The organism is Jutongia sp. (assembly GCF_057878315.1).
This window is the reverse complement of sequence record NZ_DBLXSO010000001.1, coordinates 57,672-109,825: the sequence shown is the minus strand read 5'-3', so window position 1 is coordinate 109,825 and position 52,154 is coordinate 57,672. Positions and strand designations below refer to the sequence as shown.

General features: G+C 46.7%; 45 protein-coding genes and 1 tRNA gene (1 of these 46 only partly in view). 10 read left to right on the top strand and 36 right to left on the bottom strand.

Annotated features, from left to right (window positions below):
• Positions 1-119 precede the first annotated feature (119 nt).
• The 3 genes from lysS to ACZLMD_RS00490 all read right to left on the bottom strand — a co-directional run bounded on the left by lysS (position 120) and on the right by ACZLMD_RS00490 (position 4,227).
• Positions 120-2,060: a lysine--tRNA ligase gene (lysS, locus tag ACZLMD_RS00500; RefSeq protein ID WP_489494918.1), complete on the bottom strand. Its 1,941-nt coding sequence runs from the start codon at positions 2,058-2,060 to the stop codon at positions 120-122.
• A gap of 25 nt (positions 2,061-2,085) precedes the next feature.
• Complete coding sequence (greA, locus tag ACZLMD_RS00495) at positions 2,086-2,571, bottom strand: transcription elongation factor GreA (RefSeq protein WP_022305990.1); 486 nt, start codon at positions 2,569-2,571, stop codon at positions 2,086-2,088.
• 135 nt (positions 2,572-2,706) lie between these two features.
• Positions 2,707-4,227, bottom strand: a complete 1,521-nt coding sequence (locus ACZLMD_RS00490) for a sialate O-acetylesterase (RefSeq protein WP_022305989.1) — start codon at positions 4,225-4,227, stop codon at positions 2,707-2,709.
• 184 nt (positions 4,228-4,411) lie between these two features.
• Between ACZLMD_RS00490 and ACZLMD_RS00485 the strand changes: the two genes are divergently transcribed.
• Positions 4,412-5,449 carry a DUF5050 domain-containing protein gene (locus ACZLMD_RS00485; protein ID WP_489494917.1) on the top strand — a complete coding sequence of 346 codons (1,038 nt, stop codon included), beginning with the start codon at positions 4,412-4,414 and terminating at the stop codon, positions 5,447-5,449.
• A gap of 70 nt (positions 5,450-5,519) precedes the next feature.
• Here ACZLMD_RS00485 and folK read toward each other — a convergent pair whose 3' ends face one another.
• From folK to ACZLMD_RS00470, 3 genes are all read right to left on the bottom strand, one after another.
• Entirely contained in the window at positions 5,520-6,350 is an 831-nt protein-coding gene (folK, locus tag ACZLMD_RS00480; protein ID WP_489494916.1) for a 2-amino-4-hydroxy-6-hydroxymethyldihydropteridine diphosphokinase, read from the bottom strand.
• 72 nt (positions 6,351-6,422) lie between these two features.
• Positions 6,423-7,388: a glycosyltransferase family 2 protein gene (locus ACZLMD_RS00475; RefSeq protein ID WP_484108725.1), complete on the bottom strand. Its 966-nt coding sequence runs from the start codon at positions 7,386-7,388 to the stop codon at positions 6,423-6,425.
• A 27-nt stretch (positions 7,389-7,415) separates the two neighbouring features.
• Positions 7,416-9,917 carry a homocysteine S-methyltransferase family protein gene (locus tag ACZLMD_RS00470; RefSeq protein WP_489494915.1) on the bottom strand — a complete coding sequence of 834 codons (2,502 nt, stop codon included), beginning with the start codon at positions 9,915-9,917 and terminating at the stop codon, positions 7,416-7,418.
• Between the two features lie 192 nt (positions 9,918-10,109).
• On the opposite strand from ACZLMD_RS00470, the gene abc-f reads away from it, so the two are divergent.
• Positions 10,110-12,032 carry a ribosomal protection-like ABC-F family protein gene (gene abc-f, locus ACZLMD_RS00465; protein WP_489494914.1) on the top strand — a complete coding sequence of 641 codons (1,923 nt, stop codon included), beginning with the start codon at positions 10,110-10,112 and terminating at the stop codon, positions 12,030-12,032.
• Here the strand turns inward: abc-f and ACZLMD_RS00460 are convergent, their stop codons facing one another.
• Entirely contained in the window at positions 12,033-13,985 is a 1,953-nt protein-coding gene (locus ACZLMD_RS00460; RefSeq protein WP_489494913.1) for a diguanylate cyclase, read from the bottom strand.
• A 201-nt stretch (positions 13,986-14,186) separates the two neighbouring features.
• On the opposite strand from ACZLMD_RS00460, the gene ACZLMD_RS00455 reads away from it, so the two are divergent.
• Together ACZLMD_RS00455 and ACZLMD_RS00450 are read left to right on the top strand one after the other, a co-directional pair.
• A complete protein-coding gene (locus tag ACZLMD_RS00455; protein WP_022305982.1) occupies positions 14,187-15,032 on the top strand; it encodes a purine-nucleoside phosphorylase in 846 nt (281 codons plus the stop codon).
• A 15-nt stretch (positions 15,033-15,047) separates the two neighbouring features.
• The gene (locus ACZLMD_RS00450; RefSeq protein ID WP_022305981.1) at positions 15,048-16,376 is read left to right on the top strand and encodes an amidohydrolase family protein; all 1,329 of its coding nucleotides are present in this window, start codon (positions 15,048-15,050) and stop codon (positions 16,374-16,376) included.
• On the opposite strand, the gene ACZLMD_RS00445 is transcribed toward ACZLMD_RS00450, so the two are convergent.
• The 5 genes from ACZLMD_RS00445 to ACZLMD_RS00425 all read right to left on the bottom strand — a co-directional run bounded on the left by ACZLMD_RS00445 (position 16,371) and on the right by ACZLMD_RS00425 (position 22,724).
• Positions 16,371-17,303 (bottom strand): magnesium transporter CorA family protein, encoded by a 933-nt coding sequence (locus tag ACZLMD_RS00445; RefSeq protein ID WP_484107327.1) that lies wholly within the window; start codon positions 17,301-17,303, stop codon positions 16,371-16,373. The genes ACZLMD_RS00450 and ACZLMD_RS00445 overlap by 6 nt on opposite strands.
• A 133-nt stretch (positions 17,304-17,436) precedes the next feature.
• Entirely contained in the window at positions 17,437-18,354 is a 918-nt protein-coding gene (locus tag ACZLMD_RS00440) for a mechanosensitive ion channel family protein (protein WP_489494912.1), read from the bottom strand.
• A 124-nt stretch (positions 18,355-18,478) separates the two neighbouring features.
• Positions 18,479-20,761: a 1,4-alpha-glucan branching protein GlgB gene (glgB, locus tag ACZLMD_RS00435; RefSeq protein WP_489494911.1), complete on the bottom strand. Its 2,283-nt coding sequence runs from the start codon at positions 20,759-20,761 to the stop codon at positions 18,479-18,481.
• Positions 20,754-21,473: a YesL family protein gene (locus tag ACZLMD_RS00430; RefSeq protein WP_487601093.1), complete on the bottom strand. Its 720-nt coding sequence runs from the start codon at positions 21,471-21,473 to the stop codon at positions 20,754-20,756. Before ACZLMD_RS00430 ends, glgB begins: the two co-directional genes overlap by 8 nt.
• 9 nt (positions 21,474-21,482) lie before the next feature.
• Positions 21,483-22,724, bottom strand: a complete 1,242-nt coding sequence (locus ACZLMD_RS00425; RefSeq protein ID WP_455056396.1) for a DUF1015 domain-containing protein — start codon at positions 22,722-22,724, stop codon at positions 21,483-21,485.
• A gap of 141 nt (positions 22,725-22,865) precedes the next feature.
• On the opposite strand from ACZLMD_RS00425, the gene ACZLMD_RS00420 reads away from it, so the two are divergent.
• Positions 22,866-23,384, top strand: coding sequence for a GNAT family N-acetyltransferase (locus ACZLMD_RS00420; RefSeq protein ID WP_489494910.1), 519 nt, complete (start codon positions 22,866-22,868; stop codon positions 23,382-23,384).
• Between the two features lie 36 nt (positions 23,385-23,420).
• Here ACZLMD_RS00420 and ACZLMD_RS00415 read toward each other — a convergent pair whose 3' ends face one another.
• Positions 23,421-23,816 carry a hypothetical protein gene (locus ACZLMD_RS00415; RefSeq protein WP_178413753.1) on the bottom strand — a complete coding sequence of 132 codons (396 nt, stop codon included), beginning with the start codon at positions 23,814-23,816 and terminating at the stop codon, positions 23,421-23,423.
• 137 nt (positions 23,817-23,953) lie between these two features.
• Here ACZLMD_RS00415 and ACZLMD_RS00410 point away from each other — a divergent pair, with 137 nt between their 5' ends.
• Positions 23,954-24,706: an ATP-binding cassette domain-containing protein gene (locus ACZLMD_RS00410; RefSeq protein ID WP_178413754.1), complete on the top strand. Its 753-nt coding sequence runs from the start codon at positions 23,954-23,956 to the stop codon at positions 24,704-24,706.
• Complete coding sequence (locus ACZLMD_RS00405) at positions 24,696-25,493, top strand: ABC transporter permease (protein WP_330420532.1); 798 nt, start codon at positions 24,696-24,698, stop codon at positions 25,491-25,493. The genes ACZLMD_RS00410 and ACZLMD_RS00405 overlap by 11 nt, the downstream gene beginning before the upstream one ends.
• 18 nt (positions 25,494-25,511) lie before the next feature.
• Here ACZLMD_RS00405 and ACZLMD_RS00400 read toward each other — a convergent pair whose 3' ends face one another.
• From ACZLMD_RS00400 to ACZLMD_RS00390, 3 genes are all read right to left on the bottom strand, one after another.
• Positions 25,512-26,888, bottom strand: a complete 1,377-nt coding sequence (locus tag ACZLMD_RS00400; protein ID WP_022305971.1) for a citrate/2-methylcitrate synthase — start codon at positions 26,886-26,888, stop codon at positions 25,512-25,514.
• A 207-nt stretch (positions 26,889-27,095) separates the two neighbouring features.
• The gene (locus ACZLMD_RS00395; RefSeq protein ID WP_022305970.1) at positions 27,096-28,034 is read right to left on the bottom strand and encodes a sporulation initiation factor Spo0A C-terminal domain-containing protein; all 939 of its coding nucleotides are present in this window, start codon (positions 28,032-28,034) and stop codon (positions 27,096-27,098) included.
• A gap of 138 nt (positions 28,035-28,172) precedes the next feature.
• Positions 28,173-28,967 (bottom strand): response regulator, encoded by a 795-nt coding sequence (locus ACZLMD_RS00390; RefSeq protein WP_022305969.1) that lies wholly within the window; start codon positions 28,965-28,967, stop codon positions 28,173-28,175.
• Positions 28,968-29,136: 169 nt separating this feature from the next.
• On the opposite strand from ACZLMD_RS00390, the gene asnS reads away from it, so the two are divergent.
• On the top strand, positions 29,137-30,528 hold the full coding sequence (gene asnS, locus ACZLMD_RS00385; protein WP_484107323.1) for an asparagine--tRNA ligase: 1,392 nt from the start codon (positions 29,137-29,139) through the stop codon (positions 30,526-30,528).
• Between the two features lie 106 nt (positions 30,529-30,634).
• Here the strand turns inward: asnS and ACZLMD_RS00380 are convergent, their stop codons facing one another.
• From ACZLMD_RS00380 to ACZLMD_RS00360, 5 genes are all read right to left on the bottom strand, one after another.
• Positions 30,635-31,804: a hypothetical protein gene (locus tag ACZLMD_RS00380; protein WP_455056620.1), complete on the bottom strand. Its 1,170-nt coding sequence runs from the start codon at positions 31,802-31,804 to the stop codon at positions 30,635-30,637.
• Between the two features lie 272 nt (positions 31,805-32,076).
• Positions 32,077-32,148, bottom strand: a tRNA-Gln gene (locus ACZLMD_RS00375).
• Between the two features lie 135 nt (positions 32,149-32,283).
• Positions 32,284-33,111 (bottom strand): metal ABC transporter permease, encoded by an 828-nt coding sequence (locus ACZLMD_RS00370; RefSeq protein ID WP_022305965.1) that lies wholly within the window; start codon positions 33,109-33,111, stop codon positions 32,284-32,286.
• 33 nt (positions 33,112-33,144) lie between these two features.
• Positions 33,145-33,861, bottom strand: coding sequence for a metal ABC transporter ATP-binding protein (locus tag ACZLMD_RS00365; RefSeq protein ID WP_022305964.1), 717 nt, complete (start codon positions 33,859-33,861; stop codon positions 33,145-33,147).
• A gap of 225 nt (positions 33,862-34,086) precedes the next feature.
• The gene (locus ACZLMD_RS00360; protein WP_022305963.1) at positions 34,087-34,671 is read right to left on the bottom strand and encodes a zinc dependent phospholipase C family protein; all 585 of its coding nucleotides are present in this window, start codon (positions 34,669-34,671) and stop codon (positions 34,087-34,089) included.
• 852 nt (positions 34,672-35,523) lie between these two features.
• On the opposite strand from ACZLMD_RS00360, the gene ACZLMD_RS00355 reads away from it, so the two are divergent.
• Complete coding sequence (locus ACZLMD_RS00355; protein ID WP_118558892.1) at positions 35,524-36,861, top strand: hemolysin family protein; 1,338 nt, start codon at positions 35,524-35,526, stop codon at positions 36,859-36,861.
• 212 nt (positions 36,862-37,073) lie between these two features.
• On the opposite strand, the gene ACZLMD_RS00350 is transcribed toward ACZLMD_RS00355, so the two are convergent.
• The 15 genes from ACZLMD_RS00350 to asd form a co-directional block, all read right to left on the bottom strand.
• Positions 37,074-38,909, bottom strand: coding sequence for a right-handed parallel beta-helix repeat-containing protein (locus ACZLMD_RS00350; RefSeq protein WP_489494909.1), 1,836 nt, complete (start codon positions 38,907-38,909; stop codon positions 37,074-37,076).
• Between the two features lie 96 nt (positions 38,910-39,005).
• Positions 39,006-40,184 (bottom strand): hypothetical protein, encoded by a 1,179-nt coding sequence (locus ACZLMD_RS00345; protein ID WP_489494908.1) that lies wholly within the window; start codon positions 40,182-40,184, stop codon positions 39,006-39,008.
• Positions 40,141-41,034, bottom strand: a complete 894-nt coding sequence (locus tag ACZLMD_RS00340; RefSeq protein ID WP_022305802.1) for a hypothetical protein — start codon at positions 41,032-41,034, stop codon at positions 40,141-40,143. Before ACZLMD_RS00340 ends, ACZLMD_RS00345 begins: the two co-directional genes overlap by 44 nt.
• 160 nt (positions 41,035-41,194) lie before the next feature.
• The gene (gene fliB / locus ACZLMD_RS00335) at positions 41,195-42,244 is read right to left on the bottom strand and encodes a flagellin lysine-N-methylase (RefSeq protein WP_489494907.1); all 1,050 of its coding nucleotides are present in this window, start codon (positions 42,242-42,244) and stop codon (positions 41,195-41,197) included.
• A 4-nt stretch (positions 42,245-42,248) separates the two neighbouring features.
• On the bottom strand, positions 42,249-42,401 hold the full coding sequence (locus ACZLMD_RS00330) for a hypothetical protein (RefSeq protein ID WP_022305804.1): 153 nt from the start codon (positions 42,399-42,401) through the stop codon (positions 42,249-42,251).
• Between the two features lie 64 nt (positions 42,402-42,465).
• Positions 42,466-43,143, bottom strand: a complete 678-nt coding sequence (pyrE, locus tag ACZLMD_RS00325; protein WP_482521913.1) for an orotate phosphoribosyltransferase — start codon at positions 43,141-43,143, stop codon at positions 42,466-42,468.
• A gap of 31 nt (positions 43,144-43,174) precedes the next feature.
• Complete coding sequence (locus tag ACZLMD_RS00320) at positions 43,175-43,963, bottom strand: amino acid ABC transporter ATP-binding protein (RefSeq protein WP_118558887.1); 789 nt, start codon at positions 43,961-43,963, stop codon at positions 43,175-43,177.
• A gap of 12 nt (positions 43,964-43,975) precedes the next feature.
• Positions 43,976-44,662 carry an amino acid ABC transporter permease gene (locus ACZLMD_RS00315; RefSeq protein WP_022305807.1) on the bottom strand — a complete coding sequence of 229 codons (687 nt, stop codon included), beginning with the start codon at positions 44,660-44,662 and terminating at the stop codon, positions 43,976-43,978.
• An 85-nt stretch (positions 44,663-44,747) separates the two neighbouring features.
• The gene (locus ACZLMD_RS00310) at positions 44,748-45,593 is read right to left on the bottom strand and encodes a transporter substrate-binding domain-containing protein (protein WP_118558886.1); all 846 of its coding nucleotides are present in this window, start codon (positions 45,591-45,593) and stop codon (positions 44,748-44,750) included.
• A 160-nt stretch (positions 45,594-45,753) separates the two neighbouring features.
• The gene (locus ACZLMD_RS00305) at positions 45,754-46,659 is read right to left on the bottom strand and encodes a dihydroorotate dehydrogenase (RefSeq protein WP_022305809.1); all 906 of its coding nucleotides are present in this window, start codon (positions 46,657-46,659) and stop codon (positions 45,754-45,756) included.
• An 83-nt stretch (positions 46,660-46,742) separates the two neighbouring features.
• Positions 46,743-47,531, bottom strand: a complete 789-nt coding sequence (locus ACZLMD_RS00300; RefSeq protein ID WP_482521918.1) for a dihydroorotate dehydrogenase electron transfer subunit — start codon at positions 47,529-47,531, stop codon at positions 46,743-46,745.
• Positions 47,532-47,595: 64 nt separating this feature from the next.
• Positions 47,596-48,516, bottom strand: a complete 921-nt coding sequence (gene pyrF, locus ACZLMD_RS00295) for an orotidine-5'-phosphate decarboxylase (protein ID WP_118558955.1) — start codon at positions 48,514-48,516, stop codon at positions 47,596-47,598.
• Between the two features lie 25 nt (positions 48,517-48,541).
• Entirely contained in the window at positions 48,542-49,834 is a 1,293-nt protein-coding gene (locus ACZLMD_RS00290) for a dihydroorotase (RefSeq protein WP_482522923.1), read from the bottom strand.
• Between the two features lie 71 nt (positions 49,835-49,905).
• Positions 49,906-50,310: an NUDIX domain-containing protein gene (locus tag ACZLMD_RS00285; protein ID WP_022305813.1), complete on the bottom strand. Its 405-nt coding sequence runs from the start codon at positions 50,308-50,310 to the stop codon at positions 49,906-49,908.
• 67 nt (positions 50,311-50,377) lie between these two features.
• A complete protein-coding gene (gene asd, locus ACZLMD_RS00280) occupies positions 50,378-51,475 on the bottom strand; it encodes an aspartate-semialdehyde dehydrogenase (RefSeq protein ID WP_489494906.1) in 1,098 nt (365 codons plus the stop codon).
• Positions 51,476-51,671: 196 nt separating this feature from the next.
• Here asd and hisS point away from each other — a divergent pair, with 196 nt between their 5' ends.
• On the top strand, positions 51,672-52,154 hold the start of the coding sequence (gene hisS / locus ACZLMD_RS00275; protein WP_022305815.1) for a histidine--tRNA ligase. The gene runs 759 nt beyond the window's last position; 483 of the gene's 1,242 nt are visible here — the first part of the coding sequence; the start codon lies at positions 51,672-51,674; the stop codon falls past the right edge of the window.

Sequence of the window (52,154 nt, the reverse complement as noted above, 5' to 3'; positions counted from 1 at the left end):
ATTATATCATATCGCCACTTCCATAAGCATCAAATCTGCTCATTCTCTACATCGTTTGGCGTAAAATTGGCGTATTTTTGTAATTTTACAAATTTCCACCAATAAGGTACATCACGTTTTTAGTAAAGCTTTGCTCCTGCTGGAATATGGTTATCAACCATAAGAAGATGAAGTTCTTCCTCCTCGGAATCCTTCAGGTTATTTACTGCTGAAAGCAACATACCACAGGAATCAATCCCCATCATCTTTCTCGGTGGCAGGTTGGTGATTGCGATCAATGTCTTGCCAACAAGCTCCTCCGGCTCATAGTAAGCGTGGATACCACTGAGAATTGTACGGTCTGTCCCTGTTCCGTCATCCAGCGTAAACTGTAATAACTTCTTTGACTTTGGTACGGCAACACATTCCTTAACCTTAACTGCTCTGAAATCAGACTTGCTGAAGGTATCGAAATCTACCTCGTCCTCGAATAATGGTTCAATCTTTACATTAGAGAAATCAATCTTCTCTGCCGGCTTGTCTGTCTCTGCGGAAACTGCTTTGGAGGACTTGGAGGATTTCTTGTCAGAATCCAAGCTCTTCATTGTCGGGAAGAGCAGCACATCTCTGATCGCCGGTGAGTTGGTCATCATCATAACCATACGGTCAATACCGAAGCCGATACCACCGGTCGGAGGCATACCAATGCTGAGAGCGTTCAGGAAGTCCTCATCGGTATGCTCAGCCTCGTCATCACCTGCTGCCAGCGCTTTCTCCTGTGCCTCAAAACGTGCTCTCTGATCGATCGGATCATTTAACTCGGAGTAAGCATTTGCCATCTCCCAGCCGTTCATGAAGAACTCGAAACGCTCTACATAATCCGGATTATCCGGTTTCTTCTTGGTCAGAGGAGAGATCTCGATCGGATGATCCATGATAAATGTAGGCTGGATCAGATGATCCTCTACATACTCCTCGAAGAACAGATTCAGGATGTCACCCTTCTGATGACGCTCCTCGAACTCAATTCCCTTTTCCTTTGCGAGTGCCTTTGCAGCCTCAGTATCCGGAATCTCGTTGAAATCAACGCCGGCATACTTCTTAACGGCATCCACCATCGTCAGTCTCTCAAACGGCTTGGACAGATCCATCTCATGATCTCCGTACTTTAAGATCTCGGATCCGGTCACTTCCTTTGCAACGTGACGATACAGCTTCTCGGTCAGATCCATCATGCCATGATAGTCTGTATATGCCTGATAAAGCTCCATCAATGTAAATTCCGGATTGTGTCTGGTGTCCAGACCCTCATTACGGAATACACGACCGATTTCGTAAACACGCTCCATGCCGCCTACGATCAGTCTCTTCAGATAAAGCTCCAGAGAAATTCGAAGCTTTAAGTCCTCATTCAGAGAATTGAAATGGGTCTCAAACGGTCTTGCTGCAGCACCGCCTGCGTTGGACACAAGCATCGGCGTCTCAACCTCCATGAAGCCCTGCTCATCAAGGAAACGTCTGATGCAGCTGATCACCTTGGATCTCTTAATGAAGGTGTCTTTCACGTCCTCATTCATGATCAGATCCACATATCTCTGACGATATCTGGTATCGGTATCGGTCAGTCCATGATGCTTCTCCGGAAGGATCTGCAGACTCTTGGAAAGAAGAACGATCTCCTCTGCATGAACAGAGATTTCACCTGTCTTTGTCTTAAATACCTTACCCTTTACGCCAAGGATATCACCAATATCGTATTTCTTAAAGTCCGCATAGGACTCCTCACCGATCTCATCTCTTGCAACATAAAGCTGCATTTTTCCTTTCAGATCCTGTATATTACAGAAGGATGCTTTACCCATCACACGCTTAAACATCATACGGCCTGCCAGAGATACTTCCTGTCCCTCTAACTCCTCATAACGGTCTCTGATATCCTGTGAATGTACTGTCACATCATATTTCGTGATTCGGAACGGATCCCTTCCCGCTTCCTGTAAATTTGCAAGTTTCTCATGACGCACCTTCAGCAAAGCATTCACGTCCTGCTCTGCCTGCGGCTTCTTATTCTGCTGTGCCACTTTTCTATCACTCCGTTTCTATCTCTTATTTTGACTTCTGGATCTCAAGGATCTCGTATTTAACAACCTCACCGTTCGGTGTCTCTACCTCGATCTGATCTCCTACCTTGGAGCCGATCAGTGCAGCACCTACCGGAGACTCATTGGAGATCTTATTGCCAAGAACGTCTGCCTCTGTAGAACCTACGATCTTGTATGTCATTTCCTCATCAAACTCAATATCCTTCAGGCGAACCGTACAGCCGATATTGATCGCATTAACGTCAACATCCTCCTCAACAACGACCTCTGCATTCTTGAGGATCTTGTCGATCTCTTCAATACGAAGCTCGATATCTCTCTGCTCATCCTTTGCTGCATCATACTCTGCATTCTCGGACAGGTCACCCTGCTCACGTGCTTCTTTAATCTTTGCTGCTACCTCTTTACGTCTATTCAGCTTTAAATCCTGAAGCTCATCCTCCAGCGCTTTCAAACCTTCATAGGTTAATATGTTTTTCTTCTCTGCCATGTCAAGCCCTCCAACTATTGATATATTCGCTATCATGCGCTATCCATACATATAACGCTATCGTGTTATTCTAACACGAATCCCTTGCATCAGTCAACCACGCCTCCCGCGGCATCGACTGACTGCCTGATACTCTTATTGTTCATCGTTCATGCTGGTACGGAATGGTGCCATCGGCAGTCCGTTCTTACCAAACATGTTGACCTCTGCGTAGTTTCTCCAGTTATATCTTGCATATACCGGCTCCTTTACATTTGCAGAGAACAAACGAACACGGTTGCCCTGGATCTGTACGGAATCTGCCGGATAGAACACCTTATCCTGACCTGCCACCTCAAAGCCCAGAGGCTTCTCGCCGGTACATATGATACCGTCTCTTACGTGATTGAAGATCAGCCAGATATAGGACTGTAATGTATAGCAGGACTGATAGAACGGACCGAATGCACGAACCTCATTATCCAGTCCATATGCGTGATACATTGCCTGCAGAGCCAAACGCTCACCGACCGGCTGTTTATCGATCGGATGAATGTTGCTGTATTCGCCCTTGTCAAGCACTACCGCAAGACCGGTGTTCTTAACGGTACGGTATACTCTGTGCTGTGCCTCACGGATCAACGGCCAGTTTGTGAGATTCTCCTCACCAACATTAGAGAACATCGGAAGCTGAACGATCATAAACGGAAGCTTATCGTCATGCCAGTCCTCTCTCCACTGACGGATCAGGCGGCTCAAAAGATTGTAGTAGCTTCTTGGCTTCTTATCATCCTCTTCTCCCTGATAATACAGGAATCCTGCCAGTGTATACGGTGCAATTCTCTGGATCATTGTCTCATAAAGACCGGCCGGGCGGTACTCGGAACGTGGTCCCATCGGTCCCGGATACTTATTCTCACCGCAAACCTCCAAAGCACCCTCCCAGGTAGGGTTTGGAGTTGTCTCATAATAATGCTTGCAGTTCTTATCAAACTCTGCCTGATAAACAATGTACTCCTCGCGCTCCTTGCAGTATGCATCAAAATCCTGATTGGCAACGATCTCGTCATACTCCTCTACATAAGAAGAAATCACCTTATCACTCTCCAGGGCTTCTCTGCTCATCCAGCATGATGCGGAGGTGCCGCCCCAGTTACAGCCAATGATTCCAACCGGAACATCAAGCTGTGCAGCCAGCTTTCTTGCAAAGTAATAACCTACTGCAGACCAGCGTCCCACATTCTCCGGACAGCAAAGCTCCCAGCAGCTTTTCTCTTCCTGCTCGTAAAGCTCATCACACAGGTAGGATACCTTCGGTGTGTAATAGAAACGAAGCAGTTCATTGTGTGCTTCGGAAACAGCGACTGCGCCATCCTTGGAATTCTGAAGCTCTAACTCCATGTTGGACTGACCACCTGCAAGCCATATCTCTCCGTACATAACATCCTCATATGTCTTGACCTCGTCATTGTCCGTCTTGACCGTAAGAACATATGGACCACCTGCCTCCATCGGCGGCAGGAAAAGCTGCCATTTGCCATCCTGAACGTATGTCACCACTCGGGCATCCTGTATAGTCACTGTCACCTTTCTGGCATCGGACTCCCCCCAGATAACTACTGGTTTTCTTCTCTGTAAGATCATATGATCACTAAATATAGCTGGTAATTTAAGCATGATATCAGTCTCCTCCATTCCCGATTGGATAATCTATGAATTTTCTCAATTAGACCTATTATACAACTTTTCCCTTACTCATTGCAATTCCTTTTTGTAACCTTTATAATAATATCAAGAAGTTCACATTATGACAGCAGTGATAAATTTTCTCACGAACACAACAGAGAACAGGGGGAATCGTATGAATAAACCAGGCAGAACACACCATATCAGAAACCGGATCATCACAGTTATTTTGATCCTTGCAGCAGCATTCTGCTTTGGATTTGTCCAGTGGAATTCCCGCATACATTACTATTCCGATGAGCATACAACCGGCAATACTAGCACTAATCTGTTAAACGGTGGTCTGTTTGCCGAGTCCGGGGACACGATTTATTTCGCCAATCCCTATGATCAGAACTCGCTCTATTCCATGGATAAGAAGCTCTCCCATGTTAAGAAGCTTCACGATGACTATACCAGCTACATCAATGCAGCAGGCAGATATATCTTTTATACAAGACGTAATGACAAGAAGGGCACTGATTCACAGGCACTTTTTTCCTTCAGCACCACCGGCTTGTACCGGATCAACAGCAACGGGCAGGGCTTAAAGCAGCTTTACCGGGAACCATCCCAGTCATTAAGTCTGCTTGGCAATCATATCTTTTATCAGCATTATGACCGCAAGCTCGGTCTGCAGCTTTTCCGCATCGGCATCGACGGCAAGAAAGACACCATGATTCTGAAGGAGGGTGCATCACCGGTGATCGATGATGACACGATCTACTATACCGGGCTTGACAGCGATCACAGCATCCACAGCATTTCTACCGATGGCGGAAGCGCCCGGGTCATCTATGAGGGCAACTTTACCGGTCTGTCCTTTGTCAAAGGCTTTCTTTATTGTATGGATATGGACAATGATTACACGCTGTGCCGGCTGGATCTTTCCACCGGCGAAATGACACATCTGACACAGGTTCGCATCGCCACCTATAATATCAGCCGGGACGGTGCTACAGTATATTATCAGATTGACAACGGCAGTGATAATGGTTTATATGCCCTGGATACCAAATCAGGAGCGCAAACCCAGTTACGCTCCGGCAATTTTAATTATCTGCATATTATTGATCACTATCTGTTCTTTGAAAGCTTTGACGGCAGTACCGCCTATGTGATGAATCTTGCCAATGAACAGATCGAAGAATTTCATCCAAAGACTGCAAAGTAATGAAACATTATCGCAAAACAACCCACACCGGTAATTCGTGTGGGTTGTTTTGCTTCGTTTTATATTCTGTTTAAGAATCCATTTCCTTCCTCTGAAGCTGCTCCTTAAGTTCGAGCATGCAGCAGCCATTCAGGGGATTTTTCGCATATGGTGCGATCTCACACATCGGCTCGAGTACAAACATCCGGTTTACCATCTCCACATGCGGAATCATCAGATCCTTCGTCTGTATGATCTCCTGATCGTACAATATAATGTCCAGATCCACGGTTCTCGGTCCCCAGTGAACGATTCGCTCTCTTTTCTGCTCCTGCTCGATCCGCCCGATCAGCTCCAGCAGTTCCTCCGGTGTCCGCAGCGTCTCAAGCATAACCGCTCCGTTCAGGAAATCATCCTGCTCCACACCGCCAACCGGCTCCGTCACAATATAAGAAGAGACCTTCTTCACCCTCGTCCATGGATCTTTATTCAGGCTTTTCACCGCCATATCGAGATGTGCTTTCTTATCACCCATATTGGAACCGATGCTTAAATAAGCCGCATGCCACTGACGCTTCACAGTCACAGACACCGTCTCAAGCGGCAGATGCACCGGCGCCCACGGCTTTTTCACCTCTAAGGTGACGGCACGCACCGCATCATATTGAAGCAGTATCTCCTGTGCCAGATATTCAGCCAGCTTCTCAATCAACTGAAAGGTATTCTGGGTTGCCTTCTTCGTCACAAAGGAAGCAACCTCCGCATAGTTGACCGAGTAATTGAGGTCATCTGTCTGTCCCGCTTTACGGACATCACATTCTAGTTCGATCGAGATCACGAATTTCTGTCCGAGTGCATTTTCCTCCGGCATCACCCCGTGTTTCGCAAATATTTCCAAATTCTTTATCTTAATACAATCCAATCTGATTCCTCTTTTCTTATCTGACCCGTTTTCCGGACAGTGCTTCATGATGCGTCCTGATGAAACAAGACATTATGCTGCATCTTCATGAAATAACACGTAATCCGGTGACATCGTGCATGCAAGCACCAGTCCCTTCGGCAGTCTATCATAATTCTTCCCAAGCTTATAGCCCGCCAGCTTAAAACCACACTGCAGTGCGAAATAGAACGCCTTCCATATCCTGCCTCTCTTCAGCAGATATAAAAGCACGGTCTTTGCATAGCCCGCGCCCTCCTTCTCGGAGGAAATGCTTTCAAAGACCTCTCTGTACTGTTTCTGGGACACACCCAGATCAAAGTTGCGGTGAAACTGCTGCATACAGGTGTAACTGTGGGAATGGATCACCTCTGCCCCGGCACAATATGCAACCTGATATCCTGCCCGGATCACACTGGATGCCATGATCATATCCTCATTGAATATCGTAGGATGCACAAAGCCTCCCATCTCCTGATAACGGTCAAGACGATACATCGCACAGACATCCGAACAGAAATATGTCTTGATACCAAGGCGCTCCAGATCCTCCTTGCGCTTGATCTGATCCTGCGGCGGATAATTGTGGACTCTTGTCAGCTCCTCCACCACATCGGCACCCTCTCTCGCAAGCTGTCTGGCATAGGCGATCGCCGTTCTCTCATCCTCAAACGCTTTCGCCAGAGTCTCGATCAGATGTGTATTGGCCGGAACCGCATCCTGCGTCATAAATAATATATAATGCCGATCCGATGCTGCCTGATTTCCCTCTGCTGCCAGCCGGGCACCATAATCGCGCGTAGCACCATGATCAAAATCCTTTTTGGCAACCGAATGCACTGTCATATCGGAATTCATCGGCTGCATCAACTCATCGCCCTCTCCCATCGTCTGCAGCACATAAATATGATGCGGCTTCACCGTCTGCTCCTGCAAAAGCCCGATCAGCTTCTGAAAGGAGTCATCCGGCCGGTATGCCGGTATGATCACATCAATGACCGGTTTATTTTGATCTTCCATCGCTTACATTCCTCCCGTTCTGATCCGTTATTCGGATCTGCCAAGCAGTCTGCCAACAACACGCACGGTATCCTGTGCATCCTCTGCGTATCCGTCCGCACCGATCTCATCCGCAAAGCTCTGTGTGATCACAGCGCCACCGATCAGTACCTTGCAGGAAAGGTTTTGCTCATGCACCATATCGACTACTTTTTTCATTTCCATCATTGTGGTCGTCATAAGTGCCGATAATCCGATGATATCTGCGTTATGCTCGATCGCAGCCTCGATAATGGTCTCTGCCGGCACATCTTTTCCAAGATCCACCACATGATAGCCATAGTTCTTTAACATCAACGCAACCAGATTCTTTCCGATATCATGAATATCATGCTCTACCGTTGCGATCACGATCGTTCCAAGAGACTCACTCGAACGGTTCTGTGCCAGGATCGGCTCCAGATAATTGATGGATGCCTCCATGGTTTCTGCACTCGAGATCAGCTGTGGCAGATAATAAATCTGCTTGTCGTACAACTCACCCACATGAATAATACCCGGGATCAGACTCTCATCAATGATCTGCTGCGGATCTCTTCCATCCTTCACCGCCTGCTCCACAAGCTGTTTTGCTCTCTGCTTCTTCCCTTTAATGACTGCCTCGAAGATCACGTCTCCCTGCCTGTCCTCCGGAATCGCAGCAGACGCCTTTCCTCCGGTACTCACAGTCGCTTTCAGGCTCTGGCTGTCCACCTCTCCGCTGACCATCGTCAGCTTATGCTCATTCACACGTTCAATATAGCGCAGATCTGCATCCGGTTTGTTCATCAGCAGATCCGATGCATATACCGCATGCATCAATAAATCCTGTGATGGATTGGCGATTGCCATGGTAAGTCCGTTCATGATCGCCATCGCCATAAAGTTACTGTTGACAAATGCTCTCTCCGGCAGACCAAACGAAATATTGGACAGACCGCAGGCTGTTGCAACACCAAGTTCATACTTGCAGTAACGAATCGTCTCCAATGTTTCCACGGCAGCCATCTTATTGGCACCGATCGTTGCCACCAGACCATCCACGATCACATCCTCCGGCGTCAGCTCATATTCTGCTGCCGCCGCAAGAACCGTGTGAATGATCTGCTTTTTCTCCTCAATATCCTTTGGAAGTCCCTCATCCGACAGAGGAAGAAGGATAAACATCGCACCATATTTCTTTGCGATCGGAAGAAGACGTTTCATCTTCTCCTGCTCCATTGAAATGGAATTGATCAGTGCACGTCCCGGATAGATCCTGAGTGCGGCCTCGATCACATCCACATAGCTGGAATCAATGGAAAGTGGTATGTCCGTTAAAAGGGTCAGTTCGTTGACAACCTTCCACATCATTTCCTTCTCATCAATACCGTTCGTTCCCATGTTGACATCGAGAATGGCTGCACCGGCCTCAACCTGTGCCTCTGCCATCTCACCGACTAACTCCAGACTGCCCTCGCGAAGCTGTGCCTGCAGCGCTTTCTTGCCGGTTGGGTTGATCCTCTCTCCGATCACCTTAAATGCACCGTCCAGCTCGATCGGCAGGATATTTCTCTCTGTGGAAAGAGCACGGCGTACAACCTTTCCCTTTCTCTCAGGATAAGCTGCCTTTCCCCGCAGTTCCTTCTCCTCCAGAAGCTCCACAAGCTGACGGATATGCTCCGGTGTCGTTCCGCAGCAACCGCCCAGAATATCCGCACCTGCCTCTGCCAGCACACACATCTCCTCTGCAAATGTCTCAGGTCCCATATCATAAACCGTCTCACCGTCCACAAGCTGCGGCAGTCCCGCATTTGGCTTTGCCACGATCGGAAGCGCGGTATAACGGCACATTTTCTCGATCACGGACACCATCTTATCCGGACCGGTCGAACAGTTCACACCGATCGCATCAACGCCCATCGCCGTCATCACTAATGCGGCTGTCTCCGGGTTCGTTCCAAACAGGGTTCTTCCATCCTCCGCAAAGGTCAGTGTCACCATAACCGGAAGCTCTGAACTCTCCTTTACCGCCAGAACGGCAGCCCTGCACTCCTGCAGACTCATCATCGTCTCCACAACGACAAAATCCACGCCGGCTTCCTTTAAGAAACCAACCTGTTCCTTATAAATATCCACAAGTTCCTCAAACGGAAGTGATCCGACCGGATACAGCTGCTGCCCCGTCATTGTCAGATCACCGGCCACAAGCACTCTTCTGTCCGTATCTGCCTGTCTGATCGCTTCAAAAGACAGCTCTGCCAGTCTGTGATTCATCTCTCCGATCTGATCTGCCAGACCATACTCCTCCAGCTTGATTCTGTTACCGGAAAAGGTCGGTGCATAAAGCACATCCGAACCGGCCTCAATATATTCTCTCTGAAGTCCGATCAACACGTCCGGATGTTCAAGGATCCACTCCTCCGGACATACTCCGGTCGGCATCCCTCTCTTCTGCAGATTGGAGCCTGTCGCTCCGTCTAAGATCATTCTTCCCTTTTGAACAAACTCACGAAATTCCTGTCTTGTCATCTATTTTGTCCTTTCTCGCTCTGGTAATTCATTTTCAGCGTTTCCATAGTAACACATATCCCCTCTGCGATTCAAGAATAAGCATTTGGTATTTTCTTTTTTTTCATTTTCATATATACTAATCAATGATTCCAGCTTCCCTGCATGTCAAATGCAGCCGGAGGCATCGAAATTACAAGGGAGGATTTATTCATGATCTTACAATGCAGTCATATCAGTAAATCATTCGATGGCAACACCATTCTGAATGATATCTCTTTTCATATAAATGAACAGGAAAAAACAGCAATCGTCGGTGTCAACGGCTCTGGCAAATCAACACTCCTTAAGATCCTTATGGGAGAATATGAGGCCGATGACGGCGAGATCATTATCCAGAAGGATGCGGTGATCGGTTATCTCGCACAGAATCAGGACATTGATTCTGCCAAGTCCGTTCTGGAGGAAATGCAGGATGCCAAGAAGGATGTGATCGCTCTTGAGCAGGAGTTAAACGATATCACTGAGCAGATGAACCACGCCTCCGGTGAAGAGTTAGAACACCTGATTGCCAAAAGCGACACTCTCCGCCACCGCTTTGAGCTGGCGGGCGGCTACACCTACCACAGTGAGCTGATCGGTGTCTTAAAGGGGCTTGGCTTTACCGAGGAGGAGTTTAATAAACCGGTATCTGCCCTTTCCGGTGGCGAGCGTACGCGTGTTGCCCTCGGTAAAATGCTTTTAACCTCCCCGGATCTGATCATCCTCGATGAGCCGACCAACCACCTTGATATGAAGGCGATCCGCTGGTTGGAGGGATATCTCTCCGGCTACCGCGGTGCCGTGATCATCGTTGCACATGACCGCTATTTTCTGGATCGTATCGTAACAAAGGTTGTGGAGATCCGCCAGCATAAATCTACCGTTTATCAGGGAAATTACAGCCAGTTTTCCGAGAAAAAACAGGCTCTTCTTGATACACAGATGAAGCAATACCTGAACCAGCAGGCAGAGATCAAGCATCAGGAGGCTGTCATTGCCAAGCTTAAATCCTTTAACCGCGAGAAATCTGTCAAACGTGCGGAAAGCCGCGAGAAACAGCTCGACAAGATAGAACGTCTCGACAAACCGGTTGAGGAAAATACCCGCATGAACCTTTTGTTCTCCCCGCGTATCCAGAGCGGCAACGATGTCCTTTCTATCGAGCATCTCAGCAAAGCCTTTGACAGCGAGATTCTTTTCACCGATATCAGCTTTGAGCTCAAACGTGGCGAGCGTGTTGCCATCATCGGCGATAACGGCTCCGGCAAGACGACGATCCTTAAGATCATCAATGACCTTGTCAAGGCAGATGCCGGCACGATCCGTCTTGGAACGAATGTGGAGATCGGCTATTACGATCAGGCACATCAGGTACTGCATGCAGAGAAGACGATCTTTGAAGAATTACAGGATGATTACCCATCCATGACTAATACAGAGATCCGCAATATTCTTGCCGCATTTCTGTTTACGGACGATGATGTTTTCAAGCAGATCTCTAAGTTAAGCGGTGGCGAGCGCGGACGCGTCTCCCTTGCCAAGCTGATGCTGTCCGATGCGAATTTCCTGATTCTGGACGAGCCGACCAACCATCTGGATATCGACTCCAAGGAGATCCTCGAGCGTGCCGTCAATCACTTTGAGGGAACGGTTCTGTATGTATCACATGACCGTTACTTCATCAACCGCACCGCAACGCGTATCCTCGATCTGACACAGAAACAGCTTGTCAACTATATCGGTAACTATGATTACTATCTTGAGAAAAAAGAAGCAAATGAGCAGGCACAGCTTACGACTCCTGTAGAATCAGCGACCGATACCGCAGACAACGGTGCCTCCGATTCCAAGCTGACCTGGCAGCAGCAGAAGGAAGAGCAGGCACGTCTTCGCAAGAAACAGAATGCACTGAATAAAGTCGAGAAAGAAATTTCCGAATTAGAAGCAAAAAACGAGTCTCTGGATGAGCAGCTGTCCGATCCCAAAAACGGGACAGACATTGCTCTGCTCCAGCAACTCGCTTCTGAAAAGGAAGCCAATGATGAACGGCTTCTTACTCTCATGGAAGAATGGGAAAATCTGGCAGAGGACTGATCATCGTACCTCTACTCCCGGATGCGATTTCGCTTTTCGCATTTTCTTGTTTTCATACATGCGGTCATCGGCAATTTTCAAATAATTCTCGATGGTCCGCTTTCCATCCGGGACTCCCATATAATATCCCAGACTGGCACCGATCGTATACGGCTTGTTCAGCGAAGCATTGGCGCTGTCGATGTATTCCCGGAATAACCGGATATAGTTCTGCGTTTTCTCCTCCGAATAATTCTTACCCATGACAATATATTCATCACCTCCGGATCGAATACATATCTCTCCGTCTTTGGCAGCATACATCATCGCATTGGCAATCGTGGTAATGCAGACATCGCCCTCCTCATGACCATATCTGTCATTGACCTGCTTCAGTCCATCCATATCAATTTCCATGATCATGAACTGTCCGTTATTACGGATACACTCTTCACACATCCTCTCGCCGAACTTTTCCAGACCACGTCTGTTGTATAAACCGGTCAGAGTATCCTGAATATACAGAGACTCCAACTCCTTTGCCACCTGCTGTAATCTCTGCTTCATACGGAAATTCTCCAGGGCACTGTCCAGATGAATAAACCATGACTTGATATTGACATTGGACACCAGGTCATAGTCAATCTGAAGAACCGCATATCCCATATACTGCTGCAGATAATGAAGCGGGATCACATAAATCGGATCCGAATCTCTTGCAAATTCACTCGGAACCATCTGACAGATTGGGAACCGCTCCGGTTTCAGCACTTTCGACTTATGGATTCCCATAACCATATCCACCTTGCACATACTTGTGCCATAATTCTTCTCCGGCAGAGGAAGCTTCTGCTCCCAGTGCTCCGCCAGACAAAGTGCAAAGCTCTTAAAGCCTGTCTCCCGCAGCACATACTGTTTCAGGCAATCGGTATATTCATTCATATCCATGGCATTGGCAAGCATTGTAACCATGGCGGATGCGGCTGTCTCCAGATAAAGAACATTGTCTAACTCGGCGCTGAGCTTTGTCGCATACTGTCCATTCTCATCGCCACCCTCTGCGCCGCAGCCGCAGGACTGACGATACACGATCTCTTCTTTCAGGTAATTATCCTGTTCGACCTTCTCTCCTGCCCAGCATCGTTCCAGTATCTCAAAGGCTTTCCGACCCATTGCACGCATCGGCTGCCGGATCGTTGTAACTGACGGTTTGGAGAACCGGCTCTCCACAACATTGTCATATCCGGACACAAGCACCTGAGCCGGGACCTTGATTCCCCGAGCCTGTAATGCCTGTGTCACTGAGATCGCCATATAATCATTGGCACACACGATCGCCTCCGGGAAATCCACTCCCGAATTCTGAATCTCTTCGACAACGCCTTCCCCGCAGTTCTTCCAGAAATTCCCCCAGTGTATTCTCTCCGTCTGCACAGAAATACCGTTTTGCTCCAGAACCTCCTTATAAATATCCAGTCGGAACATAGAATGCATATTGTCCTGCGGACCTGTCACCAAGTCAATCTTAGAGCAGTGATGTTCATCAATAAAATGCTGTATCATATCCGCAAACGCCGCTTTATCATCCACATATACATTATAGATCCTGTCCGATTCAATCTCCATCGGCGTCCTGAAATTCACGATCGGACACCGGTATCTGTTCAAAACCAGATCGTAGATCTCCTCATACTGATTTTTAGCGAACGCATCGTAAAGCATCAGCACACCGTCTGCCACATCCGTGTTGGCGATACGGAATATGCTTCGCTCACCCTCGTCATAACGGACATTAGTGGCAGCCCTGCTGTCGATGCTGCTCTCATCCCCAAAGCAAGTAAAAATCACAAGACGATATCCACGTTCCTTCGCAACTTCCTCAATGGAGTTTCGTAATTCGGAAAAATAACTTGAGTATATCTGCGGAAGATAAACTGCAATATTTTTTCTCTTTTTCCCCTTGCTCGTTTCCATTACTTTCTATCCCTTCCTAAAATTAAAATAACTCTTTAATATAAAAAAAATTATATATCTTCTAATCCGCTATGTCAACGAATATAAGCCAGTTTCTCCCCCTGAAACCGTTTACATTTTCCTGTTTTACAGCTACAATATAATTACATAATATTTCGTACTTATCAGTACATTTTTGTGGACAGAAAGGCAGGTAATTTTATGAATCCAATTTACGATAAACTGACCAAATGCTATGAGTGTTTCCGGTCAAAAATCAATTTCACTCCGAAGATTGCACTTGTTCTTGGTTCGGGGCTTGGCAACTATGCCTCCCGGATCCATGTTGTATCTACACTGGATTATCATGATATTGATGGTTTTCCGGTTTCTACGGTTCCCGGTCATCAGGGCAGATTCATTTTCGGTTATGTGGCGGATGTTCCTGTCGTATGCATGCAGGGACGCGTTCATTATTATGAGGGCTATGCGATGGAGGATGTCGTGCTCCCGATTCGTCTGATGAAGCTGATGGGGGCTGAGGTGCTATTCTTAACCAATGCCTCCGGTGGCATCAATGCGAATTTTCATGCCGGTGATTTTATGCTGATCCGCGATCAGATCGCAAGCTTTGTGCCATCCCCTCTCATCGGATCCAATATCGATGAACTCGGCGTTCGTTTTCCGGATATGAGCGATATCTATGACCACCGGCTCCGCCTGACAATCCGCCGCACGGCAGCGAGACTGGACATTCCGCTACAGGAGGGCGTCTATATCCAGCTTACCGGACCAAATTACGAATCCCCTGCAGAGGTTCAGATGTGCAAGGCTCTGGGGGCAGATGCCGTCGGTATGAGTACTGCCTGTGAAGCGATCGCCGCCAACCATATGGGTATGCATATCTGCGGTATCTCCTGCATATCGAATCTTGCCTGCGGCATTTCCGACCAGCCGTTAAACCATAAGGAGGTGCAGGAGGTCGCCGACCGCAGGGCTCCTGTATTTGAACAGCTTGTGACCGGATGTATCCTGGATATCGCTGCAGAACTGAACTTAACGGAATAAAAGGAGATGATTTATATGACACAGGAAACATTTGCAACACCGGAAGCTCATACGATCCGCATCTACAACGCCCTGATCCTTCCCCTGACAGAATCAGACGTTACTGCAAAGCCCCTTGTCATAGAGGGCGAGCTGCAGATTGCCGATGACCGGATCACCTATGTCGGTAACTCCGCCGATGCACCGGTATCGACTCAGTGGGACCGGGAGATTGACGCCTGTGGCAATGTGATCATGCCCGGTTTCAAAAACGCACACACACACTCCGGCATGACCTTCTTGCGTTCCTACGCAGATGATCTTCCGCTACAGCAATGGCTTTATGATAAAGTATTCCCTCTGGAAGCGGCAATGACTGCTGAGGATGTATATTGGAGCTCCCGTCTTGCGATTCTGGAATACTTAACCAGCGGTATCACTGCCAATTTCGATATGTACCAGAAAACAGAATCTATCGTGCAGGCTTCGATTGATTCCGGCTTCCGCACGGTTCTGTGCGGCAGTGTCAACAATTTTGTAAGCAGCCCTGCCGAGCTGGAGCAACAGTATTTACGCTACAACGACACAGATCCGCTGATCTCCTTCCAGCTTGGTTTTCATGCAGAATACACAACCGACGAGAAGCTTTTACGGAAAATTGCTGCTTTGAGTCAGAGATACAGTGCTCCGGTTTATACACACAGCTCCGAAACAGCTTCCGAGGTGGCTGACTGTATCAAACGTCATGGTGCGACACCAACCGTGTATCTGAACCGTCTTGGTATGTTTGAGCATGGCGGCGGTGGATTTCACTGCGTACACATGACTGAGGAAGATCTTGATATCTGTCTTTCCGGGGGACTCTGGGTCATCACCAATCCTTCCTCCAACCTCAAGCTCGCCAGCGGTATCGCGCCTCTGACACGCATGCTTCGCAACGGAATCCGGCTTGCCATCGGAACGGATGGACCAGCAAGTAATAACTGTCTGGATATGTTCCGGGAAATGTTTCTTACGACCGCTTTGCAGAAGGTTCAGGATCAGGACGCCTCTGCGATGGACGCTGATGTCGTTTTACGAATGGCGGCTTCTAACGGTGCGCAGGCAATGTGTCTGCCGGACTGCGACAGTCTTGCCCCGGGCAAGCAGGCAGATCTGATCATGCTCGACCTTCATCAGCCAAATATGCAACCGGTCAATGAAATTTCCAAGAATATCGTCTACAGCGGCAGCAAACAAAACGTGAAATTAACTATGGTTGCAGGGAAAATTTTATACGAAAACGAAAAATTTCACCTTGACGAGGATCCGGAGCGGATCTACGCCAAGGTGAATGAAACAATTCATCGGATCACCCGATCATAATATTCGATTCTTTTTCAGAACAACAAAGATTACTCCACAGATCAACGTTGTGGCAAGTGATATAATCATAAACGCATGTGTTGTCAGTGCCAGCGGAACTCTTACGTTCATTCCGAAGAAACCAGAGATAATGGTTGGCACTGCCATCACTAACGTGATCGATGTCAAATACTTCATGACGTTATTCAGCCGGTTATCGATCACAGAAGATAACAGCTCTCTTGTTCCGTTTATAATATCTCGATAGATTCCCGTCATCTCGATCGCCTGCTGGTTCTCGACAATGATATCATCAAGCAGCTCCTTATCCTCCGGATACTGCTCCAGTCTCTTATATCTGGTCAGACGATCCAACACAACTGCGTTCGCACGAAGCGAGGTTGCAAAGTATACAAGCGTTGACTCAAGTGCATGCAGATCGATCAGATCGATGTCCTCGGTATCACCGTCAATCCGTTCCTCGATCTCAGTCCGCTTCTTGTCTATAATGCGCAGTGCACTCTGATACAGCGTTGCGATCCGAAACAGGATCTGATACACAAAACGCAGACGCTTCTTGGTACTAAACTCCTTAACTCTGCCGAGCACAAAGGACTGAAGCACAGGTGTATCCTCGGTACACACCGTAATGATCGCATCCTTCGTCAGAATGATGCCCAGAGGAATGGTCGTGTATGCCTCCTTGTCCATGCGGATCTCCGTCGTTGGGATATCCACCAGAATCAGGGTATACCCATCCTCCAGTTCAATACGGGAGCTCTCTTCCTCATCCAACGCTGCCAGCAGGTCTGTAATATCAACATCCAGCTTTCTGGCATATTCTTCGCCCTCTCCTTCGGAAGGATTAACCATCTGTACCCATACACCCTCGGTCAGTTCTTCCTCTTCGTGGATCTTTCTGTCATCCGTACGATATATCTTAACCAATACAATCACACCAATCTATAGTTTCTATCTGATACCCTTACACTAAATATAAGTATACCATGTTCTCTCATATTTCGACAAGGCACATTTTCCGAAATGCCCCTATCTTTACCTGCTTTTTACAAAGCACCTGCTAAAACAGAGAAATCCCCTGCTTCGGAAGCTCTTCCTTGATCGCCTCCAGCATCCGGTAGCGAACGTCCCAGTAGTCCTTATTCGTTACCCATGCCTTGGCCTGAAGCCTGACACGTCCGGGATTGAGCTTATCAATGTTCACGCTCTGCGGACGATCCTTGCAGACACCCTCATCCTTCTCCATGAGATTTAACACAACCTCGCGTACCTTACTGATCTGCGCATCATATCCCACCATAAAATCCAGAATCAAAAGACGGTATTCCTCCTGTGAAGTATTGATAATATTTCCATTTGACAACGTTCCATTCGGGATTACGATCACTTTATTGTCTGTTGTAACAATCCGTGTATAGAAAATATCAATATTGCGAACAGTTCCCTCCACGCCACCTGCGACAATATAATCACCAACGAGGAACGGCTTCATCAGAAGGATCAAAATGCCACCTGCCAGATTCGATAAGCTTCCCTGCAGAGCAAGACCAACCGCCAGACCTGCCGATCCGATGATTGCAATGATCGAGCTGGTGCCGACACCAAGAATGCCTGCCACGCAAAAGATCAGTAAAATATATAGGAGCACCCTGCCAAGCGACATAATAAACTTATGCACACTGACCTCCACATGACTGCGTTCCATCCAGCGGTTCAACAGCTTTAACAGCAGTGCGATGATCCTTTTACCGATCAGAAATACAATCAATGCGATCAGTAATGTCTTACCGAAATTTAACAACGGTTCTCTCTGTGCCATCAGATATTCCAGAAGAAAGCTTGTTTTATCCTCCGCCGAGGCATTGGAATTCATCTGATCCACAACCTCTTGCACATCCGGCACTGCACTTTCTGTTGGTCTTGGCGTTGCCGATGCCGCCAAAAGCATCATTTGGGAATATATCCTTGTTCCTGTCATTATAGCCCACTTCTCTCTATCTAATTATCACACTAAATATCCATGTATGATTTCTAAACATCATAAAATCACATTAAAACTTCTCTCGGTCTCCTCCGGAGCTCATTATGCCACCGATACCCGGTTACGACTCAATATAACGAAATACACAGACACCAAGCGGCGGCACCTCAATGGAAATGGAATAATCCTTTCCATCCCATGCAACCTTCTTGGCACGTTTCTGTCTCGGATTGCCGTGTCCGGATCCCCCATAGACCTCTGCATCGCTGTTGAAGATCTCTTTATATTTGCCGGCTTCCGGCACACCTACCTTGAAATTCTCATATAATACCGGCGTGAAATTGCATACCACTAACAACCGTTCCTTTTTCTGCGCACTGTACCGCATAAACGTGATGATGCTGTGATCCGCATCCATGCTGCTGAGCCACTCAAAGCCGTCCTCGTCATAATCCATCTCATACAATGCCGGATGTGCCTGATAAAATTCATTTAACCCGGCAACAAACTTCTGAAGCTTTCTGTGCTCCGGCTTCTCCGCCTCATCCCATGGAAGACTCTGCTTTTCATTCCATTCCGTGGTCTGTCCGAACTCCTGTCCCATAAATAATAACTTTTTGCCGGGATGCATCATCATAAAGCCGTACGCTGCCCTGAGATTGGCAAACTTCTGATCCTCATCTCCCGGCATCTTGGCAAGCATAGACCCCTTCAAATGAACCACCTCATCGTGTGACAGCACCAGAATAAACTTCTCGCTGTACGCATAGATCATACTGAAGGTCAGCATGCCATGGCGTCCCTTACGAAACAAAGGATCTGTCTGCATATAGGCAATGAAATCATTCATCCAGCCCATATTCCACTTCATATCAAAGCCGAGTCCGCCCTCGGACGCTCTCGTTGTCACCTGCGGCCATGCGGTAGATTCTTCTGCGATCAGCCATGCTCCCGGACATTCCTTTTTAAAGATCTCACTGAGATTTTTTAGAAGCTCGATCGCCTCAAGATTTTCATTACTGCCATACATGTTGGCAACCCATTCGCCATCCTTCTTGCCATAGTCCAGATAAAGCATCGAAGCAACCGCATCCATGCGGATACCATCTGCATGATAACGTTTCACCCAGAACAATGCATTTGCAATCAGAAAATTCGCCACCTGCGGGCGTCCGTAATTGTAGATCAGAGTGCCCCAGTGCGGATGCTCTCCCTGCCTTGGATCCAGATGCTCATACAGACAGGTTCCGTCAAATCTTGCCAGACCATTCTCATCCTTCGGAAAATGTGCCGGAACCCAGTCCAGGATCACGCCGATTCCCTGCTGATGCAGATGATCGATGAAATACATAAAGTCCTCCGGACTGCCATAGCGCGATGTCACCGCATAATAATCCGTCACCTGATATCCCCAGGATTCATCCAGCGGATGCTCCATCACCGGCATAAGCTCCACATGTGTATAGTGCATTTTCTTGACATAATCTGCTAAAAGCGGTGCAAGCTCACGATAATTATAAAACTCCTTATCACAGGTCAGCTCACCCTCTCCATCCCATTCCTTTTTCATCCAGGAACCAAGATGAACTTCGTAAATAGATACTGCCTCGTTCTCAAAGCTGTCCTTCTTACGGGCATCCATCCACTTCTTGTCTTTCCATTTGTAACCCGTCGTATTGCAGACAATACTTGCATTCGCCGGACGCTCTTCACAATATGTTCCGTACGGATCTGTCTTTAGTAAAAGGGTCTTATAATTAACCTTGATCTCGTATTTGTAGACCGCTCCCTGATCCACTCCCGGAATAAACAGGGCAAATACGCCGGAATCGCCGATGCGGCACATCGGGTGCACTCTGCCGTCCCAATGATTAAAATCCCCCACAACACTGACACGCATGGCATTCGGTGCCCACACTGCAAAATGAGTACCGAACACGCCGTCCTTCTTCACCGTGCGCACATCCCACTCCGACTCAGCCTGACTTCCGCAGCCATACACTGCCATCGTATGGGAACCCAGATAATCATAAACAGAATAATGGATCCCGCTTTCAAAACGCTTTAATTCGTTGGCGCCAAGAAGGTCCGGATAAAGGTATGGATCTTCTCTTTGTTCACTGTCCCCATTATCGTACACAACATTATAAAAATATGACACCGGCTTCTTCTCCGGAAGGATCGCCGCGAAAAAGCCTGCCTCATCCGCCAGCTCCATTGCGATCGTCTTACCGCTCTTTCTGAGTTGAAGCGTAACCTCTTGTGCTCCCGGTATAAAGGTCTGTACCAGAAATCCGCCACGTATCTTATGCGGTCCCAGAATATTCTCCGGGTGATCCTCCTCCGAATAGACAATCCCCTCGATTGCCTCCCAATCCATTAAATCGTATAACCTTTTATTCATCCTTATCTCCTCCCTCCAGATACCAAGGCTTCTCCTTATGTTCCTCGGTATAAAGCATGTCCTCAGAAGCTGCCTCGTCCTCGTCCGAAGCATTCTGTTCCTCCTCTGGAGTATATTGAATCAAAACCTTTTCCATAAAATATGAGATCAGCAGTGTATACACCGATGGCATGATCAGCAGGATCAATGGCATGAACTTCCAGCCCACAACAAACATTGTGGCAAGTCCGAGTGTCATGACCAGCATATAGATCGTCTCTCCGCCATGATGGATTGAGATCACGGTTGCATTCCTGATCGCTTCCTTTGCACTGACCGTAAAACGGGACAGAACTGCAAACGAATAAATCATGATCGCAAGTATAAACAGAAAGAATGCCATACAAATTCCGATCATTGCTGCCGACATACTGGTATGTCCCTGTGAAAGCAGCCGGTAGGTCACAACCGCAAGTGCCGTCTCCGTCAGGACAAGTGGAATCCATATCCCGACCGATGTCTTAAAATTGTCCACAAAGCTCTGCTTATACTCCTTCCAGAGCTTACTGCGGTCACGCCGTATCACCTTTACACAGGTATAATAAAGTGCCGTACATGCCGCTCCGATCGTAACGATCGGAATACAGCTGATCACAAATATCACATTCAAAAGAACCATGTCAAAAAATTTAGACATGTATACTACAGGTTTACTCTCAAAAAAACGATCCATAACTATCCCCTAAATCTTATGAATAAATAATCCACTGCGAAGCTTTGGCTCAAACCAGGTCGATTTCGGCGGCATCAAAAGTCCAGCATCCGCCACAGCAAACAACTCAGCGATAGACGTCGGATACATTGCAAACGCCACCTTCATATCGCTCTGCGCACGTCGCTCCAATTCCTCCAGTCCACGGATACCACCGACAAAATCGATCCTTGCATCCGTTCGCGGATCATGAATACCAAGCACCGGCTCTAACAGATAATTCTGCAAAAGAGACACATCCAGTGACTTCACCGCATCGGTCTCCTTAAGCATCTCCTCAGATGCATCCAGACTATACCACTGTCCATCCAGATACATCGTAAACTGTCCCTTATGCACCGGATGCTTTGCAGTCTCTCCAAGCTTCGTCACCTTGAATATCTTACCGGTCTCCTCGAGAAATGCTTCTGTGGATAAACCGTTCAGACTGCTTACCACACGGTTATAATCCATGATCATCAGCTGGTCGTCCGGGAAAAGTACAGACAGGAAATAATTGAACTCCTCTGTTCCATTGTATCCCGGATGCTCCTCTCTGCGTTTGAGTCCCACCTTCACTGCAGAAGCGGCTCTGTGGTGTCCGTCTGCAATATAGATCTCGTTAATGGATGCAAAGGTATCCTGAATCTGTGCAACCTGCTTATGATCCGCAATCTTCCACACTGTATGAGAGATTCCGTCCACTGCCGTAAAATCATACAGCGGCTTCTGTGTCTCCATCACCCGGCTTACCACCTCATTGATCTCACTTCTGGAACGGTATGCCAGAAAGATCGGTCCTGTCTGCGCACTCAGCGTGTCAACATGACGAATACGATCCTGTTCCTTCTCCTCTCTGGTATTCTCATGCTTCTTGATCACATTGTTAAGATAATCATCAACGCCTGCACAGGCTACAATTCCGGTCTGTGCTCTGCCGTTCATCGTCAGCCGGTAGATATAATATGCCTGCTCGTTATCCGAAATATATACGCCGTCCTTCTCCATCTCATCAAGCAGCTTGGCTGCCTTATCATATACCCGGTCATCATAGGTATCCACGTCCGCCGGAAACTGTGTCTCTGCCCGGTCGATCTTCAGAAAAGAAAGGGGCTCCCTCTGTACTTCCTTCGTTGCCTCCTCGCGGTTATATACATCATAAGGAAGTGCCGCAACTCTGTCTGCAAACTCCTCCGTTGGTCTTACTGCCTGAAAAGGTTTTATCTGTGCCATAGTATTTTGTCAACCTCCTGAAAATAATAAATCAATTATACCAAAAAATGACGCCAAATCCTATCCCCTTTCACAAAAAATATGATATACTCTAAAGAACGTATCTTACAAAATTCAACAATCGGGAGGACTTCATTTATTATGCTTTCACTGGAAACAAAACGACTCATCATACGCGAGCTGACTGCTGCGGATTTCGATGACTATTTTACCATCTGCCATCAGAAGGAGATTCATCCATATCTGTCCCACATCACCACCAACCGCGATGTGGAATATGCCCGTTTTGTGTCATACATCCAGATGGTCTACGGCTTTTACGGCTTCGGATTATGGGGTATTTTCAAGAAGGACTCAGGCACCCTGATTGGTCAGGCGGGTCTGGAATGTCAGAGCATCGATGAAGAAAGTGAGATCATGCTGTCCTATTTTCTGGACAGACGTTACCGGTCATGCGGATACGCTGCGGAAGCCTGTCGGAAAATTCTGGAATATGCCCGCGAAGAGCTGGAATTTGACCGTATCACTGCTGTGATCGCGCCGGATAATAAAGCATCGGTCCGGCTTGCCGGGAAGCTCGGTTTTACCTGTGTCAAGGATACCGTTTACCAGAATCAGACATGCCGTTTATATGTAAACGAGGAGGGAACGGAAGCATAAAAATTTCCGTCCCCTGCCCTTGATCCCCGGATCCCTTTATCTGTTTTTTGTTGTATTTTTGTTCGTGTTCTTTTTCTGATTATTTTTCGTATTTTTATTGTTTTTCTGATTGTTGTCCGTATTGTTCGTGCTGTCATCGCCGTCCAACGCATCACCGACATCATCCACAGCATCCTCGGCACCATCGATCACGTCATTCACAGCGTTTCCGGCATCATCTACAGCATCCTCCACTCCGTCTCCCAGATCATCCACAGCACTGTTGTCATCGCCATTCGGAGAAACCGCCGGTTCATTGGTACGATCCATATCATCCTCTGCCGCCGGAGATGCTGTTGCCTGATCGGTCACGGAATTGTTGGCGCCACATCCTGCCAGGCAGAATGCAGTCAAGGTCATTACAGTTCCCAGTAACAATATCTTTTTTCTCATATCAATACCATACCTTTCCTTTTCATTGTTCTGTACTATTATTTCACCCGGAATTAAAAATATGCATTATCACGGATTTCACATTATTTTTTTTATTGAATATATTATCGTAAATAAATGTCTCTGTGAGGGCGGATATGAAACACCTGTTGGAAGTAAACAATCTCTCCTATGCCTATCACACACTGCAGGGAGAAACGCTTGTACTGGATCATGTCAATTTTTCCATTGAGCAGGGCGAATTTGTTGCGATCGTCGGTCCAAGCGGCTGTGGCAAATCAACGCTGCTTTCCCTGATCTGCCATCTTCTGGAACCGGACAGCGGCGAAATTGTGCTGGGTGATCACAAAAAAACCGGCTACATGCTCCAGAAGGATCATCTGTTAGAATGGCGTACAACCTACAAAAATATTGCACTCGGTCCTGAAATCGCCCGTCAGTCATCCTTGGATCTGTCCAAAAAAATAGACACCATGCTCACCAATTATCAACTTGACGGTTTCCGCAACGCCAAGCCCAACCAGCTTTCCGGCGGCATGCGCCAGCGGGCAGCCCTGATCCGCACGCTGATGACGGAGCCGGATCTGCTCCTTTTAGACGAACCCTTCTCAGCTCTGGATTATCAGACAAGATTGTCCGTTTCCGATGATGTGTGGGATATTTTAAAACATGAAAAAAAGACCGCACTTCTGATCACCCACGATATCTCGGAAGCGATCAGCATGGCAGACCGTATTATCATCCTCTCCGCCCGCCCTGCCACCGTCAAAAAAGAGATTTCCGTAAAACTGAGCTGTCCCGGAGAACGGACACCATTTCTTTCCCGCAGTTCTCCCGAATTTAAAGACTATTTCAATCTGGTTTGGAAGGAGTTGAATCATGATGAGTGATCGTCAGCTTGCATTTATCCGTCAGGCAGCCCGGCAAAAGAGAATCATTCTCGGTCTGCGCCTGCTCATTTTTGTTCTTTTCATTGCTCTCTGGGAAATTTCCACAAAGCTGGAATGGATTGATTCGTTTATTTTCAGCAGTCCTTCCCGCATCCTTTTTTGCTTTCTTGAAATGGCAGAGAGCCACACCATTTTCTATCATGTCGGTGTGACTCTCGGGGAAACCTTTTTCAGTTTTTTCCTTGTTATTGTGATCGGAATCCTTCTCGCCGTGCTGCTGTGGTGGAACGAAACCGTTGCCAGGGTATTGGAGCCTTATCTTGTTGTGTTAAACAGTCTTCCAAAGACAGCACTCGCCCCGGTATTTATCGTATGGCTCGGCAATAACATGAAAACAATCATCGTTGCCGCCGTCAGTGTCGCCGTGTTCAGCACAACGATCACGCTCTATAATACATTTCAGGAAATGGATCCGGGCAAGATCAAGATGATCCGGACGCTTGGCGGACAAAAGAAGGATATTTTGTGCAAATTAATACTCCCCGGTAATGTCCCGGCCATCATCAGTGCCATGAAGGTTGACATCGGGCTGACTCTGGTCGGAGTTATCATCGGAGAGTTTGTTGCTGCCAAAGCCGGTCTTGGTTATCTGATCATTTATGGCAGCCAGGTATTTAAGCTGGATTATGTACTGCTTTCCATTGTGATCCTGTGCCTGATATCAACAGGGCTGTATCTGTTGATATCACTGCTGGAAAAACTCTGTCTCAAGCACTATTCCGTCTGAACGGGATCACGGACATCACTATTTTCTCTTGCTTCTTTCCTTGTATCTTCTGTGATGTCCTACATATTTGTACGCCGGACGAATAATCTTTCCTTTGTTGACCAACTCCTCCAGACGATGTGCGCTCCATCCCGCAATACGTGAGATTGCAAACAGCGGCGTAAACATCTCTCTCGGGATTCCAAGCATGGTATAAACAAATCCACTGTAGAAATCGACATTTGCACAAACCGGCTTTAACACATGCCTGTTCTTCTGCAGAAGATCTGCTGAAATATGCTCTACTCTGTCATACAATGCAAATTCCTCAGAAAGTCCCTTCTCCTCAGCAAGCATACCGGCAAGCGACTTCAAAACAACCTCTCTCGGATCGGAAATCGTATAAACGGCATGCCCCATACCATAGATCAGACCACTCTTATCGAATGCCTCACGGTTTAATACCTTGGAAAGATATGCTCTTACCTGCTCATCATCTGTCGTATCGCCGCAATTTGCGCGAAGATCATCGAACATCTGCTGAACCTTGAGGTTCGCTCCACCATGACGAGGTCCCTTCAGGGAAGCAATGGACGCTGCCACTGCTGAATATGTATCGGTGCCGGAGGAAGTAACTACATGATTCGTAAACGTTGAGTTGTTACCACCACCGTGCTCTGCATGAAGCACAAGTGCTGCATCCAACACTCTCGCCTCCAACGGTGTAAACTTTCCGTTTGGACGAAGCATATATAAAATATTCTCTGCTGTAGAATACTCATTCTTCGGCTGCTTAATGACCAGACTTTCCGCAAATGTAAAGTGACGGTATGCATGATAACTGTACACCGCAATCAACGGAAGCTTTGCGATCAGCTGCAGAGACTGACGAAGTACGTTGGCAACGGAAATATCATCCGGGCAGCTGTCGTAGGAATACAGTGTCAGGACACTCTTCATCAGACCGTTCATGAGATTCTCACTCGGTGCCTTCATTATAACGTCACGGACAAACGGACCGGAAAGCTCCTGCAGACTTGCTATGATCTGCTGGAACACCTTAAACTCCGTCTCATTCGGAAGACGTCCAAACAGCAGCAGATAGGTTGCCTCCTCAAACGCAAATCGCTTCTGCGGATCAGAGCCTACTAACTGCTTCACATCATAGCCCTGATAATATAAATTACCATCGGCAGGCTCCTTCACTCCGTTGACTACCTGAAAACCAACGACATCCGAGATCTCTGTCAATCCCGTCAGTACACCCTTTCCGGCACTATCACGAAGTCCCCTTTTCACATCATATTCCTGATATAAATTTAAATCAATGGCGCCCGATGTCATACAATTGTTCACCAGATTGTCAAATTCCGCATCAAGCTCCTTTGTTAATTCCATCATTGATTTGCTATCCATATACAGGCCCCCTTTCTCGACTATATTGTATACATGTATACAGAGTTTACATATTGTATTCCTTATATATAACATACAACTTTTCAAGTATACCCTAATTTTCACTGTTACGTCAAGCGGGATGTCATTTTGATCCTGCGATCAATGACATCCCGCCCGTAAATTTCAATCAAAAATATTTAATTGTCCTGATTGTAGCTGCGCTGCTTAAGAAACAATCTTTTCGCGGTATTCCAGACGGAACCGGTCCGTCAGCAATGCCAGAAACTCGGAATTAGTCGGCTTACCCTTTCCGGCGCAGACCGTATTTCCGAAAATATCCTCCAGCACATCCATACTTCCTCTGCGCCATGCAACCTCGATTGCATGGCGTATCGTTCTCTCGACACTGCTGGAAGTCGTTTTATTCTTCTTTGCAATTGCCGGATACAGATACTTCGTAATATACTGGAGCATACTTCTATCATTAAACGACATGATGATTCCCTGCCGTATGTACTGATATCCTTTGATATGTGCGGGAATCCCAATTTCCAGCAATACATTCGTCACATCCTTTTCCAGATCTCCGGAATATCTGCTGCTATGGGGAAATCCCTGTTTTCTCTCCGGACAGGATGGATTTGTTTCAATTGCCACCACATTATCTCTCCTTCCGGCTTCTCTGTTTCTGATTGTCATGCTTTCCTCGGCTGCCGCATATTCCGTTACGGCATATTCCTGTTCCGATTTTGTCAAATTATCTTGTTTTGTGCTGTTTTCCTTCATTTCCTCTGCAATTTGCTGCAAACGTTCTCCAAATACCTTGTTGGAGATTGGTTTCATCATATAATAGCCTGCCCCTCTCTGCAGTGCTCTTGAAACCATTTGTGACGCTTTCAGTGCTGTTACGATCATCGTTACCGGTCTGTGAAGCATGTCCACCTTCTCAATCTCTTCCAGTATTCCAATGCCATCAAGCCCCGGAAGAATCATGTCCATTACAACAATGTCCGGCTGCTCGCGGTAAATGGCATCAAGTGCTTTCTTTCCGTCTCCTGTCGAAAAGACCACTTGCATTCCCGCTTCTTCGATTGCCTTCGTCCTAGTTTCCCTGTCTTGTACATTATTATCGGCAAGTACCACTTTTAATCCTTTCTTTTCCATATTTTTTCTCCTTTTTTACTTTTTTCAAGTTTCTTTGACAACGTCATTTTACAACCTTCCTTTGCCATAGTATGGAACAAAAAGTGAAATTATTTGTCAATAAAAAGGAGCCAAAATGGAATTCACCGCAAAATATAGCTATTCATGTAAAAAACGGTCTAAGAATGCCGTCTGACCTTCCGACCAGCTGTAGTCAACCAAATACTCACCCATATATTGCGATCTGATCTTCTGATTGCCATCCAGCATCTCGTACATATCACACTGAAATGTTTCGACATTGATGCTTCTGCTTCCCCGTGCTACCACAAGCATCTCCTCCGCACCCGCTGCACGCAGCTCCCTCTGCAAAGTTTTGACAAGCTTACAGCACAGATTCTGTGTTGACTCATCATTAGGCCTGTCCTCCCAGAGCACGTTGATCATCTGATCGGTCGAAACGGTACCTCCTCTCCGGTCGATCAGAAACGCCAGAAACTCCTTTGCCTTGGCACTTTTAAACATAATCGGACGTCCGTCTACAAATACATCAAAATGACCAAAAGTTCTGGCATAGATCCGCTTTCTTTTTCGTTTTGACAGCAAATAAGCCGATTCGACAACGTATTCGATCTCCCCCTCCTGAAACGGCATTTCCAGAACCGCTACCGGATGAAGTGTGATCAGATCCATCAGGCTTCTCTGTTGTCTGGTCAGATAAATAAGTTGTATGTCCGGGTTTCGTTTTTTTAATTCCCAGCCTATATCTGCACCATTTACCTTTTGCATTTCCAGATCGATCACAGCGAGATCAACCTCCTGCCTGCTGACCATATCCAGTGCTTCATTTTCTTCCTGGAAGGTTCTTAAGACCTCCAGTTCCTCCACATTTCCTGCTTCGTGAAGAAATCCTTCGATCACACAGGGTTCTCCACTGATTAAAATTGTTTTCATAATCTCCTCCAAAATTAAAAAACATATTTCTATTGTATAATGTTCATGTTTAAAAGTCAATAATACTATTAGGTGAATGGTATTATGTTTTCTTGACTTATCCGTGAAAATGAGCATACTATAATTTAGAAAGTTAAGTTTAATCGTTCTATCAGTAAAGGAGGACATCATGCACACGATTCATATCAAGGAATTATTCGAAAATTCAAAAAAATATTATAATAAAAGTATTACCATATGCGGGTGGGTGCGAAGCATCCGCAATTCCAAAAATTTCGGATTTATTGTCATCAATGACGGTACGTTTTTTGAGCCTCTCCAGATCGTCTATGATTCATCTCTGGACAACCTGGAGCAGATCCGCCATCTCAATGTTGGTGCCGCACTGATCATTACCGGACAATTTATCGCTACACCGGATGCCAAGCAGCCGTTTGAACTTCACGCCGGATCCATCCGGATTGAAGGAGCTTCCTCGCCGGATTATCCACTTCAGAAGAAACGGCACACACTGGAATACCTGCGGACAATCCCACATCTGCGTCCACGCACCAACACCTTTCAGGCTGTCTTCCGCATCCGCTCTCTGGCAGCCTATGCAATCCACCGTTTCTTTCAGGAACATGATTTTGTATATGTTCATACCCCGCTGATCACAGCGAACGACTGCGAAGGGGCCGGTGAAATGTTCCATGTGACAACACTTGATATGAAGGATGTTCCTCTGACCGACGATGGACTTCCGGATTATTCAAAAGACTTTTTCGGAAAAGAAACCAATCTTACCGTCAGCGGTCAGCTAAACGGTGAAACCTACGCAATGGCATTTCGTAACATCTATACCTTCGGTCCGACCTTCCGCGCCGAAAATTCCAACACCGCCCGCCATGCCGCAGAATTCTGGATGATCGAGCCGGAGATGGCATTTGCCGACCTCTCCGATGATATGACGCTCGCTGAGGATATGTTAAAATATATCATCCGGTATGTCCTTGAAAATGCGCCGGAGGAGATGCAGTTTCTGAATCAGTATATCGACAAGGGACTTCTTGCCCGGCTGGAGCATGTATTACACTCAGAATTTGCGCATGTCACTTACACGGAGGCGATCCGCTTGCTTGAGCAGCACCGGGAACACTTCTCTTATCCGGTCAAATGGGGCTGCGATCTGCAGACAGAACATGAACGTTATCTGACCGAAGCGATTTTTAAACGTCCTGTTTTCGTAACAGATTATCCGAAGGAGATCAAAGCATTCTATATGAAGCTGAATGAAGACGGCAAAACCGTCGCCGCTATGGACTGCCTTGTTCCGGGCATCGGTGAGATCATTGGCGGAAGCCAGCGTGAGGAGAATATGGAGCTTCTGTTAGAGCGCATGAAGGAGACCGGTATGAATCCGGAGAATTATGATTTTTATCTGGATCTGCGCAAATACGGCACTACCCGGCATGCAGGCTTCGGTCTTGGCTTTGAGCGCTGCATCATGTATCTGACCGGCATTTCCAATATCCGCGATGTTATTCCCTTTCCAAGAACAACCGGAAACTGTGAATACTAAACCTGTTTTACAAATAAGCATAACAAGAGCAAAACCCGCCCGACCGGCACTTGCCGGAACGGGCGGGTTTCATTTCTGTTTTATTTCTGTTTTATTTCTTTTGCGTCTACTTCATGAACTTGATGCGGTAAACACCACTTGTAGACTTCGTGAGCTTTGTCACCTTGATATAATAGGTTCCTGCTTTCAGCTTATTGCGGGAAGCAAGTGTCTTGCCCTTATCTGCTACCAGTGAACTGCTGTTGATCAGTGTGTAGTGACGGTTGGCAGGAATGATCTGAACCTTCATGACAGATGCTGTACCCGTACATGCTGTAGCGATCTTAATCTTCATTTTAGACTTCTTTGGCAGTTTAATCTTATACCAGTCTGCCTTCTTCGTTCCCTCTGTCAGAAGTACAGTACCGTTTGCTGACTTACCTCTCTTGATGGTCTTCGCCTTCTTCTTGCTCTTACCACCCTGATCTTTCCATGCTCGGCTCTCAGCCTTTAACTGATATCTCTGACTGCTGGTTACGGCAACATAATAAGTTCCCTTTTTCAATGCATATTTCTCTGTGTAGTTATTCAGAGAAGAAAGATATCCGTTGTGAAGTGCTTTCTTTTTCGCATTGCAGATCTTAAAGGACAGACTTGATGCCACCAAAGATGTTCCGCTCTCACGGTATTCATTACCACAGATAGCAACAAAACCGGTTTTCTTCACATTAAGCTTATGGTACAGTGTATTAACACCATCACCGTTAAATACCGGCTGGAATGTACTTGTCAGGGTCATCTCCGTACCGGAATATGCATATGCCAGCATTTTGATCGTTGCTGCACCGGCAGGAACTGTGGAAGACCACTTAAATCTTACATAATAGGTTGCCGCTGTCTCTACTGTAAATGTCTTATCTATAACCTGTGTGCTTCCGGATGCGATCGTTGTGCTGCTTCCAGCTGACTTTGTACAGTTCTGATCAGAGAAAAATCCCATCTCGATAGAAGCAGCGGCTCCTGTTGTAACAGTTGCTCCGATCTCTATAACACCACGCTTCTCTACGCGGATCGGAACGATCACGTTCGGTATCTGTGTCTGTGCGTTCTTTCCCTGTAATGTAACGGTTGCCTGTGCCGGTGTTGGTAAAGATGCGAAATCTGTTACAACTGCCGGTGTAACCATAGCAACGGTTTCTGCCTTTGCGCTGTTTACATTACCTGCTCCACTTACTACACCGGCTGCCATCGCCAGAGTCAGTACCATGGATAATACTTTTTTTAAGCTTTTCTTCATTTTTCTCTCCATTCCTTTAATATGTACGGAAGACCACCCTCTCCTTCCCCGCATCCATTGTACTGATGCAGTCTTTCGTGTCGGCAAACCGCCCGGCTGCTCCTTCTGACCGGATCTGTTTGTCAGAATATCATGATATAAAAAAGGCCAAACAAGCATTTTACCTTTCTGAAATTAACTTGCAATTCTCACCGGCTTTCTGCTGCGTTACAAGCACTTTCTCATATAATGAAAAAGTCGTAAAACCGAATCATTCAATTTTACGACTTTAACTGGGCTACTAGGATTCGAACCTAGAAATGCTGGAGTCAGAGTCCAGTGCCTTACCGTTTGGCGATAGCCCACTATGCTCTGCTCATGAGTTTCTGTCTCACAAGCCTTGCTTAGTATAAAACAATTTTTCCTGTTTTGCAAGTGTTTTTTTCATTTTTTTTGATATTTTTTTCAAAAACTTTAAAAAGTCTTGAAAACATGGGACTTTACGCCATCCCAAAACTTTCACGCAGCTTCTGTATCAATGCAAACAGAAGGAAAAATGCCAGATTGACCAGAACAACACTTGCTCCTGCCGGTGTTGATACACAATATGACAGGATCATTCCGATACTGAAGCATACCACCGATAATATGCCGGAGCTGATGATCACGGCACGAAAGCTCTTAAACAGACGCATTGAGGTCAGTGCCGGAAAAATGATCAGACTGGAGATCAGCATTGCTCCCATCATCTGCATGCCAAGAACGATCGTTACCGCTGTCAGGATCGAAAGCAGGGTATTATATAATCCAACCCGCACACCTGTCGCCTTGGAAAAATTCTCATCAAAGGTTACCGCAAAGATATTATGATAAGAAAATACAAACAGGATCAGCACCAGAATGGACAAGATCACACTGAGAACCACATCCTCCTTTGTCATCGCCAGAACACTGCCAAACATATAACTGCAGACATCCGTTGTCATTCCGGTGGTCAATGCCGTCACCGACACGCCGATCGCAAGTGCCGATGCAGACAACGCTGCAATGGCGGCATCACTTTTCATTTTATTGTTCTCTGTCATCCGGAGCAAGAAAAACGCAGAAACGATCACGACCGGAATCGAAAGCTTCAGCGGTGCGATCCCGCACGCCAGAGCGATCGACAGTGCCCCGTAGGACACATGTGATAAACCGTCTCCGATCATTGAATACTGCTTTAATACAAGGCTTACTCCTAACAATGCTGCACACAGAGACACTAATATTCCTACTATAAATGCCCGGACCATAAACGGATAGGACATGATCTGCATAATCAGTTCCATTGCTGCAATTCCTCCCTTTTCAAATTTCTTCTCTTATTTCACCAGAAACATGTTCGCATAATCGGACTGTTTGTATTCCCCCACGCTTCCAAAGAAGTAGCCATTATCGCTGATATGGAGAATCTTGTCCGCATATTTTAACGCATTTCCCATATCATGCGTAACCATGACAACCGCCATACCCTCCTGATGCAAAAGCTCCATACTTTCATAAAGCGTATTGGCTGCCATCGGATCAAGACCCGTGACCGGCTCATCAAGCACCAGGATCTTGTCCGCAGCACATAAAGCACGCGCCAGAAGCACCCTCTGCTGCTGTCCGCCGGATAACTCTCCGTAACACTTTTTCTCGAGGTCAGCAATTCCCAGATGCTCCAGATGATGTCTTGCTTCCTGCTTCTCTTTCTTATTATAAAAAGGACGGAAACGCATATCATTCAGAAAGCCTGATAATACAACCTCACGGACACTGACCGGGAAATTACGCTGAACCTGTGTCTGCTGTGGCAGATATCCGACTGCTCCCTTTCCGATGCGGCGGTTGATCTGCACCGAACCGCTGACCGGCTTCAAAAGACCAAGAAGCGATTTGATCAGCGTGCTTTTGCCGGAACCGTTCTCTCCGATCACGCAGATATATTCTCCCTCCTGTATCTCAATATCCAGATGCTCCAACACCGGCTTGTTGTCATATCCCAGCGAGGCATCCCGACAGGATATCAGCCAGTTTCTTTCTCTATTCTCACTCATGCTCACACTTCACTTTCTAATGCGGATTTCCCATTTCAATATTTTCAATCTGAAAACTCTTTTCATTTTAAATCTGAAAACTCTTTTCATTTTACTCATTTTCATTCATTTGTCAAGAGAATACAAAGGGGCAAAAAACCGGAGAGCTGTCATCAAATACAACTCTCCGGTTCTATCGTATTACAGCACTGTCCTCATAAAACAGGCTGCCCTCCATGATTTTCACTACATTGCAACGGATACCTTTGCTGCGGACAGGGACTCCAGAAAACATAACACCGCATCTACAACCTTATGGCATAATTCAATAATATATTGACAATCGCGCTTTACGACACTTTCCATCTGAAGATAACGGTTATGCATCTGTCGGATCATCGCCAGAATATCTGCCGGTGTATGCATTTCCATCTTTTCACGCCGACGAACTGCTTCCGGACTGTGAACATAGGCACGAAGCTCTTTCTTTAGCTCCTCCTCATAGATACAATGATCTTTAATATTTCCGGGATAATTCGCATTGTGCGGAAATGTAAAATAATCAGAAACATAATGGGTGATCATCCCTAAATGTCTGCAGAAATAGCAGTTTATCCCTTTCTCGGGATCAAAATGTGATACCAGTTTCTGAAACTCGCACTCCAAAACCTCAAAGGAATCCTCGATCGTATGTCTGCGTACCAGAAATGACGGCATGCAGTCCGGCAATACACTGCCAATGTAAAAGGAACCTTTATGAAGCTTTAACGCATCCATCCCCTCGCTGTTCATCAGATACCATGCAAGTGAAATATGGGATTTTTTCCTCATATCAACCTCCCAATCGATATACGAAATTATATCCTGATATGTGATCAGGCGTATATCGTTTTCCTGAAATAATTGTACATCCATCTTCTCTCTTTTTCAAGTTTTTTCTGATATTTTCAAATTTTTCACAAAATTGTCAGAAAATAACATTCTAAGACTTCCCGCGCTATGGTATACGCCCATACTATTTCTTATGTCAGGGAAATAAAATGCCAATTTTGCTTCAAAAACAGATAAATCCGTGGGCTGCGACAAAAAAATTGACGCAGATCAGTAGGATTTCTAAAAAGTCTTTGCTTTGCAATGCTTTGATAAATACGCATCCGCACGACTGAGCCCCGTAGGTGGGCTCAGCTATTTCGGACGGCACGCTCCCGCTACCACTGCACCACGCAGCGGTACATAACGCCCCAAGTGTCAAACAAAGTAAAAGGTTAATTATTAACTTTGGGGCGTAAGTACCGGCGGGTGCAAGTGCCTCTCGAAACATCTGAATCCCACCTCGGGGCGAGTACGGCAGGATGCGTTTATCAAACATCAAAGCAGCAAAGCAATTAGACTTTTCGAAATCCGTAAGTGACAAGACAATTTTTTTGTCGCAGTCCACGGATTCTTGTATATTTTGGCAGGCAAAATTTGGTTTACAATAACCTGACATAAGAAATAGTATGGGCGCATTCCCTTTATTAGTGCAGGAAGTCTTAGTATCCGTTTTCAGCATCTTGACAAGAGACGCCCTGCTAGGTAAAATAGGGGCAATACTATCTGATAATATCGGATTATCATTTAATCCTGACCGGTATTGCTACATAGTATATATAAATAATATATTTAAGAAATGGAGTTGATTTTTTGGATTCGAGTGACGCCTCGCAGATTATCATTTTATTGATCCTTCTGCTTCTTTCTGCGTTTTTTTCATCCGCAGAAACGTGTCTGACAACCGTAAACAAAGTTCGTATGCAGTCTATGGCAGAGAATAACACCAAAAATGCTGCCACTGTTTTAAAATTGATCGAGAAGCCTACACAGCTTTTAAGCGGCATCCTGATTGGAAACAATATCGTGAACCTGACCGCTTCCTCGCTGACGACCTCTTACGCGATCCGTATTTCGCAGAGAAATGGGCTTCCGATATCTGCCAGTCTCCTGACCGGAGCGGCAACTGCTATTCTGACGATCCTGGTCCTGATCTTTGGAGAGATCGTTCCGAAGTCATTGGCGACAATCAATGCGGAGAAACTGGCATTGATCTATGCGAAGCCTGTCTATGCACTGACACAGATTCTTCGCCCTGTTTCCTTTCTGATGAACCAGATTTCTTTTGGCTTACTGAAGCTTTTACGTGTCGATGTGTCGCCGCGACCGGCGATCACAGAGAATGAGCTTTTGACAATGGTTAATGTCAGCCATGAGGAAGGTGTTATTGAAAGCGAAGAGCGTGAAATGATCACGAACGTGGTAGACTTTGGCGATTCGCTCGCCAAGGATGTCATGGTACCGAAGATGGATGTGGAATTTGCGAACGTTGAGCTTACATATCAGGAGCTCATGGAATGTTACGGCAAAAAGAAATTCACACGAATGCCCGTATATAAAGAAAGCCGTGATAATATCATCGGCATTATCAATCTCAAGGACATCTTCTTCTACGAGGGATCCCATGAGGATTTTAAGATTTCTGATGTCATGAGAGAACCTTATTTCACATACGAATATAAGAAAATATCCGAGCTTTTCTTCGAAATGAAGCAGGAATCGATCCCCATGGCGATCGTGCTTGACGAATACGGCGCCACAGCCGGACTGCTTACTATCGAGGATCTGATCGAGGAGATCGTTGGTGAGATCCGCGATGAATATGATGGATATGAAGAGGATGAGATCACAAAGCTGGATGATGAGAATTACATTCTGCTAGGCGTTGCCAAGCTGGATGATATCAATGAAGAGCTTGGAATCAATATCGAATCCGAGGATTATGATTCCATTGCCGGACATATCATCAACCTGTTAGATCATTTTCCAAAGACCGGAGAACGTGTTTCCGACAATTTTGCCGAATATATTGTCCTCGCCGCTGAGAAAAACCGTATTGACAAGGTAAAGGTTCATCTTCTTCCTCAGATCAACGAGGACGAAGTTTCTGACAGCGACCGTTCCACGGAAGGTGAAGCGTCCGAGGCATAACCTGCTTTTCACGGCTTTACCATGCGTTTTATATCGCTGTCATTGGAATTTATATTACATCCCCTACACTGTATGGGTATAGAAACACAAAGCGTATCACAGAGTATAACAATCTGCGATACGCTTTTCATGCATTTATACACGATTTTCCTACATGACGGCGTTTTGAAGAAGCTTCTGAATAAATTCCGGATACAAGTCGTCTTCAAAACTCACTGCGTACAATCCTGAAATTCACAGTTTTCAAGCTGACTTCCGACCGCCTTGTCCACGGCTCCTCCACTGATATCCGAAATACAGCGGACAAAACGACAGTTATTGATCATACCTTTCTTGCCAAGCATCGTGACCGCCGCGCCACTCTTACCCCGGCAGTTCACAAACAGGCATCCCTCCACAACTCCACTCTGACAATGTACACCGCCATTCTGACAATAATTGAAAATACATTGCGTGATCTGTGGAAAATATGCATTAAATATCGCTCTTGTGCCCCGCATATTACAAAAAACCGACCGGTACGCCTCCATCCGGCTTCCAGTTGCAAAAATGCCTCCCTTTCTGCCCATACCGTCCAATCTGCTTTCCTTGACCGTACAGCCTCTTGCATGCTCCAGTATGATCATGTCATTTGCCTCCATATCATCCGCACGCACGAACGACTTCTCAATCTCCAGATAACCTCTGCACCGGATCGGATATCTTAAATACACGACCGCATCATGGATCCGCAGAGTTCCCTGTGGCTGCACCTGCAATTCGCAGTCCACGATCGTATGGATCCCGATCTCACACTCTCCCGAAATCTCCAGACCTCTCGGCGCAATGATATATTGTATCGTCTCCGTTCTCTCCGGAAAACACTCCTGATATCGCAGACCTGACACGCCATCTCCGATCCATCCAATGCAAAAGACGGCTGCTCCATATTCGGAAGCATAGCATTTCTTAAAAAAGCAGTCTCTTATCTCCATCGACTGTCTGATATACACAGCACCGCCACGAACTGCCTCACAATGCCAGAAACGGCACTGCCGGATCGTTACTTTTCCGTCTCTCGCCATTACTGCACCACCGTTTTCTCTGGAATAACAGTGATGGAAAACCGTCCCGGTAAGCTCCAGTGTCTTTCCCCAGAAACGCACCGCAGCTCCCCTTGTCGTATGATATATCTCGCTGTCCCGAATGACAGCCTCCCCATCCTGCGCCCGTAGAAACATTCCGTAATTCCGGCAGTCAATATCGCACTGCTCCATGATCACTCTTCCGGCACGACGAATATTGACACATGCCCGGTGAGAATCACTTTTACGGATCAATTTACTGTTCTCAGCAATCAAGGTACCTCCTTCAATAGAAATATTGCCATAAATGCGCACCACGGCATGATCCAGCCGCAGCACCATGCCATCCCTTAAAACAATATCCTCCCGGATCTCACAGCGGTCTACAAGCCGCAGCTTTCCGGCTTTATCAAGATCTTTCTGGGTACACAGCGAGGTCTCGTATAATGTCATCCGGTAATATTTTAATTCCATCAGAGACAGCTCCATCTTCGCTTCTGTCATCTGCTGATAGATCCGACGGCACTGTTCATCCTTCTCCTGTCCAGCCGCCTGTATAAAATGAGCTAACAGCCTCGATGCCTTCTCCGGGATTTCAAGCATGTGCATTACAAGCCTTATATTTTCCTGTTCCTTTTCAGACGGATCATCCTCCGAAGATATATTGTACAGATCTAACATCAACAGATAACGTTTCTCATCAGAATCCATATGATCACAAAGATATCCCAGCACCTCGCTTGGATTTGCAGATTTCTTCAATGCCAGCGCCATCTGTTCTGCCCGAAGCTCCAGCCCCCGGTGTATCAGCCGGTCCAGCTCGTAGTTTTGTTCCGGCGGCACCTGCGGATTCATGGCAGCGTGAATCATAACTGCCGCCGCATAATACATCTTAAATTCCTCCGATTCAAAGTACAGAGGATGCTTCGGCGTCAGCCAGGATTTCTTTTTATAATAAAGCTTTTTCTGATTCCCTATGATCATACGAATCACCAGCCTTTCCCAAAATGCTTATACGGACTCTTGTCTGCCAGACTGCAAACAGAAGCTTCCTGATCTTTTCCCGTAAAATCCCCACTCTCAAAGTGTGTTAAAAAACGGATGCTCCTGCGGCATGCAATCTCTGCAGCTGCATTCCTCAATGCGCTGCCCCAGCTTCTGATACTTAAAGTACACAGCCGCCGCCAGATATTTGGCATGACAGCTCTCAAAACTGCATCGGCGCAGTAAAACATCGTGTATGGTATCCGCGTAAACAGCTCCTCCATACTCTGCCTGTGCATGCTTAAAGGTACAGTCCACGATCTCTGCACTGGCAGCATCCTCAATCGATAACATCCCTCCCTGTCCATAGCAGAAATGCGTATCTGCAAGCTTCATTGCATCGCCCTCAAAGGAGATTGCTCTGGCTCCTGCTGTGTGACAAATCCAACATTCGCGGATCAGAAGATACCCCGTTGTCTGATGCAGCATGCCGCAGTGCTCCTGACAGTTCACTGTGGTGTCTGTGAGGGTGACAACCGAGGACTCCTCGATTGTCAGCCAGTATGCTGCAGAGCAGCCCATCACCTCAATATGCCCGTGATCTGCTACAAAGCGTCCACCATGCACGATCACTCTGCCGTTCATATGAATATCCGCTCCATGGATCAACAGACGTCCACCCTTATCTACTTCAATATCTCCCTGTATCACAACCGGATAGTCCAGAATCACCGTCTCCCCGTCACGAATCCGCATCGTCTCCAGCTGCTCCTCCAGATGAAACATCGGAAAGAACCAGGTCAGAAAATCATACCTGATCCGGAAGCCCTGCTCCACAAATCTGCGGTATACTTCTACTGCAGCCTCAACTCTGCCCATTTGCCGGCAGCGGTCAAATGCCGCAAAAAATTCACGCTCCGCCGTTGAAAACTGAAACACCTGCAGATAGTCCTCCAGCACTGCCTGACAATATTCCTTCGCCCAGGATGCGAAAGAAAGGATGCTGTATAGATCAAGCACAAAGCAATACTGTTCTTCTTTCCCCTGCAGCATTCCGAATACATAGTCAACCCATTCATCAAAGTGGTTGTTCAGGTCAAAGAATATCTGCTGTTCCTGCTCTTTCGCCAGATCGATCGACCTCATAAGCTCCTCAAAGAAATCCTGCGTTTCCATAATAGACTTCATATGTCCCATAGACATTACGCCAAGTCCAAAGCAATAGGTATATTTAAACTCCGGATCTTTTTTCCAATACGGATGATGTCTGTCCATGACGCCTCCTTTCATCCGCTCTGTACCGGCTCGCCACGTCCTGCTTCCCCGTCCGAACGATATTTTCCTTCAACATCACAGCTGCCTGCTTTAACTGACTCATAAACTCACTGTTCTCTGCACGGCTGCTCCTCAGATAATTGCGGTTCAGAAACGGAATGATCCTTCCCTCGGCCGCTGCCATACGCAGATCGATATTGTAAGGAACCGCACCAATTCTCTCCTTGGGAATCCGGTATTCCTTCCGGATCTGTTCCAGATCAAAGGGATTTTCCTTTTCATACTGCCCGACCAGAAAGATTGATTTGCTCGCCAGTCCCTCAAAGTGTTCAAAGAAATCGTCCCATGCTGCCTGCTCCTGATCAATATTGACCACAACAATATCAGCTTCCTCCAGGATCTGTACCGAGCTTGCATTGCCCTTTGATTCCGTATCAATGAATACCATATCGGAAATATTCTCCAGACAGCGGAACAGATCTTTATGTGCCAGCTCAAACTCATAGTCAAAAACTTCTCTATTTACAATATAACTTTGCGGAAGATAATAGATGCTTGAATATAACAGAGGAATAGATGCTCTTCGAATCAACTGCTCTCCGGGTGCTCCCGTATAAAGCCTTTTGAGTATATACTCAATCCCATACTTGTTATAATACTGTCCGGTCTCATGCAGCATATCGATCTTGTCCTGTGATAGCAGCATACCATTCAGATTATTCACATTATAATGATTCTCCAGAAGAACACTTCTTCCCATCCCTGCAATTGCGGAAACAGCCGCCATACATACCATGTTGGTCGACACTCCGCCGTTCTTTCGTACATTGCTCCAAAATGCAATTTTCATAAATTTCCTCCTCACCCGTTTTGGTATCACAATCATATGATAATTTTACGACTTCGTAAAGAGGTTTTTATTTTTTCTACTTTTTTAATAAATCAGTCTGTCATATTTTGTCGTAAACGCCAGAAAATGCCGCGTGATACAAGGCATTTTCTGATTTTGCCTACTCTGACACTGCATCCCGAAAATCGCTTCCGGTTATACTACTAATTATTTCGGCTAAATATTCTGTTTTTTTGAATGTTTCCCTGACTAATTTTCCAAATTTCACATACCGTTTCCGTCCATGCACGCAGAAGCGGTACATCCAGTTGATTTCCGCAATCACAATATCATCATCTGACCGCCCCAATACAAGATCTCTTGAAAACCGCAAAATTATAAACAAAAAAAACTCTCCCAATATCCGAAACTGATTCTCTGCATCACTGCTTTCCGGATATTCCAGCCTGCAACTATAGACCCGGTAGCAGAGATAATTGGCGGCGAAGTGCCGTAGAAGCTCTCTGTTCCTCTCCTCAAAATCCATTATTTCCTGCAGAATCTTTGACGTCTCACGCTCGCCCTCAAAATAATCGAAGCTTCCATCCAGATAGTTTAGCTCCGGCGATGACGCCATGATTTCCAGACATCCATTCACAATGTCGTACATTTTGCAGTAGCGGTTCCACATTTTGCGGATCTGTTCCCTCATATCCGGTATCTGCTCGTCTGCACCGGCTTCTTTCAGAAGCCTTATCAGCGATCCACACTCCCCGGAAAACTTCGGAATCTCCTGCCGGGACACATCACCGGTAACATGTCCATCCGTTCTGTAAAAGCTGACCGGCTGCTGAAGCAGATACTTGGCAACAACTGGGCACGATGCCGCCATCGACATCCACAGATCCCCATTTACCCTTCCTGCCAGTCTCGGAAACTTGCGGCAGGTAACACACAGCATCTGTTCCTCTGTATTTCTCTGAATGCGGCACAAACCGTCCGGATCAAGCATCGCACAGCTTCCATCCGAACGGTTTGCAAAATAACAGTCCTGTCCCTTCTTACGGACATGCTGCAGAATATCATCCCGCAGTTTGTGATCCGGCAATGCCTGAAATCTCTCCATTGCCTCCTGATCAATACGAATCCTCCAACCTGCACAGCAGGTCGAAGGACAATCTCCTGCCATGCAGGAAAAGTCTTTGTAAAGTCCTAAGTAATAATATCCCATCTCTTTAAAATGTCAGATCTGACTTTGCATGAAGCAGCTTTGCTCCATTAATGATAACGGCAACACCGGCAGCAATTCCGCCTACGATCAGGAGAATCCCTGTCACCAGACTAAATGCTCCCACGGATTTCATTGTTTTGTAAACCTTCTCTGCCATAAGGTCCCTCCTCCATTTCATTTATGAACGGTTTCGCGCTGTTTGAGAAACCGCCACGAATCATTTATTGACAACCGTACTCTTTATAATATGCATCAATCGCCGCTTTAATCGTATCATCGATCACGATCTTACCCTGGCATTCCCTATTATAAAGGTATTCTACCACATCCTCCATCGTTACGATCGCATTTGCGCCAAAGCCATACTTCTCCTGAATCTCATCAAGGGCACTGGCATTGCCGGAAAGACCTCTCTCCATACGGTTTAAGGATACCATCAATCCAAGGATCTCCACATCCCCCTGAGCCTGAATGATCGGGAATGTCTCCTCAATGGACTTGCCGGATGTCGTAACATCCTCAATGATGACAACTTTATCTCCATCCTTGATCTTGCTTCCCAGAAGAATGCCGGTATCTCCATGATCCTTGACTTCCTTACGGTTAGAACAGTAGCGAATCTCCTTGCCATACAGCTCGTCAAATGCCATTGTCGTAGCTACGCTGAGTGGGATTCCCTTATATGCCGGTCCGAAAAGCACATCAAAATCATCCCCGTAATGCTCATGGATCGCCTTCGCATAATACTGTCCCAGCTTACGAAGCTGTGCGCCTGTCACATAAGCTCCCGCATTCATAAAAAATGGAGATTTACGACCACTCTTCAGTGTAAAGTCACCAAACTTCAACACATTACTCTCCACCATAAATTCGATAAATTCCTGCTTATACTGTTCCATTATAAATACCTCCTTATTCATTTAAAAGACACTATATCCCCTGCGAAAATCTTGACAGGAACTGTCTTGTTCTCTCTTCCTGTGGATTCTCGATCACCTGCTTTGCGTCGCCCTGCTCCACGATCACTCCACTGTCCATAAAGATAACCTGATCCGCCACATCTCTTGCAAACGCCATCTCATGTGTGACAATGACCATGGTCATATTCTGATCGGCAAGACTGCGGATGACCTTTAAAACTTCCCCGGTAAGCTCCGGATCCAGTGCTGAGGTCGGCTCATCAAAGCAAAGAATGTCCGGCTTTAATGCAAGCGCTCTCGCGATTGCCACACGCTGCTGCTGTCCGCCGGAAAGCTGATGCGGATAATGCTGCATCCGGTCCGATAATCCCATTTTGTCTAAAAGTTCTTTAGCTTCTGTCTCAATTTCTTCGTAGATTTTCTTTTTGTTTTCCTTGAAGCCCGGCTTGCCCTTTTCGAGAAGCTGTCTTGCCAGCATAACATTCTGCAGTGCTGTGTACTGCGGAAACAAATGAAACGCCTGAAAAACCATACCAAAGTGAAGCCGCTTCATGCGGATATCCTTCTCCTTGACAGAGGTTGCATCCTCTGCATCAAAAAGCGTCTCTCCCTGAACAACGATCCTTCCTTTATCCGGTTTCTCCAGAAAGTTCAGACAACGAAGCAGTGTTGTCTTGCCGGAACCGGAGGAACCAATGATCGCCAGAGCCTGTCCCTGCTCCAACGAAAAGGAAATGTCCTTTAATACCGGTGTTCGGTCAAAGGATTTCTCGATATTTTGTACTTCTAATATTGCCATGACATTGTCCTCCTATTTGAAATATTCCAGCTTTCTCTCCAGCCATCCAAGGAACAGAGTAAGAATACCGCTAAATACCAGATAATAAACCGCAGTAAAGAACAACGGCCAGATCTGTCCGGAAATTCCGTTGGAGCCCTTCAGGAATGCCTGACCTGCCCAGATAATCTCCTGCAGCGCAATAATACGCGCCAGAGAAGTATCCTTAACCAGTGTAATGATCTCATTGGAGATCGGAGGAACAATCCTCTTGATCATCTGTAACAATGTTACCTTGAAAAAGATCTGTCTTTTGGTCATACCGAGTACAAGGCCAGCCTCCTGCTGCCCCTTTGGCACACTTTGGATACCACCACGGTAGATCTCCGAAAAATAGCACGCATAATTAATAATAAAGGAAACAGCTGCCGCCATGAATCTTCCGTCCTCACCGCCGCTCCAGATCGTTTGTCCAAGAACAAGTCCCGGAAAATAATAGATGATCAGAAGCTGGATCATCAGAGGCGTTCCACGAATGATCCACACAAACAGTCTTGTGAGATACTTCAGTGGACGAAAACCGGATAAAGATCCGAATGCGATGACCAGTCCAAGTGGAAAGGCTCCTAAAAGCGTTACAAAAAATAGCCTTAATGTTTGTAAAAAGCCCACATTTAATGCATGAAATACGATGGGCATCTGTTCCATGATCGTTGACATTATTATACCTGCCTTTTATTATTTCTCTCTTTGCATGGCAAAAGCTGCCGCAGATGTAACATCACGGCAGCCCTGCATGATTATATTACTGTTCAATAAGTGCAGCCTGAACACCATACTTCTCGGCTGTCTTCTTCATACTGCCATCCTTGTAGCTCTCAGCAAAGAAGTCATTTAACTTGTCTGCCATGTCAGATCCCTTACGGAAACCTACACCATACTCCTCGCTATTAAAGCTTGCTGTATAAGTAAGCTTCTCATAACCGGTTCCCTCACCAACCATTGCTGCTGCCATCAGGGAATCGATCACTGCCGCATCAGAGGTACCTGCGGAAACCTCCATCAGCGCATCAGCCTGTGCCTTTACGGATGTATAATTGTAACCAAGCTTGGAAAGCTCCTTCTCTCCTGCAGAGCCTGCCTCAACCGCAAAGTTCAGATCCTTCATACTCTCTACGGTGCTGTACTTATCCTTGTCTGCTGCCTTGACAATTGCCACCTGTGCGTTATTGCAGTATGCATTGGTGCATGCCATAGAGCTTGTCACCTCATCGGTAAGTGTCATACCGTTCCATACACAGTCGATGGACTTTGCATCAAGCTCCAGAACCTTGTTATCCCAGTCAATCTCTACGAACTCAGCCTTAACGCCGAGGCTCTTTGCAAATGCATTCGCCATATCCGCATCAAAACCGATCCACTCATCAGAACCCTTCTGATAATCCATCGGCTCAAAATCCGTGATACCAACGATCAGTGTTCCCTTATCCTGAATGTAAGCAAGATCAGAGCCATTGTCGTTCTTGGAAGCTGCCTTCTTATCAGATGAAGCGCCGTCGCTTGTTGCCGTGTCCTTATTTGCACTTCCACATGCCGTCATACTGCAGCACATTGCCAGTGAAAGTACCATTGCCAGTATTTTCTTCTTCATTATGTAACTCCTTCCTCGTATTACTGTCTGTTGCTTTCATCTCCGGTCACCAAAATGCCGAACCGGAATCTGTTGCTTGCAAATAAGCTTGCTCGCACAGATTTCATCATATCATAGCCCACTGCAAGTGTAAAGATAATGTTAAATATTCCTGTATTTATTAAGCGTGAACACAGCCGATCAGCTCATGAATATCTTCCACATGATTCTCCTTCATAAACTGCTCAATGCCCTCGATCACATCGATCGTTGCCGCCGGATTGTTAAAGTTCGCCGTTCCGACCGCCACCATCGTAGCACCTGCCATAATAAATTCCAGTGCATCCTCCGCTGTGCGGATACCTCCCATGCCAAGCACAGGAAGCTTCACTGCCTGTGCCACCTGATATACCATGCGGACCGCCACCGGCTTGACTGCCGGACCGGACATACCGCCGGTCTGATTGGCCAATGCAAAGCAGCGTCTGTTGATGTCGATCTTCATTCCGGTCAGTGTATTGATCAGTGAAAGAGCATCGGCACCACCTGCTTCTGCCGCTCTCGCCATCTCTGTGATGTCCGTCACATTCGGACTCAGCTTCATGATCACCGGTTGTTTTGCGCGCTTTTTAATGTCCGCCGTGATCTTCTCAACCAGCTTTGGATTCTGACCAAAAGCAATACCACCCTCCTTGACATTCGGACAGGAAATATTGATCTCAAGCAGATCAACATCCTGGTCTGCCAGGCGCTCTACCACCTCAAGATACTCCTCTGTGGTATGACCGCACACATTTACAATGATTCCTGTATCAAACTGCTTCAGATAAGGAATGTCTCTCTCAATAAAAACATCAATGCCCGGATTCTGAAGTCCGATAGCATTTAACATACCACCGTAGGTTTCACATACACGCGGCGTCGGATTACCCGGCCATGGCACATTGGCAACACCCTTTGTGGTAACTGCTCCCAGACGGTTCAGATCCACATATTCTCCATACTCTGCACCGGAGCCAAAGGTTCCTGATGCTGTTGTCACCGGATTCTTCATCGATACTCCGGCAAAATCAACTGATAAATTCATATTCATCCTCCATGTCCTATAAGCTGTCTGCTCTGTACTGTCTGTCCGATCAAATCCGGCAAACACCGATTACAGACACACGATCACAATGTAACATCCTTCGCATTAAAGACAGGACCATCTTTGCACACACGCTTGTTATGTACATGACTGTGTCCGTCTACATCTGTAGACTGGCAGACACATCCCAGACATGCACCTATGCCGCACGCCATTCTCTCCTCCATGGATATCTGTGCCTCTGTCTTCTTCTCTGCCGCATATGCCTTCACTCCGCGAAGCATCGGCATTGGTCCGCAGGCATAGATTGTGTCTGCTTCCAGCTCATTTGCACGGATCGCATCAATGACATTACCCTTCGTTCCAACACTGCCATCCTCTGTAGATACATAGACGGACGCATACCGAGTAAATTCTTCCTTCAGGAAAAGATCGCTGTCCCGGTATCCAAGCACCACAGACACCTCCACGCCCTCTGCGTGAAGTGCCTCAGCCAGTGCAAGCATCGGCGGGATTCCGATTCCTCCACCGATCAAAACTGCTTTTCCTTCCTTTCTCGTAAATCCATTGCCAAGAGGTCCGATCACCGGGATCTGATCTCCTTCACCCATAGCAGAAAACTCCTTTGTTCCTTTTCCTGCCACACGGTAAACAACGCGAAGCTTTCTTCCCTCCGCATCAATCTCACAGATACTGATCGGTCTTGGAAGCAGTCTGCTTCCCTCCGCACAGTACATGGAAATAAACTGACCCGGCACAGCCTGTGCCGCAATATTATAATCCCCGGGGAACTGAAGCCACATGCTGTAGATTCCCTCGGAAATCTTACTTTGGCTTACGATCACCGCCATACATTTCTTTTTCTCTGCCATTCTTGTCTCCATTTCTGCCATAACACTGCAGCTTCTCGCTACAGATGTATCCTGAACCGCGAACTTATCTGCGTCCTGCGTTAATATCCTCGATCATGTCGATCACTGCCTGTCTGGATGCCTCTGCGTAATGATCTGCGCCGAACTTCGCATATTTATCCTGCTTATAGGCGCAGATGATTCCACGGGACGAATTTACGATCGCACCAAGTCCATCCTTGTTGAAATAAGGGGCAAGATCGGATGCCTTACCGCCCTGTGCTCCATAGCCCGGCACAAGAATGTATGCCTTTGGCATGATCTTACGAAGGATCTTACCCATCTCCGGATAAGTAGCACCAACCACACAGCCGACATAGCTGTAGGTATCACCCATACACTGGCTGCCCCACTCGTTAACCTTCTCACCAACATACTCATAAAGCGGACGTCCGTCGATCAGACGATCCTGAAACTCTCCGCTGGATGGATTAGAGGTCTTAACCAGCACAAAGATTCCCTTTTTTTCTTCCTTACATACATCAATAAACGGATTCACTCCGTCACTTCCCAGATATGGATTCACTGTAACAAAATCCTCATCAAAACCGTAATACTGTTTGCTTCCGACTGTCACCTTACCCAGATGTCCAACTGCATATGCCGTAGAAGTAGACCCGATATCACCACGCTTGATATCACCGATCACGACAAGACCTTTCTCCTTACAGTAATCCACGGTCTTCTTGAAGGCGATCATGCCCGGAATACCAAACTGCTCATACATTGCAACCTGAGGCTTTACGGCAGGAATCAGATCATATACCGCATCAACGATTCCCTTATTGTACTGCCAGATTGCCTCTGCTGCTCCTTCCAAAGTCTCTCCATACTCCTCAAATGCTTTCTTCGTCAGATGCTCCGGCACATAGCCAAGCATCGGATCAAGACCTACTACAACCGGTGCATCCTTTTTCTGAATCTGCTCTACTAACTTATTGATCATTTTAATTACCTGTTCCTTTCCTGATTCATGATCTTCCTTCTTCGTATACGATCTTTCCATCCACAATCGTTGTTACCACGCGTCCCGTCACCTTACGTCCGTCAAACGGCGTATTCTTTCCCTTGGAAGCAAACGAAGCACTGTCAATCTCATATTGATGCTCTACATCCGCGATCACAAGATCCGCAATTTTGCCGGGTGCGAGATTACCCTTGTCAATATCTAACACTCTTGCCGGATTCACACTCATCTTCTCAACGAGCTGCGACAAGGACAGATATCCTCCCTGCACCAGCTCTGTAAATCCCAGTGCAAATGATGTCTCAAGTCCCACAATTCCAAACGGAGCCTTCAACATACTCTGTGCTTTCTCCTCAGCGCCATGTGGTGCATGATCGGTTGAGATCACATCCATCACACCGGACGCAAGAGCATCTTTTAACGCCTGCACATCCTTCGGACTGCGAAGCGGCGGGTTCATTTTGAATCTGCCATCATCCTCTGTGATCTCCTGATCGGACATCGTGAAATGATGCGGGCAAACCTCTGCGGTCACCCGGAGCCCCTGATCCTTTGCCATACCAACTAACACCGCACTGTCCGATGTCGAACAGTGGCACAGATGAAGCTTTGCACCTGTCTCCTTGCTGATCAGAATATCTCTCGCTACGATCACGTCCTCAACAGCATTTGTGATGCCCGGAAGTCCAAGCTCCTCCGCCTTCTCGCCGGCATTCATAACACCTCCGTCCACAAGCGGCTTGTCCTCACAGTGGGAAAACATCGGAATCTCATACTGTGCTGCCTGCTCCATCGCATGACGGAACAAAAGACTGTCCATCACAGACTTTCCATCCTCGCTGAGTGCCACAATACCGGCATTTAACATGCCCTCGATATCTGCCAGCTCCCTGCCCTCCTGACCAACGGTAACAGCACCGATCGGAAGAACATGCACCGGCGCATCCTTCGCTCTCTCCAGAAGATCCTTCACCCTCTCCGGACTGTCGATCACCGGCTTCGTGTTCGGCATCGGACAGATCGTTGTTACGCCACCGCGCGCTGCTGCAGCACAGCCTGTCTGAATCGTCTCCTTATATTCAAAGCCCGGCTCGCGCAGATGCACATGAAGGTCAATAAAGCCCGGCATAACTACCTTACCAAAGGCATCGATCAGTCTGTCACCTTCTCCTAACACCTCCGGATCAATATCCTGTGCCACATCGGCAACCTTATCACCATCGATCAGAACATCATAAAATGCATCCACACCATTGGCCGGATCAACCAGTTTTCCATTTTTGATCAGTATCTTCATCCAATCACCGTCCTCTCTCATATCACGAAAAAGAGGGATGTCAGCCTTACGGCATTGACACCCCTTATCTTTTAATATAATTCTGCCTTGTCGATATCCTCTAACATTCTCTTATTGGAGATGTAATCTCCAAACTCGTCCGCGGATACCCATCGGCAGTCGTGCAGATCCTCAGAAAGCTGCACATCCTCTTCTTCCATGTCGGTGTAACAAAGGTAGGTTAGACCGAGACTGCACACGGAGCCAACCATAAATGTCCATGTATATAAGATCCGGTCAATCTCTGCGGTAAGCCCTGTCTGCTCCTGGATCATGCGGACAACAGCCACATCCGGCGACTCGCCAAATTCGGCTTCCCCATCCAGAAATTCCCACTGATACGGATCCATGATATTATCATCGTACCACTTTTCCACAATCAGATATCTGTCATCCTTTTTGACAATCCCCTTCACCAGAATCCTATATGCATTCATGCAGCCACCTCACTCCCTCATACTCACCAAAACGCGCTTTTCAATACTGCAATCGAAATCTGCCTGATTATTTCGCAGTGATATACTTCTTTGCTGTCAGAAGCTCTGCGGTAAGAACTGCTCCGCCTGCTGCTCCTCTGACGGTATTGTGGGATAAACCAACAAACTTGTAATCAAATACTGTATCCTCACGGAGACGTCCCATAGATACACCAAATCCGTTCTCATAGTCAACATCCATGGAAACCTGTGGGCGGTTGTCATCCTCCAGATACTGGATAAAATGCTCCGGTGCGCTTGGAAGCTTAAGCTCCTGTGGCACTCCCGAATACTCTCTCCATACACGGATGATCTCTTCCTTAGAAGGCTTCTTGCCCTCCTCGAAGGTGACGAATACAGCTGCTGTATGACCATTGAGTACAGGAACGCGGATACACTGTGTTGTGATAACAGGACCGTCTGCCTTCACGATCTCACCGTTCTCGATGTGACCCCAGATACGAAGCGGCTCCTGCTCACTCTTCTCTTCCTCACCACCGATAAATGGGATGATATTGCCCTCCATTTCCGGCCAGTCCTTAAACGTCTTACCTGCTCCGGAAATCGCCTGATAGGTTGTAGCAACAACTGTCTTTGGCTCATAGCCGGCTTTCTTTAATGCATGAAGAGCCGGTGTATAACTCTGGATAGAGCAGTTTGGCTTTACTGCGATGAAACCTCTTGTTGTACCAAGACGCTTCTTCTGTGACTCTATAACCTCTAAGTGCTCCGGATTCAGCTCCGGCACTACCATCGGTACGTCAGGAGTCCATCTGTGTGCACTGTTATTAGATACGACAGGTGTCTCAGTCTTTGCATACTCTTCCTCGATCTTCTTGATCTCGTCCTTGCTCATGTCTACTGCGCTGAATACGAAATCTACCTTAGAAGCAACCTCTTCAACATTGCTGACATCCTCAACAATGATGTTCTTAACTGCCCCCGGCATCGGTGTTGTCATTTTCCAGCGTCCACCGATTGCTTCCTCGTACTTCTTGCCTGCACTTCTTGGGCTGGCTGCAATCGCAACAACCTCAAACCAAGGGTGATTCTCAAGCAAAGAGATGAATCTCTGTCCTACCATTCCGGTACCGCCAAGGATACCTACTTTTAACTTCTTATCCATGATGACCTCCAAAATAACTTTTTCTGAAAACACGTATGATTCTCTTTCGCATTTTCTCCGATTTTACACTATTCTAAAACATAAGTCAAACCGGACTTGTGATTTCATGCCTGCTGTGATAAAATCGTTACTGTTCGCAAGATCTTAATCTCACCGTTTCCGGTAAGATACATTATAAACAGAAAGGATGTCAATTATGAAAGCTACACCAGTCAAGGGAACCAGGGATTACCTTCCAAAGGAAACCGAGATCCGTGATTTCCTGCAGAATATTATTATGGAAACATACAGCAGCGCCGGATTTCAGCGCATCACTACCCCGATCATCGAGGACTCCGTAAACCTCGACAAAAGCGAGGGTGGTGAAAACCTTAATCTGATCTTTAAGATTCTGAAGAGGGGCAAAAAGCTGGAAAGTGCCCTTGCCGGTGATCATCCTACCGAGAAGGAGCTGGCGGATATGGGTCTTCGCTACGATCTGACGCTTCCGCTCTCCCGTTATTATGCTAACAACCGCAACGAGCTTCTCTCACCGTTCAAGGTGATCCAGATGGATCGTGTATACCGTGCTGAACGTCCACAGAAGGGTCGTCTCCGCGAGTTTATGCAGTGCGATATCGATATCATCGGCAATGAGTCCCGAGACGCAGAGATCGAGCTGATCCTGACAACAACAAAG

What these genes read in the sequence shown, in the direction of transcription:
- greA (WP_022305990.1), bottom strand. Translation starts at nt 2,571, where the DNA reads ATGGCAGAGAAGAAAAACATATTAACCTATGAAGGTTTGAAAGCGCTG.
- ACZLMD_RS00490 (WP_022305989.1), bottom strand. Translation starts at nt 4,227, where the DNA reads ATGCTTAAATTACCAGCTATATTTAGTGATCATATGATCTTACAGAGA.
- ACZLMD_RS00485 (WP_489494917.1), top strand. Translation starts at nt 4,412, where the DNA reads ATGAATAAACCAGGCAGAACACACCATATCAGAAACCGGATCATCACA.
- ACZLMD_RS00475 (WP_484108725.1), bottom strand. Translation starts at nt 7,388, where the DNA reads ATGGAAGATCAAAATAAACCGGTCATTGATGTGATCATACCGGCATAC.
- ACZLMD_RS00470 (WP_489494915.1), bottom strand. Translation starts at nt 9,917, where the DNA reads ATGACAAGACAGGAATTTCGTGAGTTTGTTCAAAAGGGAAGAATGATC.
- abc-f (WP_489494914.1), top strand. Translation starts at nt 10,110, where the DNA reads ATGATCTTACAATGCAGTCATATCAGTAAATCATTCGATGGCAACACC.
- ACZLMD_RS00460 (WP_489494913.1), bottom strand. Translation starts at nt 13,985, where the DNA reads ATGGAAACGAGCAAGGGGAAAAAGAGAAAAAATATTGCAGTTTATCTT.
- ACZLMD_RS00455 (WP_022305982.1), top strand. Translation starts at nt 14,187, where the DNA reads ATGAATCCAATTTACGATAAACTGACCAAATGCTATGAGTGTTTCCGG.
- ACZLMD_RS00450 (WP_022305981.1), top strand. Translation starts at nt 15,048, where the DNA reads ATGACACAGGAAACATTTGCAACACCGGAAGCTCATACGATCCGCATC.
- ACZLMD_RS00440 (WP_489494912.1), bottom strand. Translation starts at nt 18,354, where the DNA reads ATGACAGGAACAAGGATATATTCCCAAATGATGCTTTTGGCGGCATCG.
- glgB (WP_489494911.1), bottom strand. Translation starts at nt 20,761, where the DNA reads ATGAATAAAAGGTTATACGATTTAATGGATTGGGAGGCAATCGAGGGG.
- ACZLMD_RS00430 (WP_487601093.1), bottom strand. Translation starts at nt 21,473, where the DNA reads ATGGATCGTTTTTTTGAGAGTAAACCTGTAGTATACATGTCTAAATTT.
- ACZLMD_RS00425 (WP_455056396.1), bottom strand. Translation starts at nt 22,724, where the DNA reads ATGGCACAGATAAAACCTTTTCAGGCAGTAAGACCAACGGAGGAGTTT.
- ACZLMD_RS00420 (WP_489494910.1), top strand. Translation starts at nt 22,866, where the DNA reads ATGCTTTCACTGGAAACAAAACGACTCATCATACGCGAGCTGACTGCT.
- ACZLMD_RS00415 (WP_178413753.1), bottom strand. Translation starts at nt 23,816, where the DNA reads ATGAGAAAAAAGATATTGTTACTGGGAACTGTAATGACCTTGACTGCA.
- ACZLMD_RS00410 (WP_178413754.1), top strand. Translation starts at nt 23,954, where the DNA reads ATGAAACACCTGTTGGAAGTAAACAATCTCTCCTATGCCTATCACACA.
- ACZLMD_RS00405 (WP_330420532.1), top strand. Translation starts at nt 24,696, where the DNA reads ATGATGAGTGATCGTCAGCTTGCATTTATCCGTCAGGCAGCCCGGCAA.
- ACZLMD_RS00400 (WP_022305971.1), bottom strand. Translation starts at nt 26,888, where the DNA reads ATGGATAGCAAATCAATGATGGAATTAACAAAGGAGCTTGATGCGGAA.
- ACZLMD_RS00395 (WP_022305970.1), bottom strand. Translation starts at nt 28,034, where the DNA reads ATGGAAAAGAAAGGATTAAAAGTGGTACTTGCCGATAATAATGTACAA.
- ACZLMD_RS00390 (WP_022305969.1), bottom strand. Translation starts at nt 28,967, where the DNA reads ATGAAAACAATTTTAATCAGTGGAGAACCCTGTGTGATCGAAGGATTT.
- asnS (WP_484107323.1), top strand. Translation starts at nt 29,137, where the DNA reads ATGCACACGATTCATATCAAGGAATTATTCGAAAATTCAAAAAAATAT.
- ACZLMD_RS00380 (WP_455056620.1), bottom strand. Translation starts at nt 31,804, where the DNA reads ATGAAGAAAAGCTTAAAAAAAGTATTATCCATGGTACTGACTCTGGCG.
- ACZLMD_RS00370 (WP_022305965.1), bottom strand. Translation starts at nt 33,111, where the DNA reads ATGGAACTGATTATGCAGATCATGTCCTATCCGTTTATGGTCCGGGCA.
- ACZLMD_RS00365 (WP_022305964.1), bottom strand. Translation starts at nt 33,861, where the DNA reads ATGAGTGAGAATAGAGAAAGAAACTGGCTGATATCCTGTCGGGATGCC.
- ACZLMD_RS00360 (WP_022305963.1), bottom strand. Translation starts at nt 34,671, where the DNA reads ATGAGGAAAAAATCCCATATTTCACTTGCATGGTATCTGATGAACAGC.
- ACZLMD_RS00350 (WP_489494909.1), bottom strand. Translation starts at nt 38,909, where the DNA reads ATGATCATAGGGAATCAGAAAAAGCTTTATTATAAAAAGAAATCCTGG.
- ACZLMD_RS00345 (WP_489494908.1), bottom strand. Translation starts at nt 40,184, where the DNA reads ATGGACAGACATCATCCGTATTGGAAAAAAGATCCGGAGTTTAAATAT.
- ACZLMD_RS00340 (WP_022305802.1), bottom strand. Translation starts at nt 41,034, where the DNA reads ATGAAAATTGCATTTTGGAGCAATGTACGAAAGAACGGCGGAGTGTCG.
- fliB (WP_489494907.1), bottom strand. Translation starts at nt 42,244, where the DNA reads ATGGGATATTATTACTTAGGACTTTACAAAGACTTTTCCTGCATGGCA.
- ACZLMD_RS00330 (WP_022305804.1), bottom strand. Translation starts at nt 42,401, where the DNA reads ATGGCAGAGAAGGTTTACAAAACAATGAAATCCGTGGGAGCATTTAGT.
- pyrE (WP_482521913.1), bottom strand. Translation starts at nt 43,143, where the DNA reads ATGGAACAGTATAAGCAGGAATTTATCGAATTTATGGTGGAGAGTAAT.
- ACZLMD_RS00320 (WP_118558887.1), bottom strand. Translation starts at nt 43,963, where the DNA reads ATGGCAATATTAGAAGTACAAAATATCGAGAAATCCTTTGACCGAACA.
- ACZLMD_RS00315 (WP_022305807.1), bottom strand. Translation starts at nt 44,662, where the DNA reads ATGTCAACGATCATGGAACAGATGCCCATCGTATTTCATGCATTAAAT.
- ACZLMD_RS00310 (WP_118558886.1), bottom strand. Translation starts at nt 45,593, where the DNA reads ATGAAGAAGAAAATACTGGCAATGGTACTTTCACTGGCAATGTGCTGC.
- ACZLMD_RS00305 (WP_022305809.1), bottom strand. Translation starts at nt 46,659, where the DNA reads ATGAATTTATCAGTTGATTTTGCCGGAGTATCGATGAAGAATCCGGTG.
- ACZLMD_RS00300 (WP_482521918.1), bottom strand. Translation starts at nt 47,531, where the DNA reads ATGGCAGAGAAAAAGAAATGTATGGCGGTGATCGTAAGCCAAAGTAAG.
- pyrF (WP_118558955.1), bottom strand. Translation starts at nt 48,516, where the DNA reads ATGATCAATAAGTTAGTAGAGCAGATTCAGAAAAAGGATGCACCGGTT.
- ACZLMD_RS00290 (WP_482522923.1), bottom strand. Translation starts at nt 49,834, where the DNA reads ATGAAGATACTGATCAAAAATGGAAAACTGGTTGATCCGGCCAATGGT.
- ACZLMD_RS00285 (WP_022305813.1), bottom strand. Translation starts at nt 50,310, where the DNA reads ATGAATGCATATAGGATTCTGGTGAAGGGGATTGTCAAAAAGGATGAC.
- asd (WP_489494906.1), bottom strand. Translation starts at nt 51,475, where the DNA reads ATGGATAAGAAGTTAAAAGTAGGTATCCTTGGCGGTACCGGAATGGTA.